This window comes from Kluyvera cryocrescens NBRC 102467, from assembly GCF_001571285.1.
Taxonomy (GTDB): domain Bacteria; phylum Pseudomonadota; class Gammaproteobacteria; order Enterobacterales; family Enterobacteriaceae; genus Kluyvera; species Kluyvera cryocrescens.
On sequence record NZ_BCTM01000007.1, the window covers coordinates 112,930 to 169,248 of the forward strand.

General features: G+C 55.2%; 54 protein-coding genes and 2 tRNA genes (2 of these 56 cut by a window edge). 34 read left to right on the forward strand and 22 right to left on the reverse strand.

Going from position 1 to position 56,319, the window contains the following annotated elements; translation table 11 throughout:
- The 7 genes in view from flgG to KCR01S_RS05420 are tightly spaced (at most 23 nt apart) and all read left to right on the forward strand, a layout consistent with a single transcriptional unit that may run on beyond the window.
- A protein-coding gene (gene flgG, locus KCR01S_RS05390; protein WP_061280659.1) for a flagellar basal-body rod protein FlgG crosses the window boundary here: on the forward strand, positions 1-697 show its 3' portion. 89 nt of this gene lie to the left of the window's left edge; the window shows 697 of its 786 coding nt (coding positions 90-786); its start codon lies beyond the left edge, outside the window; its stop codon occupies positions 695-697.
- Positions 698-720: 23 nt separating this feature from the next.
- Positions 721-1,386, forward strand: a complete 666-nt coding sequence (gene flgH, locus KCR01S_RS05395) for a flagellar basal body L-ring protein FlgH (protein ID WP_061281010.1) — start codon at positions 721-723, stop codon at positions 1,384-1,386.
- An 11-nt stretch (positions 1,387-1,397) separates the two neighbouring features.
- Positions 1,398-2,489, forward strand: a complete 1,092-nt coding sequence (locus KCR01S_RS05400; protein ID WP_061280664.1) for a flagellar basal body P-ring protein FlgI — start codon at positions 1,398-1,400, stop codon at positions 2,487-2,489.
- Positions 2,489-2,896 carry a rod-binding protein gene (locus KCR01S_RS05405; protein WP_061280666.1) on the forward strand — a complete coding sequence of 136 codons (408 nt, stop codon included), beginning with the start codon at positions 2,489-2,491 and terminating at the stop codon, positions 2,894-2,896. Before KCR01S_RS05400 ends, KCR01S_RS05405 begins: the two co-directional genes overlap by 1 nt.
- Entirely contained in the window at positions 2,883-4,250 is a 1,368-nt protein-coding gene (gene flgK / locus KCR01S_RS05410; protein ID WP_061280669.1) for a flagellar hook-associated protein FlgK, read from the forward strand. The genes KCR01S_RS05405 and flgK overlap by 14 nt, the downstream gene beginning before the upstream one ends.
- Positions 4,251-4,272: 22 nt before the next feature.
- A complete protein-coding gene (gene flgL / locus KCR01S_RS05415; RefSeq protein WP_072277099.1) occupies positions 4,273-5,187 on the forward strand; it encodes a flagellar hook-associated protein FlgL in 915 nt (304 codons plus the stop codon).
- A gap of 6 nt (positions 5,188-5,193) precedes the next feature.
- A complete protein-coding gene (locus KCR01S_RS05420) occupies positions 5,194-6,204 on the forward strand; it encodes a hypothetical protein (RefSeq protein WP_061280673.1) in 1,011 nt (336 codons plus the stop codon).
- A gap of 38 nt (positions 6,205-6,242) precedes the next feature.
- Here the strand turns inward: KCR01S_RS05420 and KCR01S_RS05425 are convergent, their stop codons facing one another.
- Both KCR01S_RS05425 and KCR01S_RS05430 read right to left on the reverse strand, forming a co-directional pair.
- On the reverse strand, positions 6,243-6,713 hold the full coding sequence (locus KCR01S_RS05425; protein WP_061280677.1) for a hypothetical protein: 471 nt from the start codon (positions 6,711-6,713) through the stop codon (positions 6,243-6,245).
- Positions 6,685-7,635, reverse strand: coding sequence for a winged helix-turn-helix domain-containing protein (locus KCR01S_RS05430; protein WP_061280680.1), 951 nt, complete (start codon positions 7,633-7,635; stop codon positions 6,685-6,687). Before KCR01S_RS05430 ends, KCR01S_RS05425 begins: the two co-directional genes overlap by 29 nt.
- Positions 7,636-8,604: 969 nt before the next feature.
- Between KCR01S_RS05430 and KCR01S_RS05435 the strand changes: the two genes are divergently transcribed.
- From KCR01S_RS05435 to KCR01S_RS05515, 17 genes are all read left to right on the forward strand, one after another.
- On the forward strand, positions 8,605-9,513 hold the full coding sequence (locus KCR01S_RS05435; protein WP_061280684.1) for a flagellin N-terminal helical domain-containing protein: 909 nt from the start codon (positions 8,605-8,607) through the stop codon (positions 9,511-9,513).
- A gap of 202 nt (positions 9,514-9,715) precedes the next feature.
- Entirely contained in the window at positions 9,716-11,044 is a 1,329-nt protein-coding gene (gene fliD / locus KCR01S_RS05440) for a flagellar filament capping protein FliD (protein WP_061280687.1), read from the forward strand.
- Positions 11,045-11,064: 20 nt separating this feature from the next.
- Entirely contained in the window at positions 11,065-11,457 is a 393-nt protein-coding gene (gene fliS, locus KCR01S_RS05445; RefSeq protein ID WP_061280690.1) for a flagellar export chaperone FliS, read from the forward strand.
- A complete protein-coding gene (gene fliT / locus KCR01S_RS05450; RefSeq protein WP_061280693.1) occupies positions 11,454-11,759 on the forward strand; it encodes a flagellar protein FliT in 306 nt (101 codons plus the stop codon). Before fliS ends, fliT begins: the two co-directional genes overlap by 4 nt.
- Positions 11,759-12,829: a flagellar hook-length control protein FliK gene (locus KCR01S_RS05455; protein ID WP_061280696.1), complete on the forward strand. Its 1,071-nt coding sequence runs from the start codon at positions 11,759-11,761 to the stop codon at positions 12,827-12,829. Before fliT ends, KCR01S_RS05455 begins: the two co-directional genes overlap by 1 nt.
- A 12-nt stretch (positions 12,830-12,841) precedes the next feature.
- Positions 12,842-13,312 carry a flagellar basal body-associated FliL family protein gene (locus tag KCR01S_RS05460; RefSeq protein ID WP_061280699.1) on the forward strand — a complete coding sequence of 157 codons (471 nt, stop codon included), beginning with the start codon at positions 12,842-12,844 and terminating at the stop codon, positions 13,310-13,312.
- 19 nt (positions 13,313-13,331) lie between these two features.
- The gene (locus KCR01S_RS05465) at positions 13,332-14,027 is read left to right on the forward strand and encodes a FliA/WhiG family RNA polymerase sigma factor (RefSeq protein WP_061281015.1); all 696 of its coding nucleotides are present in this window, start codon (positions 13,332-13,334) and stop codon (positions 14,025-14,027) included.
- A gap of 7 nt (positions 14,028-14,034) precedes the next feature.
- A complete protein-coding gene (gene motA / locus KCR01S_RS05470; RefSeq protein ID WP_061280702.1) occupies positions 14,035-14,898 on the forward strand; it encodes a flagellar motor stator protein MotA in 864 nt (287 codons plus the stop codon).
- Complete coding sequence (lafU, locus tag KCR01S_RS05475; protein WP_061280707.1) at positions 14,898-15,827, forward strand: putative lateral flagellar export/assembly protein LafU; 930 nt, start codon at positions 14,898-14,900, stop codon at positions 15,825-15,827. The genes motA and lafU overlap by 1 nt, the downstream gene beginning before the upstream one ends.
- A gap of 16 nt (positions 15,828-15,843) precedes the next feature.
- Positions 15,844-16,638, forward strand: a complete 795-nt coding sequence (locus KCR01S_RS05480; RefSeq protein WP_244886193.1) for a C40 family peptidase — start codon at positions 15,844-15,846, stop codon at positions 16,636-16,638.
- A 28-nt stretch (positions 16,639-16,666) separates the two neighbouring features.
- Positions 16,667-17,716: a plasmid segregation protein ParM domain-containing protein gene (gene parM, locus KCR01S_RS05485; protein WP_082767940.1), complete on the forward strand. Its 1,050-nt coding sequence runs from the start codon at positions 16,667-16,669 to the stop codon at positions 17,714-17,716.
- Positions 17,709-18,383, forward strand: coding sequence for a hypothetical protein (locus tag KCR01S_RS05490; protein WP_061280716.1), 675 nt, complete (start codon positions 17,709-17,711; stop codon positions 18,381-18,383). Before parM ends, KCR01S_RS05490 begins: the two co-directional genes overlap by 8 nt.
- A 91-nt stretch (positions 18,384-18,474) precedes the next feature.
- A complete protein-coding gene (locus KCR01S_RS05495) occupies positions 18,475-19,266 on the forward strand; it encodes an EAL domain-containing protein (protein WP_061280719.1) in 792 nt (263 codons plus the stop codon).
- A gap of 26 nt (positions 19,267-19,292) precedes the next feature.
- Entirely contained in the window at positions 19,293-20,867 is a 1,575-nt protein-coding gene (locus KCR01S_RS05500; RefSeq protein ID WP_061280722.1) for an EAL domain-containing protein, read from the forward strand.
- Positions 20,868-20,913: 46 nt separating this feature from the next.
- Entirely contained in the window at positions 20,914-21,438 is a 525-nt protein-coding gene (locus KCR01S_RS05505; RefSeq protein WP_061280727.1) for a protein disulfide oxidoreductase, read from the forward strand.
- Between the two features lie 126 nt (positions 21,439-21,564).
- Entirely contained in the window at positions 21,565-21,777 is a 213-nt protein-coding gene (locus KCR01S_RS05510) for a YdgH/BhsA/McbA family protein (protein WP_061280730.1), read from the forward strand.
- A 17-nt stretch (positions 21,778-21,794) separates the two neighbouring features.
- Complete coding sequence (locus tag KCR01S_RS05515; RefSeq protein ID WP_061280733.1) at positions 21,795-22,895, forward strand: alkene reductase; 1,101 nt, start codon at positions 21,795-21,797, stop codon at positions 22,893-22,895.
- Between the two features lie 121 nt (positions 22,896-23,016).
- Here the strand turns inward: KCR01S_RS05515 and KCR01S_RS05520 are convergent, their stop codons facing one another.
- The 6 genes from KCR01S_RS05520 to KCR01S_RS25075 form a co-directional block, all read right to left on the reverse strand.
- Positions 23,017-23,937, reverse strand: coding sequence for a LysR substrate-binding domain-containing protein (locus KCR01S_RS05520; RefSeq protein ID WP_061280736.1), 921 nt, complete (start codon positions 23,935-23,937; stop codon positions 23,017-23,019).
- A gap of 58 nt (positions 23,938-23,995) precedes the next feature.
- Positions 23,996-24,967: a Csu type fimbrial protein gene (locus KCR01S_RS05525; RefSeq protein ID WP_072277100.1), complete on the reverse strand. Its 972-nt coding sequence runs from the start codon at positions 24,965-24,967 to the stop codon at positions 23,996-23,998.
- A gap of 12 nt (positions 24,968-24,979) precedes the next feature.
- Positions 24,980-27,259, reverse strand: a complete 2,280-nt coding sequence (locus tag KCR01S_RS05530) for a fimbria/pilus outer membrane usher protein (RefSeq protein ID WP_061280740.1) — start codon at positions 27,257-27,259, stop codon at positions 24,980-24,982.
- A gap of 70 nt (positions 27,260-27,329) precedes the next feature.
- Positions 27,330-28,016, reverse strand: a complete 687-nt coding sequence (locus KCR01S_RS05535; RefSeq protein WP_061280743.1) for a fimbrial biogenesis chaperone — start codon at positions 28,014-28,016, stop codon at positions 27,330-27,332.
- A gap of 18 nt (positions 28,017-28,034) precedes the next feature.
- Positions 28,035-28,532 carry a Csu type fimbrial protein gene (locus KCR01S_RS05540; protein ID WP_061280746.1) on the reverse strand — a complete coding sequence of 166 codons (498 nt, stop codon included), beginning with the start codon at positions 28,530-28,532 and terminating at the stop codon, positions 28,035-28,037.
- Positions 28,533-29,052: 520 nt separating this feature from the next.
- Positions 29,053-29,147 (reverse strand) — tRNA-Sec (locus KCR01S_RS25075).
- A 262-nt stretch (positions 29,148-29,409) separates the two neighbouring features.
- Between KCR01S_RS25075 and KCR01S_RS25080 the strand changes: the two genes are divergently transcribed.
- Entirely contained in the window at positions 29,410-29,568 is a 159-nt protein-coding gene (locus KCR01S_RS25080) for a hypothetical protein (protein ID WP_156478746.1), read from the forward strand.
- 7 nt (positions 29,569-29,575) lie between these two features.
- Here KCR01S_RS25080 and KCR01S_RS25085 read toward each other — a convergent pair.
- Positions 29,576-29,669 (reverse strand) — tRNA-OTHER (locus KCR01S_RS25085).
- 288 nt (positions 29,670-29,957) lie between these two features.
- Between KCR01S_RS25085 and KCR01S_RS05550 the strand changes: the two genes are divergently transcribed.
- A complete protein-coding gene (locus KCR01S_RS05550) occupies positions 29,958-31,352 on the forward strand; it encodes a glycoside-pentoside-hexuronide family transporter (protein ID WP_061280751.1) in 1,395 nt (464 codons plus the stop codon).
- Positions 31,353-31,363: 11 nt separating this feature from the next.
- Entirely contained in the window at positions 31,364-33,682 is a 2,319-nt protein-coding gene (gene yicI, locus KCR01S_RS05555) for an alpha-xylosidase (RefSeq protein WP_061280753.1), read from the forward strand.
- 199 nt (positions 33,683-33,881) lie between these two features.
- On the opposite strand, the gene KCR01S_RS05560 is transcribed toward yicI, so the two are convergent.
- Together KCR01S_RS05560 and KCR01S_RS05565 are read right to left on the reverse strand one after the other, a co-directional pair.
- Positions 33,882-35,567 carry an AsmA family protein gene (locus tag KCR01S_RS05560; protein ID WP_061280756.1) on the reverse strand — a complete coding sequence of 562 codons (1,686 nt, stop codon included), beginning with the start codon at positions 35,565-35,567 and terminating at the stop codon, positions 33,882-33,884.
- A 120-nt stretch (positions 35,568-35,687) separates the two neighbouring features.
- Positions 35,688-37,079, reverse strand: coding sequence for a nucleobase:cation symporter-2 family protein (locus KCR01S_RS05565; protein WP_061280759.1), 1,392 nt, complete (start codon positions 37,077-37,079; stop codon positions 35,688-35,690).
- A 283-nt stretch (positions 37,080-37,362) separates the two neighbouring features.
- On the opposite strand from KCR01S_RS05565, the gene gltS reads away from it, so the two are divergent.
- Positions 37,363-38,565, forward strand: coding sequence for a sodium/glutamate symporter (gltS, locus tag KCR01S_RS05570; RefSeq protein WP_061280763.1), 1,203 nt, complete (start codon positions 37,363-37,365; stop codon positions 38,563-38,565).
- 81 nt (positions 38,566-38,646) lie between these two features.
- Here the strand turns inward: gltS and glpK are convergent, their stop codons facing one another.
- Positions 38,647-40,155 (reverse strand): glycerol kinase GlpK, encoded by a 1,509-nt coding sequence (gene glpK, locus KCR01S_RS05575; RefSeq protein ID WP_061280765.1) that lies wholly within the window; start codon positions 40,153-40,155, stop codon positions 38,647-38,649.
- A 21-nt stretch (positions 40,156-40,176) separates the two neighbouring features.
- A complete protein-coding gene (locus tag KCR01S_RS05580) occupies positions 40,177-41,025 on the reverse strand; it encodes an MIP/aquaporin family protein (RefSeq protein ID WP_061280768.1) in 849 nt (282 codons plus the stop codon).
- A gap of 425 nt (positions 41,026-41,450) precedes the next feature.
- Between KCR01S_RS05580 and zapB the strand changes: the two genes are divergently transcribed.
- The 4 genes from zapB to KCR01S_RS05600 all read left to right on the forward strand — a co-directional run bounded on the left by zapB (position 41,451) and on the right by KCR01S_RS05600 (position 45,114).
- Positions 41,451-41,690, forward strand: coding sequence for a septal ring assembly protein ZapB (gene zapB / locus KCR01S_RS05585; protein WP_052282704.1), 240 nt, complete (start codon positions 41,451-41,453; stop codon positions 41,688-41,690).
- 208 nt (positions 41,691-41,898) lie between these two features.
- Positions 41,899-42,888 carry a sulfate/thiosulfate ABC transporter substrate-binding protein Sbp gene (sbp, locus tag KCR01S_RS05590; RefSeq protein ID WP_061280771.1) on the forward strand — a complete coding sequence of 330 codons (990 nt, stop codon included), beginning with the start codon at positions 41,899-41,901 and terminating at the stop codon, positions 42,886-42,888.
- A 92-nt stretch (positions 42,889-42,980) separates the two neighbouring features.
- A complete protein-coding gene (locus KCR01S_RS05595) occupies positions 42,981-43,736 on the forward strand; it encodes a CDP-diacylglycerol diphosphatase (RefSeq protein WP_061280774.1) in 756 nt (251 codons plus the stop codon).
- A 73-nt stretch (positions 43,737-43,809) separates the two neighbouring features.
- Complete coding sequence (locus KCR01S_RS05600; protein WP_061280777.1) at positions 43,810-45,114, forward strand: SLC13 family permease; 1,305 nt, start codon at positions 43,810-43,812, stop codon at positions 45,112-45,114.
- 142 nt (positions 45,115-45,256) lie between these two features.
- Here the strand turns inward: KCR01S_RS05600 and tpiA are convergent, their stop codons facing one another.
- Both tpiA and KCR01S_RS05610 read right to left on the reverse strand, forming a co-directional pair.
- Positions 45,257-46,024: a triose-phosphate isomerase gene (gene tpiA / locus KCR01S_RS05605; RefSeq protein ID WP_061280781.1), complete on the reverse strand. Its 768-nt coding sequence runs from the start codon at positions 46,022-46,024 to the stop codon at positions 45,257-45,259.
- A gap of 108 nt (positions 46,025-46,132) precedes the next feature.
- Positions 46,133-46,729: a DUF1454 family protein gene (locus tag KCR01S_RS05610; RefSeq protein ID WP_061280786.1), complete on the reverse strand. Its 597-nt coding sequence runs from the start codon at positions 46,727-46,729 to the stop codon at positions 46,133-46,135.
- A gap of 111 nt (positions 46,730-46,840) precedes the next feature.
- Between KCR01S_RS05610 and KCR01S_RS05615 the strand changes: the two genes are divergently transcribed.
- Positions 46,841-47,272, forward strand: a complete 432-nt coding sequence (locus KCR01S_RS05615) for a DUF805 domain-containing protein (protein WP_061280787.1) — start codon at positions 46,841-46,843, stop codon at positions 47,270-47,272.
- On the opposite strand, the gene fpr is transcribed toward KCR01S_RS05615, so the two are convergent.
- From fpr to gmk, 7 genes are all read right to left on the reverse strand, one after another.
- Positions 47,263-48,009 carry a ferredoxin--NADP(+) reductase gene (gene fpr, locus KCR01S_RS05620; RefSeq protein ID WP_061280792.1) on the reverse strand — a complete coding sequence of 249 codons (747 nt, stop codon included), beginning with the start codon at positions 48,007-48,009 and terminating at the stop codon, positions 47,263-47,265. The two genes, KCR01S_RS05615 and fpr, sit on opposite strands and share 10 nt — an antisense overlap.
- Positions 48,010-48,251: 242 nt before the next feature.
- Entirely contained in the window at positions 48,252-49,262 is a 1,011-nt protein-coding gene (gene glpX / locus KCR01S_RS05625; RefSeq protein WP_061280795.1) for a class II fructose-bisphosphatase, read from the reverse strand.
- 67 nt (positions 49,263-49,329) lie between these two features.
- Positions 49,330-51,411: an ATP-dependent DNA helicase RecG gene (recG, locus tag KCR01S_RS05630; protein ID WP_061280798.1), complete on the reverse strand. Its 2,082-nt coding sequence runs from the start codon at positions 51,409-51,411 to the stop codon at positions 49,330-49,332.
- 5 nt (positions 51,412-51,416) lie between these two features.
- Positions 51,417-52,106 carry a tRNA (guanosine(18)-2'-O)-methyltransferase TrmH gene (gene trmH, locus KCR01S_RS05635; protein WP_061280801.1) on the reverse strand — a complete coding sequence of 230 codons (690 nt, stop codon included), beginning with the start codon at positions 52,104-52,106 and terminating at the stop codon, positions 51,417-51,419.
- A 124-nt stretch (positions 52,107-52,230) separates the two neighbouring features.
- On the reverse strand, positions 52,231-54,345 hold the full coding sequence (gene spoT / locus KCR01S_RS05640) for a bifunctional GTP diphosphokinase/guanosine-3',5'-bis pyrophosphate 3'-pyrophosphohydrolase (protein WP_061280804.1): 2,115 nt from the start codon (positions 54,343-54,345) through the stop codon (positions 52,231-52,233).
- An 18-nt stretch (positions 54,346-54,363) separates the two neighbouring features.
- Positions 54,364-54,639: a DNA-directed RNA polymerase subunit omega gene (rpoZ, locus tag KCR01S_RS05645; protein ID WP_000135058.1), complete on the reverse strand. Its 276-nt coding sequence runs from the start codon at positions 54,637-54,639 to the stop codon at positions 54,364-54,366.
- Between the two features lie 53 nt (positions 54,640-54,692).
- Positions 54,693-55,316 carry a guanylate kinase gene (gene gmk / locus KCR01S_RS05650; protein WP_061280807.1) on the reverse strand — a complete coding sequence of 208 codons (624 nt, stop codon included), beginning with the start codon at positions 55,314-55,316 and terminating at the stop codon, positions 54,693-54,695.
- Positions 55,317-55,572: 256 nt separating this feature from the next.
- Here gmk and ligB point away from each other — a divergent pair, with 256 nt between their 5' ends.
- Positions 55,573-56,319, forward strand: partial view of an NAD-dependent DNA ligase LigB gene (gene ligB / locus KCR01S_RS05655; RefSeq protein WP_061281022.1) — the beginning only. Its footprint extends 930 nt past the window's final position; the window shows 747 of its 1,677 coding nt (coding positions 1-747); it begins with the start codon at positions 55,573-55,575; its stop codon lies off the right edge, out of view.

The following is a 56,319-nucleotide window of genomic DNA, read 5'->3' on the forward strand; positions in this document are numbered from 1 at the left end:
CACCACCAGTTTTAAACGTGACCGCGCCATGTTCGCCGATCTGTTCTATCAGAATCAGCGTACCCCGGGCGGCCAGCTTGACCAGAACAACGTCTCGCCAACCGGCATTCAGTACGGTACCGGCGTGAAGATTGTCGGCACTCAGAAAGAGTTCACCGTCGGCAGCATTCAAAACACCGGGCAGAGCCTGGACGTGGCGATCTCCGGCCAGGGCTTTTTCCAGGTGGAAACCGCCACCGGGGATATCGCCTATACCCGTGCGGGTAACCTGCAGAAAACGCCAGAAGGCGTGCTCACGACCGCTCAGGGTTTGCCGCTGATCCCGCAGATTGAACTGCCGGATAACGTCAAAGATATCCAAATTGGTAAAGACGGCACCATCACCGCCACCGTGGCAGGGGAGACGGATGCGGTTGAGCTGGGCCAGCTGACGCTGGTGAACTTCGTCAATCCGGCCGGCCTGGAAGCCATCGGCGGCAACCTGTATCTCGAAACCGCGGCCAGCGGTGAAGCGGTAGAAGGTGTACCCGGCGAAGAGGCGTTTGGCCAGCTGGAGCAGGGTTCTCTGGAAGGATCCAACGTGCAGGTTGTTGAAGAGATGGTCGACATGATCACCGTTCAACGAGCCTATGAAATGAACGCCAAAATGGTATCTGCCGCAGACGACATGCTGAAGTTTGTCACGCAGTCGATGTAACGGCAGGCAGTAAAGTGAAAGCGATGAAAAAGCAGGTAGCAATGGGTTTGCTCGTGCTGGCACTGGCGGGCTGTGAAAGCCCGGCACTGCTGGTGCAAAAGGATGATGCGGCGTACGCGCCGCCGGAAGATTTTTCCATGCCGGACACCAAGGTGCGCGGCGGCGGGGTCTACAACAGCGGCTATAACTGGTCGCTGATTCAGGACCGTCGCGCCTACCGTATTGGTGACATCCTGACCGTGAAGCTGGATGAGTCGACGCAGGCGAGCAAGCAAGCGCGAACCAACTTCGGCAAGAAAAATGACGTGTCGATGGGCATCCCGGAGGCCTTTGGCCACTCGGTCGACAAGCTGTCGGGCTCGGTCGACGGTAGCCGCAACTTCAACGGCAGCGCCACGTCGCAACAGCAAAACAGCCTGCGAGGGGCTATCACCGTGGCGGTTTATAAAGTGCTGCCTAACGGCGTACTGGCGATCCGCGGTGAAAAATGGCTCACCCTCAACCAGGGCGATGAGTATATGCGCGTGACGGGGCTGGTGCGTGCCGACGATATCGAACGCGACAACTCCATCTCATCGCAGCGTATTGCCAACGCCCGCATCTCGTATGCCGGTCGCGGCGCGTTGAGCGATGCGAACGCCGCCGGATGGCTGGTGCGCTTCTTTAACCACCCGCTGTTCCCAATCTGACGGAGGCCAAGATGTTTAAACATATTCTGTTGCTGCTGAGCCTCTTTTGCGCCACCGCAATGGCGCAGCCGCTGCGTGACGTGGTGGATATTCAGGGTGTTCGTGGTAACCAACTGATCGGCTATAGCCTGGTCGTTGGTCTCGACGGGACCGGTGATAAAAACCAGGTGAAATTTACCAGCCAGTCGGTCACCAATATGCTGCGCCAGTTTGGCGTACAGCTGCCGGCAAAAATTGACCCGAAAGTGAAGAACGTGGCCGCCGTTGCCATCAGTGCGACGCTGCCGCCGGGCTACTCGCTTGGGCAGAGCATTGATGTCACCGTCTCCTCGATTGGCGATGCCAAAAGCCTGCGCGGCGGTACGCTGCTGCTCACCCAACTACGCGGTGCTGACGGTGAAGTTTACGCGCTGGCGCAGGGCAACGTGGTGGTTGGCGGCGTGAAGGCCGAAGGAAATAGCGGCTCCAGCGTGACGATCAATACGCCAACCGTCGGCCGCGTGCCAAACGGTGGCTCGGTAGAACGCGAAATTGCCAGCGATTTCCAGCAGGAGCCGATGGTGATGCTGAATATCAAACGTCCAAGCTTTAAAACCGCCAACAGCGTGGCGCTGGCACTGAACAATGCGTTTGGCGCAGGAACGGCAACAGCGCAGAGCGCAACCAACGTGGCGGTACGCGCACCAATGGGCGCCGGTGCCCGCGTGGCCTTTATGTCGGCGCTGGAAGATGTCCAGGTGAACGCCGCCAAGCAGCCGCCGCGCGTGGTGTTTAACGCACGCACCGGCACCGTGGTTATCGGCGATGGCGTGATTGTCCGCGCTGCGGCGGTTTCGCACGGCAACCTGACCGTGACCATTCGTGAATCTTCCAACGTCAGCCAGCCGAACGCCTTCGGCCAGGGCCAGACGGTGGTGACGCCGGAAAGTGACGTCAGCGTCAACCGCGGTCGTGGACAAATGGTGACGATTGCTGCCGGAACCAGTCTGCGCAGTATTGTGAATACGCTCAACAGCCTGGGCGCCGCACCGGACGACACCATGGCTATCCTGCAGGCGCTGCATGAAGCCGGTGCGCTCGATGCTGAACTGGTGGTGATGTAATGCTTAACGCCATTAACCGACAAACGTCTATTCTGCCCGGCGACATGACCGGGCAGGTCAAAGCGCAAAACCTGGAACAGGCCGCCGAGCAGTTTGAAGCGCTGATGCTGCGGTCCATGCTTTCGCAAATGCGTAAAGCGGCTGACGTACTGGGGGAAGATAATCCTTTTAACAGCAAACAGCAGCGCATGATGCGTGATTTCTACGATGACAAGATGGCATCCGAGCTGGCTTCCCAGCGCAGCACCGGGATTACGCAGATGATCATCAATCAGCTTTCACCTCAGGTGGCGACGCCGCTTAAGAATGAGGCGGGTGCGGCCGCTTTACAGGGACAACCGCAAGAACTTAAAACGCCCGTCGTTCCCGTGACCCGTAGGGCAGGAGTAAGCCATGAGTATGATTAATATTGCCTTCAGTGGTCTGCAGGCCGCCCAGCTGGGCATGAACGTGACGTCGATGAATACCGCCAACTACCTGACCTCTGGCTATAGCCGTCAGGGCATTATCCAGAGCGCGGTGGGGCCGATGGGCGAAGCGGGGATTTCTCCCGGTAGCGGCGTACAGGTGGATAGCATTCGCCGTATTTCCAGCCAGTATCTGGTCAATCAGGTGTGGCAGACCAACAGCAAGTCTAACTATTACAGCATGGGCAACCAGTACATCAGCTCGCTGGAGAAGGTGATTGGCACCGACTCCACCAGTCTGGGGACCGGCCTTGATGATTTCGTTAGCGCGATGAGCGCCCTGACGCAGCAGCCCGAATCCCCGGCGCTGCGCCAGCAGCTGTTGAATCAGGCGAATACGTTAGCAACCCGCTTCAACAGCATGAATGACTTCATCTCCAGTCAGAAAGAGTCCATCACCACTCAGCGCGGGGCGATGGTCGATCAGATCAACACCCTGAGCGGTGGGATTGCCGACTACAACAAGAAAATTGTTGAGATGGAAGCCACCGGTGGTAATGCCAGCGTGCTGCGCGATCAGCGTGATGAGTTGGTGAAGCAACTGAGTTCGATGGCCGATGTGAAGGTCAGCGACGACAGCAGCGGTTATACCGTGTCGCTGAGCAACGGCCAGCCGCTGGTGAGTGGTAAAACCGCCGGGCAACTGAGTGCCGGGACGGACGGCAACGGTAATTCGACGCTGACCCTGAAGTTCTCCACCAGCGAGTTTTCTCTTAACCCGTCTGCGGGCGGGCAACTGGGGGCGCTGTACGATTATGAAACCGGCACCCTGAAGCAGATGAGCGACTCGGTGCAGGGCATGGCCGAAGCCGTCGCGAATCTGTTCAATGACCAACTGGCAAAGGGTTACGATCTTAACGGTAATGCCGGGAAACCGCTGTTCAACTTCGACCTGTCTAACCCGGTCGGCATGCTGCAGGTCAATGACCTTACGCCAGAAGAACTGGCGCTGTCGGGCGATCCGAATGAGCCGGGCAACGGTGATAACCTCAAAGAACTCATTGAGCTGAAAAACCAGAAAACCAATATCCCGGGTCTGGGCAATATGAGCCTGAATGAAGGCGCTGCCGCGATTATCTCAACCATCGGTATTGCCAGTAAGCAGAGCAAAACGGAAATGGAAGCAGCCGTGGCGGTCAGCGAACAGGCGCAGAACCAGCGCGATAACCTGAGCGCGGTCAATCAGGATGAAGAGGCGATCAACCTGCAGGTCTATATGCAGGCCTATACCTCAAATATGAAGGTTATCGCCGCCGGTAATCAGATTTTCAACGATCTTCTCAGCATTTTTTAAGCGCTATTAGGGACATCAACATATGCGTATTAGTAGCCTTTACAATTCAAACGCCATGCTGTCGCAACTCGGCACCAACGGGAACCGCGTGGCGAAACTGATGGAACAGCTGTCGTCGCAAAAGCGCGTCAACGTACCGTCGGACGATCCGGTCGCCGCCAGCCGCCTGGTGCAGTTGGGCCGTGAACAGGCCGCGATTAAACAGTATCAAAGCAATATCACCAGCCTCTCCGGCGCGCTGTCGGTGCAGGAGTCGCACATTACCGCAATGAGCAATCAGGTGCTGGCGGTCGGCGATAAGCTCAAGTTGGCCAATAACAGTACGCTGAGCCAGAAAGACCTGGCAAGCTACGGTGCCGAGCTGGGCTCCATGCTGGATTCGCTGGTGGCATCGATGAACAGTAAAAATGAGAATGGCAGCTACCTGTTCTCAGGCACGATGACCGGCAGTAAAACCGTTGAGCTGGATGCAAACGGTAAATATGTGTTTGGTGGCAATGAGAATTCGCGCGATACCATCGTTGCCAACGGCGTCAGCATTACCGAGAACACCAATATCTCGCACGCTTTTTCCAGCTCCGGTAACGATCTTGAAATGCTGAATAAGCTGAAAGAACTCAGCGAAAAGATGCAGGATCCGAACGCCAACTACGCGGACTATCAGGACGACCTGTCGGCGATGATCGATATGAGCCAATCGACCAGCGACAACCTGGGCGCACTGTTTACCGATCTCGGTGGCCGTCAGAACCGTTTGACGCTGATTAGCGATGCGCATACCGACGTGAGCCTATCGAATGCGCAGGTTGAAACCGATCTGAACGCGGCCGATTCGGCGACCACGACCATTAATCTGCAGCTGTATATGACCTCCATGCAAATCACCAATAAGTCCTACAGCATGATCAGCCAGCTCAACCTCTTCAGTATGTTGTAATCCATTATGCAAGTTGGTTTAAAAACAGCATCTCTGACCACTTCCGCCCCGAATACCACCGGGCGCGGAAGTATTGATGCACCCCAAAGCGTTGGACGTGTTAATACGCCCGAGGCCGTTTCTACCCGTAATGCATTCCCCGAGGCCGCGCTGCTTTCGCGTCGTCCAATGCGCTACAACGTGCAGCTGAATCAGCAGCTTACTGCGGTTCAGCAGGCCGATAGCTATCTGGCCAAAACGGAAACGCAGCTGTTGCAGCTGCGTCAGTCCGCTTCGCGCGGCGGTGATTCAGGGGCGCAGGTCAGCGCATTGCAAAAGCATCTGACCCAACGTACACAGCTTTCTGGCGGTACGATTGACCGGCATTTGACGGTTTCTCTGGGACAAAAAAGTACGGTCAATTTTACCCTGCCGGGCAGTGAAAAACTGCTGAGCCAGCCGGGCGGCGAAACGCTCGTCTTCTCGCTCGGCGGCCGCCAGCGGGAGATGGTGGCGGTTGCGCTGCCGCAAGAAGCCACGCCGCGCCAGACGCTGCTCAAGCTCAACGTTGGCTTAGGGCGTTTAGGGATTCACGCGAACCAGACCGGCAGCGGCCAACTGGTGTTCAGCGTGGATGAAAGCCGCTGGGAGCGGGTCAGCGGGCAGTTTACGGTGCGCGGAGAAGGTCAACATTTCCCCGCCGATGCCTTTACCCTGCTTGCGCCGCAGGCTGAGAACGCCAGCAGCGATGAGATGCTCGCGCTGTCCGGCCGCCGGGAGCGTGAGGGGATGATGAAGTTACAAAATACCCTTGAACATATCACCACTCAGCGCAGCCAACTGCGTCAGAAGCAGGACCGCGTGACTTCGCGCATCAATGACATGTCGACCGCTTATAGCCCGAAGCAGGCGCTGGAAACCTCACGTGGCTTGGGCGAAGCGCTGGCGAAAAGCGGCGATAGCTTCGGTTCGCTGTCGCAGGCATTAGGGGCGCAGGCCAATGTGCGTCTGGCAACGGTTAAAAATCTGCTGGGATAGATGCATAGACCGGAGCGATAAACCGCTCCGGTGAAGGGCTAGTTATGCATTGGGTAGAGGAAGATCGCGCCGTTTTGCCCGACAACCAGCGACTGCTTGTTGAATGAGATTGGCTCCATCCAATAGTTGGAGTACATCAGTTGGTCGACAAGCCCATCAATCATCAGCCCTTTTTGTTCGGTACTGTAGTAGATAGGCGTCAGGTTAAAGTAAATTCGCCCATGTTTTTTCTGTGTCGGCGTGAATTTGCCTTTTAGCACAAAACGGTTGTCGTTGGGGTTGGTGATGGTGGTCATGATCATCCCCCGTGTGGTTTGCAGACGGACGTTATAGATCTCTTTTTGCTGCGACATCAGGTCGTAGAAACCCATCTGAAAACCGCCCTCTACGGTACCTTGAGGTAACGCGGAATTGGCGGGATAGAGCTTCATTGCTATCGCCCCCAGCCCAACCAGAACCATCATCAGCACAATCAGCAGATTAACTCGCTTTGCACGTTGCCATTTCATTGAGCTTCCTCCGGGTTTCGCGCAGAATCAGGTTGTTGAGTTGTAACGTATCAAGACGCCAGTGATCGATAGCCATCGACAGCTGTTTCTCATCACACTTATTGGTCAGCATAAAACTGTAGTTCAGCGACGAGTTGTTGCTGTGGAAGTAGACATGCATCGAGACCGACTTCAATTTAATCTGCTGGTTTAACGCATACAGCGAGTCTTTGAGCTTGCTGTACAGGTTGGCGGACATATAGGCCGGATCGCCGGCGGTTTCCACCGAATAAAGATGAATATTGCTGTAGATGCCGGGCTGAATTTCCCGTACCACCTGACGCTCGCCCATCCCGCTAAACAGATACCAACTGGTGGCAAACGTCACGCTGACGGCGACCAGAAGAACCAGCAAGAAGTAGACCATCCGGGGGTGACGCGATTGAGCGGTGGCTTCCGGGGCGATAAGAGGGGCCGAGGTCTCACTGCGGTTTTCAGTCTGTACCGGTTCTGCGTCCGATTCGCCCGACAGCGGTAAGTCGATATTTTCTTCTTCTGTGGCTATTGCCGCTGCGGCCTCGTCTTCCGTTTCGTTGACTTCGTCTTCATCTTTTTCCACCACGCAGCAGTACTCTGCCTCCAGCAGATAACCTTTACGCGGAATGGTCTTAATAATGCGCTGATTTTTTCCGTCATCTTCCAGCGCGGTGCGCAATGCGTGAATGGCGTTGGGCAGGCTGTTATTACCGATGACCCGACGTTCCCATACCAGATTGGTCAGTTCTTCACGCGTGAAGATCTTACCGGCATCCTGCACCAGGATATCAAGAAGTTTAAGCTGGTATTCCCCCAGCCTTTTACGCTCTCCGGTCGTTAAATGAAGAATCGAACCAGACGCGACATCAACCAGCCAGTTATTTACAGAACAGTAGCGTTTATTCATTTATGTTTATGGATTCAACCACCCCAGGAAATGGTGACAATCAGTGGATACTCAACGTCCTCAGAAATTTTCTGATTGAGTGGTCAACTCCATTTAGAATTCTTAATGAATGCCGCGTGCCTGCGGGAGAGTACAGATGGACGTTATGTGCTTCCAGGAGAGGTGTCAGTTTACTGTTACAACGGAAATGCTTTCGTCTGCAATACGCCTCAACGGGAAGGAATAATTTTTTCCTGCGCTCTTTTTACGCGATAAAAGTGTGATGCGCAACAGGCTTTTTAACATTGGCAGTTGAATGAAAAGCATTATTTATGGCGGAAGTTAACAACGATAGTTAAATAAAACTTATGTTAATTAGGTGATCACAGAGTGAACCCGCTGTGTTATTGCTGTGATCTAATTGCTTAACGGTACTATTTTTGTGCAGCGTTAATAAATATTAAAAAATAGATTTAATTTTTGTTCTTTTTTTGTCGTTTTAATACTTATTTTGCTTTATACCGGAAACATACGAGAAGTGAATTAGGGCTAATCCGATTAAGTTAACAGGATTTATGAGATAAGTCGCTGGAAAATAAAAATGATGGGGTAACCAAGAGAATAAAAAAATTGAGAAACCATAAAGTAAAAGTGGGTATTTGCCGAAAAAGCGAAGAAACATCGTGATACAAAAAGATGAGACCCTCAGCGGGGCGATAAATGCGCTCAGCTAGGCCGTACCGACCCACGATACCGGCACCAATGGTCTTGTCTATATAGAGATATATTGTGAAACGATATAGAGAAACACGCGTAACAGAAGATGGAGCGGAAGATTTTTCAAGATTAAAATTATTTGAAATCAATTGGTTATATGTGTTTTCTCTGTTTTTTCCATCATTTTATTCGTTGTGATTTAATCTTTGCTCCTGGCGTGTCGTCTTTAATTATTACAACAACCGAATACACAGACGAAATAAGGAATCATTTATGTCTCTCTCTATCTTCACTAACGCATCTTCCATGGCATCCACCAATGCGATGAACAAATCCAACAGCCTGCTGTCCACCGCGATGGAACGCCTGGGCACCGGCAAACGTATCAACTCTGCGGCTGACGATGCGGCTGGTCTGCAGATTGCAACCCGTCTTCAGGGCCAGACCAACGGTATGACCGTTGCACAACGTAACATCTCTGATGCTACAGCTCTGCTGCAGACTGCGGAAGGCGCGTTCGACGAAGTGAGCAACATCATGTACCGCATGAAAGACCTCGCAACTCAGGCAGCGAACGATACTAACACTTCGAAAGATCGTACCGCGATCAACTCCGAGTTGGACGAACTGAACTCTGAGTTAAACAATATTATGAAGAACACTTCCTATGCGGGAGACAAACTGTTCGGTGATACCGGTAAATTCGCTAACGAAATGAACTTCCAGATTGGTTCCAGCACCGATGAAACCATGAAAGTTAACCTTTCCGCCGATCTGAAAGGTGGTGCTACTGGTCTGCTGAACGCGACCGGAGCATTTAGTGACATTGGTAAAACCGGTGGTGCTACAGGTGCTAGCTCTTACTATAACACCACGAGTGGAATGACGATCTCAAACGCTTCCGGCGCTAAGAATATGATTACCGACCTTGAAAACGCGTTGAACTCTGTTGGTAAGGTTCGTTCCGAGATGGGTGCTAAAATCAACCGCCTGGGCCACACCGCGGCTAACCTGGCGAATATGAAAGACAACACCGATCTGGCGCTGAGCAACATCCGTGATGCGGATTACGCGACTGAAGCCTCTTCCATGTCCCGTAACCAGCTGCTGGCGCAGACCAGCATGTCCATGCTGAAGCAGTCCAACAGCATGTCCAGCATGGTGATGTCCCTGCTGGGCTAATCCATCCCGGATTGAGCGTAAAAAACACCGCTGTATGGCGGTGTTTTTGTATCCGGCTTTCCCTTCCTCTCTGCCGGAAAAAGCGGAAATGGCTGTTCCTGCACATAATTAAACCACTTAAAATCAATAACTTAAAAGTTGGCACGATAGTTGCTATATCCATTGCATACCGATCATGGCTTGCGTGCCTGGAGAACCTATTATGTCTGATTTCGACCCATCAACACTGGCCACTCAGCTGGCTGGCTACGACATTATTGCGCTGCAAACCTCGATCGCAAAACAAACCAAAAATCTCGATGCCCAGACCAAGGCACTAGCGTCCTTACGCACCGCGCTGACGACGTTCCGCAGTTCAATTACGGCGCTGAACTCAACCTCCGCCAGCGTGCTGAAAAACTCGGCCACCATGAACCAGGAAGGCATTGCGACCATTACCGCCAGCGCCAGCGCGAAGAAAGGGACCTACAGCCTCAACATCACCCAGTTGGCGACCGCTCAGCAGAAGGGTTTTGAAGACCTCGACGATGACGCGATTAAAAATGCCACCGGTACGCTAAAAATCAATCTTAACGGTGAAAGCATTGAGGTTGAGATGGATGGTCTGAACAGCCTGGCCGATTTTGCCGAGGCGATTAATAAAACCGACTTCCCGAGCGCATCGAACTCAAACACGGCAACCAGTGCCCAGAATGGCGTTACCGCGTCTCTGATGCGCGTTGATGGCAAAGTGTCGCTGATCCTAAACAGCGACCAGAGCGGTGAGAAGTACGATATCCAGCTTGATACCAGCGGCATGACCAACGGTCAGAATATTTTTGATAAAGAAGAGATTATGACTGCAGGTAAAGATGCCATCTTTACCCTCGGTGATTCCGCTAAGGAGTACAAGAGTAGCTCCAACACCCTGGATAGCCTGGTTGATGGTGTTTCTATCAAGCTGACCAGCACCACCGAGGCTAACAAGCCGCTGATTATCTCTATCGATACCGATACCACTGAGACCCAAAACCAGGTTCAGGCTTTCCTCGATGCGTACAACTCACTGCGTGAAACCGTTGCGGGTATGACTGCGACGGGTAGCGGCTCTGATTCGCGTGGTGCATTTGCGGGCGATGCCAGTATCTCTGCACTGACCAGCGAACTGAGCAACATGCTGCGCGGCACATTCGGTGAACAGAATATGAGTAAGTTCGGTATCAGCGCGGATAAAGACGGCAAGCTCAAAATTGATTCTAAAGTACTGGAAGAGCAGCTCAAAAATGACCCGCAGACCGTCGCCCAGTTCTTTAACGGCAATGATGGCCTGATCAAGTCGATGGATAAGTCACTGGATAAATACCTCAGTAGCAGCAGCGGCCTGCTAAAGGGCCGTCAGGAAACGCTCGATCGCCAGAAGACGGAAATCGACAACAAAACCGAAAAAATGAATACGCGTTATGAGTCTTCGTATAACCGCTATCTCAAGCAGTTTACGCAGCTCCAGTCGCTGATGACGCAGATGAACAACACCATGAGTATGTTTAGTTAATTCAAAGGGAAAGACCAGCAATGTACGGTAATGACCAGGAAGGCTTTGGCCTCTATCAACAATCTGACTTGGCAATTCAGGCCGCCGCCGCCAATCCGCACCAGCTGGTGCTGATGCTGTTTAACGGTCTGATGGATGAGCTGGTTCGCGCGAAGAGCCACATCACCGCGCGCCGCTTTGAGCGCAAAGCACAGAGTATCAACAAGTGCATCGATATCCTCAATGCGCTGACCAGCGCACTGGATTTTGACAAAGGCGGTGAGCTGGCGCTGAGCCTGGCCAACCTGTACGACTACTGCGTGTATCGCCTGTATGACGCGAGCCACAACCTGTCGGTGGAGAACATCGAAGAAGTGGAAGTGATCCTCGGCAATATCCAGGAAGGTTGGGAAAAAATGGGTCAGGCGGCATGAGTGCACTTCATTCCATCCAGGTTCTGACTCAGGCATTGCGGCAGGCCACGGAAGACCATAACTGGCCTGCCGTGGTTAACGTTGACGCCAAAATTGCCGAGCTGCTGCGCGCCATCCAGGGAAAAAGCCTGGAGGCGGCAGAGCGCGAGGCGATGGATGCACTCAAGAAGACGCACCAGCAGGCGCGTGATTACTGCCAGGGGCAAAGCGACATGCTGGCGGAAAAAATGAGCCTGTCGGTACGTAACAGGGAAGGGGCAACGGCGTATGCCTTATTTACGGATGAAGGAGCGATGCGCTAATGGATATTCTCAACCTTTCTCAAGGTGCTCTGAATGGATCCGGCCTGCCGATGCAGGCAGAACCGATTGCCGGGCAGGTCGCGCAAACCGATACCGCGCAAACGGCGGCAGGATTTAGCGATGCGCTGCTGAACGTTATCGATACGCTGATGGTCGGTCAGGGGCTGAACCCGACGCGTGACATCACCGTTAGCGCCAAGCCGCTGTCGCTGGATGAAGACGACGAGACCACCGCTGATTTGCAGCAGTTGAGCGATGGGTTACTGAAAGATAATTCGCAGCAGCAGCTGCTGGAAACGCTGTTGATGACCAGCCAAATGCCAACGCAAAGCCCGGGCTATACCGGCACGGCCGCGCAGGCGGGCGATCTGCTCATGGCGAACGCCCAGACGCTGGCGGCTTCGCAAGGGCTGACGCGGGGAATTGCGCCGTCATTGCAGCAGCAGAATCCGGTGACGCCGATGCCGACCACGGGCACCGCCAACGCCGAATCCGCCGCGAGCGTGTTGCCGAGCAGCCAGCCCATTTCTCCAGCGCTAATGACGGCAATGACCCCGGTGGCGCCGGTGATGACGCAGGCGCTGGACGCCAGTAACGCGTCGACGCCGGTCACGGCAACCGCCTCCGTGCCTGCCTCCACGCTGAAGCTGGATCCTGAACCTTCCCGCTGGAGCGAGCAGCTGCAAAGCGCGCTGGGCGACCGTTTGCAGGTGCAGGTTAAGCAGCAGATTCAACACGCCACTATCCGTCTTGATCCGCCGGATATGGGCAAAATCGATATCTCCATGCAGGTCGATAACGGTCGCGTGCAGGTGCAAATCAACGCCAGCCACGCCGAGGTTTATCGCGCGTTGCAGCAGACCAGCAACGATCTTCGCCAGAGTCTGACGGAACAGAACTTCGTTCAGGTCAACGTGCAGGTGTCTTCCCAATCGGGCGGGCAGCAGCAGGGCAAAGGACAGCAATTTGCCGATCAACACAACGCCATTCAGGCGGGTGTGGAAATGGCGGCCGGGACAACAGCTTCGCAAGATCTTCGTGAAGATGACTCGGTTTTACTGACGGTTTAAGACAAGAACATTATGAACGCAAAAACACTCTCTTTCGGTCTCATTATCGCCCTCGTGACTGCCATGCTGGCGGCCGGCATGACGGTAGTGGGTACCCATTTACTGCGTATGGACGAAGCGACAGGCAGCAGCTTTTTATCCGGATTATTCACCAGCTCTTCTAAAGAGTCGGTGGAGTTTGTGGAAATTAAAAATGTGGTGATCACCCTGAAGGGGAAAACCCAAAAAGAACGCTACCTGCTGCTGGAACTGAACTTAGCCACCAACAACCCGGAGCATTCCCGCCGTGCGCAGGACATGATCCCGGCGGTGCGTGGAGCGACCGTCAGCCTGCTTTCCGATCTCGACTACGACGAGGTACGGGCAATGAGCGTAAGCGATCTGCACGGCAAGCTGATGGAAGCCTACGCCGTGCGTTTTAGTAGCCTGAAGATGAACGTCCCGTTTGACGACGTCATCATCAGCAAAATGGTTTTCCAGTGATAGATACGCCGCAATGGAAATGATGGATTTTATTGCGAGTGACACCCTGACTCCGGCAGATGAGGCGCGGTACGTCAGCGCATATCTGCCGCTGGTTAACAGAGTGGTGAAACAGCTTTCGTACCAGACCAGCAGCGTCATCGACCGGGAAGATATGGAACAGATCGCGCTGATGGGGCTGCTGACGTCGCTGCGTCGCTATGGCCACCCGGATGAGCAGTTTGCTGCCTATGCCGTACAGCGCGTTCGCGGCGCGGTACTGGATGAGCTGCGCCTGCTCGACTGGCGTCCCCGCCGCCTGCGGCAAAAGACGCATAAATTGAACGACGGTATCCGCGAAATTGCGCGCCAACTCGGGCGGACGCCCAGCTTCGAGGATATTAACCGCCATCTGTCGATCACGGCAGAGGAGTACCAGGAATACTTATTGCTGGATTGCGCCAAAACGATAGAGAGCCTGGATGAGCTGTTAGGGAATGACGTTCACGCAGGTGCGCTGGACAGTCGTCCGCTGGAGGACGAAGTCATCGTCAGCCGGACTCTGCGAAGCGCGCTGGCAGCGCTTGACGAGCGTGAACAGCTGATCCTGACGCTTTATTACCAGCATGAAATGAGCCTGAAAGAGATTGCGCTGGTGCTCGAGTTAACCGAGGCCAGAGTGTGTCAGCTCAATAAGAAAATCGCCCAAAAAATTCAGTCTTTTTTCGATAAGTGAAAGAGTTATGCAGAAACTATTCGGTATCATCATCATCATGGGGTGTGTGGTCGGCGGCTTTATTATGTCGGGCGGCCAGCTCTCTTCTTTCTGGCAGCCGGGTGAAATCATCATCATTTTGGGTGCAGGTCTGGGGGCGATGGTTCTCGCCAACCCACGCGCCGTGCTGGCGGAAATGTATCGCCAGTTCCGCGGCATCATGCGTAAGAATGAATACACCAACGAGTATCAGCGTCAGCTGTTGATGTTGCTCTATGAACTGTTGGAACTGGTGCAGGACGGTGGTTTGAAGGTGCTCGATGAACACATCGAATCGCCGGAAAACAGCCCGCTGTTCCAGAAGTACCCGCTGATGCTGCGTGATAAAGCGCTGGTCACGTTTATCTCCGATAACTTCCGCCTGATGGCGATGGGTAAGATTAACGAGCACGAGCTGGAAGGGATCCTTGAGCAAGAGTTGGGGGCAATGGAAGAGAACCTGTTGCAGCCATCTCGCTCTTTACAGCGTACCGCAGAAGCAATGCCGGGCTTCGGTATCTGTGCGGCGGTACTGGGGATCATTATCACGATGCAGTCTATCGACGGTTCTATCGCCGTCATCGGCGTGAAGGTCGCGGCCGCGCTGGTGGGGACCTTCCTCGGCGTATTCTTCTGCTATTGCTTAATGGATCCGGTGGCAAATGCCATGGAGCAGCGTACTAAAAAACAGATCGCGGTGCTGGAATGTGTGCGTACCGTGCTGGTGAATCATGTTGCCGGCAAGCCAACGCTGCTGGCAGTGGATGCGGGGCGTAAAATGCTGCCGATGGACACCAAACCAACGTTTGCCACGCTGGATGGCTGGGTCAACCAGATGGTGGGTGAGTCCTGATGCGAGGCCGCAACAAAGAACATACCACGATCATCAAGCGTTCCTCGCGCAAAAGCCATGATGCGATGCATGGCGGCGCGTGGAAGGTGGCTTTTGCCGACTTTACGCTGGCGATGATGGCACTGTTCATGGTGCTGTGGATCATGGGCGCGGTGACGGAAGAAGAGCGCAAAGAGATTGTTTCACTGCTGCACGGTGAATCTATTTTTGAAGGCAACGCCATTACCCCGGTGACCCAAAAAGACGGCAACGGTGGGCAGATCTCACTGATCGGCGGGCGTCATGATGCGAGCGAAGGGCAGCCAAAAAACCAGGTCAAAACCGAGGCTGAACTCGCGCAGCAGGTCAATAAAACGGAAAGCCTGGATGCGGTCAACGGTCGCTCTAAAAATGAGATCGAAGACCTGGCGCGCATGATCATGAAGATCACATCTGACTACAATGCGCAGGCTAACCTGAAAATGGAGATTGTCCCGCAGGGGCTGCGAATTCTGGTTACCGATGACCAGAAGCGCGAGATGTTCCAGCGTAGTAGCGCCATTCTGACGCCGTTCTTTAAACGCCTGTTGACCGAGTTTGCGCCCGAACTGAATAAGATCGACAACAAAATCATCATTACCGGGCATACCGATGCCACCCGTTTCCGTGACCAGGAGCTGTACAACAACTGGAATCTCTCCGGCGAACGTGCGATGCAGGCGCGTAAGGTGCTGACCCGCAGCGGTCTGGATGCCAGCAAAATCTTGCAGGTCAGCGGCATGGCGGATCAAATGCTGCTCGATCCTAACAACCCATTAAGCTCGGCAAATCGCCGTATCGAAATCATGGTCCTGACGCACTCCGCCAGCGACACGTTGTATCAGTTCTTTGGCCAGCACGGTGAAAATATCATCAAGCCGCTGACCGAAAAGCTGTCTAACACCCGTTAACCTGATAGTTAAAGTTGTGAAACGTTTCTTCCTTATCATCCTTTTCGTACCCGTTCGGGCGTTTACCGCCCAATGGGTACCGCTTTTTTCTCTCTTTTTAATGCTGCTGATGCCGATGAGCTACGTCAGCGCAAAGCCGCTGTCCGCCAAAACGACAGAAGCCGTGACCGACAGCGAAGCGCTAAAGCGCAAACAAAACCGCGCCCGCCTGCTGGCCAAAGCCAAAAAACGCACCGTCGTGGTACCGCAGACGCCGGAGCAAAAGCGTCGTGAACTGGCGCAGAAGCTAGCCGACCGTGCGAAGAATCGTGAAATGCTGGCCATGCATAAGCGCTGGCAACCCGGCGCCCTTGGCGGTTCGGAAACGTTGTGGAACGACGTGCAGGAAGGCAAGGTCGCGGCAACATCCAGTAAACCGCAAAAGAGTTTCCGCCTGCGAACCGTCCTCAGCCGTCTGCATGACCAGCTAGGAAAACCCTATCTGTGGGGCGGCAATAGCCCGACGGACGGCTTCGACTGTAGCGGACTGGTGTTCTACGCCTTTAACCACGTACTGGACCGTAAGCTCCCGCGCACGGCCAACGGCATGTTCCGCGATGACGGCCTGAAGTCCGTGCATCGCGGCAGCCTGAAACAGGGGGATTTGGTCTTCTTTAACATTAACCAACGCCCCGGCGCCGACCACGTTGGCGTCTATCTCGGTGATGGCCGCTTTATCGAAGCGCCGCGTACCGGGCTAAAAATTCGTATTAGCAAGTTGTCCGATGACTTCTGGCAATCACATTACCTTGGCGCACGTCGCGTCCTGTAAAAACACTTTCTGAATTGAGACCGTAACCATGACTGCAACCCGTATGAAATTCGCCATTGATGATGGTTCAACCAACGTAAAAATCAGCTGGATTGAGAACGGCACCCTGAAAACCGTGGTGTCACCAAACTCGTTCCGTAAAGACTGGAAAAGCGCGGCGCTGCTGCGCGGCCAGTCGGTGTACAACTACACCATCGGCACCACCAAATACACTTATGACGCGACGTCAGACAAAGCGCTGTCTACCACCCATATCGACTACCAATATGATGATCTGAACCTGCTGGCAGTACACCATGCGCTGCTGCTGACCGGCCTCGCGCCGTGCGACGTTGAAGTGATTGTGACGCTGCCAATCACCCAGTTCTACAACCCGGACGACTGCCAGCGCAACGAAAGCCGCATTGAAGCGAAACGTCGTAACCTGATGCGCGATATCTCGCTCAACAAAGGCGAGCTGTTCCGTATTGCTGACGTCCAGGTCATGCCAGAAAGCCTGCCGGCGGCGCTGTCGCATTTGCTGAATTCCAACGTCACCGAGTTCACCAAATCGCTGGTGATCGACTGCGGTGGAACCACGCTGGATATGGGCGTTATCGTCGGTGAATTTGACGATGTCTCGGCGATTTACGGCAACAACGAAATCGGCGTGGCGATGGTGACCGACGCCACCCGTAAGCTGCTGGCGGCGGCCGATAGCGACTCCAGCTATCTGGTGGCGAACGAACTGATTAAACGTCGCCACGACATGGATTTCGTGAAGAGCGTGATTAACGATGAATCGCGCATTGAAGAGATCCTCGAGCGCGTTGAAATCAAAATCCAGGAACTGGGTGACCAGGTGGCTTACGAAGCGAAGAAATTCGCCAAGAACCCGAACCGTGTGTATCTGGTCGGCGGCGGCGCACATCTGATTGAGTCTGCGGTCCGTGAAACCTATGCCACGCTCGGCGATCGCGTTGTGACCATCGAAAATCCGCAAAGCGCGTTGTCCCGCGAAATTTGCCTGTATCACGCTGACTCCGGCGTTGAAACGGTCGCGGCTCCGCACATGGCTGAGGTGGGCGACGATGAGTAACAGGCACATTCGCCGCGTTAATCTCTCGCTGCATTTGTCGCCAGAACACTCGCGCGCCGATCTGCGCGCGATGCTGCAACTGAAGAAATGGCATCAGGAGCTTAATCAAACGGGAAGTCATCCCGGCGATGCCAATATGGAAATGCGCCGCTTCCATCGCAATGTCTATCTCGCCGGGCTGCAGCTCCAACTGCTGAACCCGCAGCTTTGCAGCCACGTTGCCGAATCGATGGGCCGCGAGAAGCTGACGCTTGACGCGCTGTGCGGTGAGCTGGTGAGCGCACAGTTGCTGCCGATCCCGCCGGGTGAAGCGCCTGCTCCGGCGACCGAACCGGCAGCATCCAGCGATGATTTCAGTAAACAGCAGCTGCGGCAGATGCGCGCGTTGATGTCCGACGCGCTGTCTCGCCTGCCAGCACCAGCACCTGCGGCGGCAGCGGATGACGCCTCTCGCGAGGAGTTAACTCTGCTGCGTGGCGAAGTCGCCCAGCTCAAAACGCTGCTTAATCAGCAGCACCTGCTGTTGCAACAGCTACGCCTGTCTGGCCGCGCTGCGGCACCGGCGGCGGATAATACCAGGAGCGGGCAGACGGAAGAGCTGGACCTGAGTACCTTGGGAGCCCCTGCGCAGAAAATGAAGCAGATCCGCCAGAAAGGGATTTTCTAAGCGACGGCGGCACGCTTTATTCCCGGTGATGCTTAAGTTTTTACGCTTAAGGCCGCTTTGTCTGAACAGGTTGTTTCTGTGAGAAGTCGATATGGACAAGAGTATTCATTACGTCATTCGCTGTGTTGAAGACGCAAAGTTCGACATGGGCATTGATTTCGTCATTCAGCCTATCTTCGATTTATCCCGCTTTGCCTGCATCGGTGGCGAAGTGCTGGTGCGCGGGACCCATCGCCGCAACGTGGTGCCGCCCGCGGAGTTCATTCAGCAGCTTGAAGAAAACGGCACTATTGTTGAGATGGGCTATTATGTGATGGAAAAAGCGCTGACGTTTATTGCGCAAAAACACGTTGATACGCAAGAAGAGTATCTGTTTACGCTCAATATTTCGGCCGTGCAGCTCAACGATGTCGATTTTGCCTTCCACGCGCTCGCTATCGTGACGCGGCTGAAGCTGTGTACGGCACAGTTGGTGTTTGAAATAACCCAAAGCGCAGTGCCGCTGACCGAGGCAGCGCGTGAAAACCTGCAAATGCTACAGGAAGCTGGGATCAACATCGCCTGGGACGGCATCGGTTCACTTGAAGCCCTCAGCGAACGGCTGGCGTTCTGGGAGCCTGATTATATTAAGCTCGATCGTAGTTGCCTGGGCCACGGCAAGCAGGCGGTGACGGAGCAGATGCTACAGCTTATCGCCGAGCATGACGCCGACGTGGTCATCGAAGGCGTAGAAAACTATACGCAGATCTCCAGTATGCTGAAGCAGGGTGTGAAATACGGCCAGGGTTACCTGTTTTCCCGGCCAATTAGCAAAGAGAGCTTCCAGCGTGAATATATGCAGCACCAACAGGTGAAGACCCACGCATCGTCTACGCTGCGGTAAGTGATTCGTCAAAGAGAATAGGCGCGATGTACAGCAAATATACCCGCAAAGCCGATCGTAAAAATTATGCCCTGGTGGGCATGGTTTTTTTGGGCTCGCTCGCTCTGGCGCTCTGGGTGACGTTTCATATTGCCGAGCGGCAGTTGAACGTGCAGATTGCGCATCAGGCGATTCCTATTCGCTATGCTATTGATAACCTGATAGATGAAACATATCGGGTTGCCAGCGAGTCGGAAGGCTGGGCGGGTAAGCCCTGTAATCGACAGCAGGAAAACCGTCTGAACACCTTACCGGCGCGCGAGTTGCGTATGCTGGTGGTGAGTTTGCTCGATGATCATCGTATCTATTGCTCCTCATTGCTGGACAATAAAGGCGCGGAAATCGATCCCCGGAGTTTTAGCGCACAAGGGATTAAGATTGATGACTCCGTCGCTTCTGCTGGGATCCCCGCTTTTTCACTCTATCGTCGTTTTGCTCACGGCGGCATCCTGGTTTCTGCGGATTTACGCTATCTCAGGGGAATTATGGGGATCACCAATCAGGACGAGCGGTTCGCCCTGGTGGTGCATAACGATATCCTGACGCAAAACGGCATCCTGAAAGGCCGTGCGGCGCAAAAAGGCAAAGCGGAATATCCGCAGCGGATCAGCGCCGGGCTGTACTCATTGGTATGGCGCGAGCCTTCCGCCAATGAGATTTGGTATGAGATTGTGGATTCCTGGCCCTATTGGTTAGTTATCATCGTGATGCCGCTGCTGCTGACGGCGCTGGTTTGGTCGCTGCTGACGCGCCGCCGTTCGCTGTATCAGTACCTGGTGAATGCGGTGCATGACGATCGCATTATTCCGTACTATCAACCCATTATCTGCGCACACAGCAATCGTGTGATTGGCGCAGAGATTCTGGCACGCTGGGAACATCCGGAAATCGGTTTTGTGCCGCCGGATATTTTTATTCCCGTGGCGGAGAAAACGCAGACCATTGGCCTGATGACGGAAAACCTGCTGAAGCGGGTGATCGCCGATTGCCAGAGTTCGGACAATCCCCTGCCGGAAGGGTTTATCTTTAATGTGAATATCAGCCACAGCCACCTGTCATCAAGCGATTTCAATGCTTTTGTCGGTGAGTTTGGCGCGCGTTTTCAGGCGTTGAGGCAGCGACTGACCTTCGAGTTTACCGAAAATGAGCAAATCGATCTGAATGGCGACATTCTGGAGAAGGTCAGGATTATCCGCGAGAACGGTATTGCGATCTCGCTGGATGATTTTGGCACCGGTTTTTCTAATCTCTCCTGGATAGCCAGCCTGAATCCCGACAGCATCAAAATAGATCGGATGTTTATTAATCAGATTTCGCCGGATGCTTCGACGCCGCTGATTAACTGCGTTATTGATATGGCCAAGCAGATGGGGATCCAGACGGTGGCGGAAGGCGTCGAGCATGAGTATCAGGTGAGCTGGTTGCGTGAAAATGATATTGATTATTTTCAGGGGTATTTCTATTCCAAACCCCTCACGTTCAGTGCATTTGTCGACTATTTTCGCCAGGACATTATGACTCAGCACCTCCGGTTTCCGAGCGACACTTCTTTACAGCACTAATGCTGCCGGCTCGTTAAGATAAGCCTCGTCATGATACGAGGTGAACATGCGCAAATTTTTCAATCGGCAGCGGGCGCTACGCTGGCTGCGTGAAGGGGTGATCCTATTGGTCATCGGTGCGGCAATCGTCTGGGCGGTGGATAAATACCGTCAGCCTGCATTGCCGGACACCTTCTCTGGGACGGTGATGTCGACCATTGATGGCCGGGCGGTGGATTTTGCTGCCCTCAGCGAACAAAAACCGCTGCTGGTGTACGTTTGGGCGACCTGGTGCAACGTCTGCCGCTTTACCTCACCGTCGGTGAACAAGCTCGCCGAGCAGGGCGGCAATGTGGTGAGCATTGCGATGCGCTCCGGCGATGACCGGCGGTTAGCGCAGTGGATGCATAAAAAAGATCTGACGATGCCGGTGATTAACGACCCGCGCGGCGAGTTGGCTCAGCGCTGGCAGGTGAGCGTGACGCCGACGCTGGTGGTGATTGATAAAGGCCAACCGGTTAGCGCCACCACCGGCTGGACCAGCTATTGGGGCATGAAGCTGCGCCTGTGGTGGGCTGGCATCACGGCATAGCCACATTATTGCTTTCCTGATAACAGTCTATTGCTATTTATACCATTTATGTAATCAGTCCCCGGTCGTATCCTTCTTCGCATCACGTTGCTACTGGCAACGCCTCATTCAAAACAGGATACGACCATGAAAACCCTTACCGCGATTTTTGCTGCTTCCTTTCTTACCGTTGCTGCCTTTAGCGCTTCAGCGCAAAGCGTCACGGCTTCCGGCTCCACGCTGGACTCCGCCGAAGCGGCGATTGCTCAGAAAGCGAAAAAGATGAATGCCTCCGAATACAAAATCACCAGCGCACGCATGGGCAACACCGTGACCATGAGTGCAGAACTGTATAAATAAGCGCGAGGGAAAACAGTATGTTATTCGATAAATATGATCTGAATGCGCTGTCGCTGACTAACCGCATAGTGATGCCGCCGATGACGCGCTCTCGCGCAGGTTCCGGCGATGTGGCCACCGATATGATGGCCGAATACTACGCACAGCGCGCCAGCGCAGGGCTTATCATCAGCGAAGGTACCCAAATCAGCCAGCAGGGACAGGGCTACGCCTGGACCCCGGGCATGTACTCCGACGCCCAGGTGGCGGGCTGGAAGAAAGTCACCGATGCCGTGCATCAGGCCGGGGGCAAAATTTTTGCTCAGCTGTGGCACGTAGGGCGCGTTTCGCACCACGTGCTCCAGCCTAACGGCGGGACACCGGTTTCCTCTTCCGCGATTCAGGCGGAGGGCGTGAAGGTGTTTGTGGACGTCGAGGGCCGCGGTCCGGAAAACGGCGTCGGCGAGATGATGCAGCACGATATGCCGCGTGCGCTGCGGACGGATGAAATTCCAGCTATCGTCAACGACTATGCTCAGGCGGCGCGTAACGCTATCGCTGCGGGTTTTGACGGTATTGAGCTGCACGGCGCCAACGGTTACCTGATTAACCAGTTTATTGACTCTCAGGCGAATCTGCGCGACGACGAATACGGCGGTTCGCTGCACAATCGTCTGCGCTTTATGCGTGAGGTGGTCGCGGCGGTTTCAGCCGCGATTGGTAAAGAGCGCGTGGGCATTCGCCTGGCGCCGCTGACCACCCTGATGGGCTCTCGTGACGATACGCCGGAGGCCACTTATCTGGCAGCCGCCAGCGTGCTGAGTGAGATGGGCATTGCCTATATCCATATCGCCGAAGCCGACTGGGAAGACGCACCGGTCATGCCGGCGGCGTTTAAAGAAGCGCTGCGGATTATCTTCCACGGCACGCTGATTTATTCCGGGAAATACACCAAAGCCCGCGCGGAAGAGGCGTTGGCGAAAGGCTGGGCGGATTTGATTGGTTTTGGTCGTCCGTTTATCGCCAACCCGGATCTGCCGTATCGCCTGGAACACGATCTGCCGCTGAATGCGCCGGTGAAAGAGCAGTTCTTTGGCGGCGGGAAAGCGGGGTATGTCGATTACCCGGCAGCGCGCTAAGGGCTGACCCCTCTCCTCTCAGGGGAGGGGCAACGCCCCTGCCACTCCGGCAGATTATCGTCGGTATCCAGCGCTCGCGCCGCCAATCAATCGGTTACTCTCGCTTTGCAGAATAGTTTTTCTACGTCGCGGTGCTTTCCGCCAGCACGTCGGCGATAAACCAGTCGTGGAAGGTTCGCACTTCCGGACGCATCACCGTGTTCTGCGGCGTGACGAGATAATACGACCAGCTCAGCGGCCAGCGGTGGAGAGGATGAAGCTGGATAAGCTGGCCGGTCTCAATCAACGCGTTGACCAGCGCGTGGCGCACGATGGCGACGCCGCGCCCGCTGAGGGCTGCGAGGATCACCGCTGAAGTGGAGTTGATGTGCAGCCCGCTCTCTTTGGCCACCGGTGCGCCGAGCGCGTTTAATACGGACTCCCAATCTGGGAAATTGGCGCCTGGATGCGGGGTGTCGTCGTGAATAAGCTTTTGCTGGCAGAGCCACTCGGCACAGCCAATTTTTTCTGGCGGCACCAGCCGTGGGCTACAGACCAGCACCGCTTCTTCATCCATCAGCCAGGTTTTATCCACCCCCGGCCAATCGCCTTTGCCGCAGCGCACGCCAATGTCCGCTTCGCCGTGGGCGACATCCATCAGTTTTTCCGTGACGTTAAGACGCAGGTCGATGGCTTCATACGCTTCTGAAAAGCGGTTTAGCCGCGCCATCAGCCAGTTCATCATCAGCACCTGCGAGGCGGTCACCACCACCACCGAACGCGCCCGTCGGCCGCGCAGTTTATTCAGCCCCAGCTCCAGCTTATCCAGCCCTTGGGTAATATCCTGCAGGGCGTCCTGCGCCTCGCTGACCAGCGTCAGGCGCTCTTTTCCGGAGCGTGCGCGGTGCAGCAGCGGGTGCCCGACCCAATCTTCCAGCGCTCGTACCAACTGGCCGACGGCGGCGGGCGTGACGCCCAATTCCTGCGCCGCACCGGTAAAACTACCGTGGCGGGCGGTGGCTTCAAAGGCGTGAAGCCATTTCAACCGGTTTAACGAACGCATTCTGAGTCCTTAACGGGTGATGATGGCTGTCAGTATACGTTACCGGTAAAGATTTTCTTTAGTAGGTCACGTTGATGGTGACGGTATCGGTGTAGTCATCCGGGCGGTAATTGGCGCTCGGCGCCACGACGTATACCGTACGGTTAACCGCAAGTCCGGTACCCGTACCTGCGACGCTATTGGCGGTTAGACTTCCCCACGGTGTGCCACCAACTCCGGCTGTGGAGTTGAGCTGATAGGGAACAAGGTCGGTATTGGTGGCCGAATTGCTCTTACTTTTCATGACTCCGCTGCCGGCGGTATTGCTATTTGATGGTGAGAGACCCACGGTGTAAGGGGTTGTGTTGGTACAGGTCATCGTAAAGAAGTTGTTGCCCGTGATGTTGGTACGGGTGTGGGGTACCGACCCGAGCGTGACGTTGTTGGTGGCGTTGACGTTGCATTGTTTGTTGATGGTCGCCATCACGGTAAAACTCAGCGTTTGCAGCTGAGTGTTGCTACAACTATTCGGAGGGGCAAGCGCGGCGCTGTTGATCGTGACATAGGCTGTTGCAGCTGCGTAGCTGTCGGTATAGCTTCCGGGTGGCGCAGTGGCTTGTCCACCGGTAAGGATACCGACAAGGGTCAAACTGCCGCTGACGGATGTGATATCCAGTAGGTTGATATTCACCATTGGGAAAGTACCATTGCCCGCGCCCTGGTTACCCCAAACGACGTTTGTACCACTAGTGTTCTTGTAATAGAGCTGGTAATTCAGCGACCCGCCAGTAGTGGTCATCTTGCGGGTGGCAATCGTGTTGCCTCCCGGTGCACCAAGGTTGAAACACAAAGTGTATCCGCCTAGCAGGTCGCCCAGCACTTTCGTGCAGGTGTAGTTAAAGGTGACAGAGGTGGTGACATCGGAGGGCGAAAAAGGATTGACCGTAGCGAAAGCAACATTTGGGACGGCGCTGATCGTACAGTTCACGGCGTAGCTTTTCATCGGGAAAAAGCAGATCCCTGCCAGTAAAATCAGGACTCTTAGCCACATAATGCTTGCTCCTTATTGGCAGGTTAATGGCCCAATTTGCGGGATATCGCGCGCGGCTTTCGGGTAGTCGAACTGAACAGAACACGCGCCAGCGCTGGTGGAGACCCGCAGTGAGTTGTGATCGTCCAGAGTGTCGAAATACACCATGCCGTCAAAGCCGACCATGGCGGGTGCGCCGTGCGAACCATTGAGCACGGCGCTGGAGCCTTCAGGAATCACATCGCCGTGAACGTTTTTCAGGATGATCAGCGCTGAACGCACCGGCTTGACGGTAAAATTAACCAGCGTGCCGGATCGGTCTGCGGGGATCGCCACCGCGTTAACCGGATCGATCCGCATGTTGGCGGGAAGATCCAACGGATTAATGCTGATCTCATTGTTTTGATAGCTGTTGAGATTGGTGACCAGCAGCATGCCCTTGCCGTCGCTGGTGCCGATCGGGTTGTTTTGCAGGATAATTGGCACGTCGGGAATACCGTCGGTGGAGACCACGGCGAAGCCGTTGTTGATGGTCTGCGCGGCAAACACGCTGCCGCCCATCATCACCAGCGAACCGTCAGCGCCCGCATATGCCGATTGATTATTTTGCTGACGGCTGTAGCCACCATAGACCTTGCCATAGCGTCCCAGATACCCCAGTTCTCCCTGACCATTCTGCTGAGAATCCTGACGGCTCAGCGCCATATTCCAGCCCCAGCCGCCATCTGACGGCTGCGATTTGCTGGCGTTCAGCGTATAGATCATCTCATCATTGCTGCGCTGCACGGTGCTGCTGGCGCTGATATTGTTATCCATCGAAATGCTCAGCATCAGATACATACTGCGATCGCGGCTGTCATCAATGTTCTGGTTCAGCCCGGCGTTGAGATAGACCCTTTCCGTCAACGATTTATACCAGTTGGCGTTGGTATAGCGCTGGGTGGAGTCGCCCGGATTGCGGAACTGCAGATAGCCTAGGCTAAAGTTGCCGAGCGCTTCGGTGCTGTAGCCGATGACGGTGCTTTGATTCAGCGAGGGCGGCGCCTGACCGTAGCGGGTGGCGACGTCGTGGTAGTCGTTTACCGTGGCGATGGTAGTGGTGCTGAAGCTAAAGCGGTTGCTGTTCCAGCGATAGCCGATGCTGTAGAGAAAACCGTTTTTCCCTGCGTCGGCGCTGGCCGCCAGCGCGGTAGAAATCGTGCCGCTGGTGCCGCCGGGGATCCAATCGCTGCTGAATCCCAGATTGACCAGACTCTCGGTGGCTTCGCCGTGCGCGCCCGCGGTAAAGCTATTGCTAAAGCCGCGTCGCCACGTGCCGCTAAAGGCCGGGGTACTGGCATAGTCGAAGGATTCATAGCCGTAATTATTGCGCACCACGCCCACTTCAGCCGACCACTCGGTCAGCCCGCTGCGCAACAGCGATTGGTCGTTATAGAAGGAAAAACTCTGCACCGTGGTTTTGCCCAGCGCATCGGTCATCGTCACCTGAGCGTTACCCGCCCCGTTGATGGTGGGCAGAGTATTAATTTCAAAGTTGCCCGCCGGAACATCACCGTTGTAATACTTCACCCCGTTCATATACAGCTCAACGCTGGAGGGCAGGGTGGCCGAGCCGAAGAATGAGGGCAGGGGCGTGGTGGGCGTGTACGGCTGGAGGTTGTAGTCGGTGCCGATTTGCAGACCGGCAATACGGGTTGGACGCGACCAGTTTAGCGAGCTGGTCAGCGTGTCGCCGACGTTGACGGCCAGCACTTGGTCGGGGAACGAGGAACGCCAGCTGGTATCTAGCCGAGTCAGGCCATTATTGAGGCCGTAGCCGTCATTTTCGCCGATGTAGCGCGCAATTTGTGTCGAACTCAGTACGCCCAGCGAACTGAACGCCCGTAGCTCGGAATAGGCGCTGGCGCTGTTGCGCGAATCTTCTTCCTGCGAGGCGTAGAGATCGTAATTCAGCACCAGCCCGCGTGAGCTGGTGGCTTCCGGGCTGACGATATTCTGCTGGTTAAGCTGCGTGGTCGCCATATCCAGCGCGGAGAGCGGTGCCGTGAGCGCCAGGCTTTGTAAGCTGGCGTCATATTTAATCTCAAGCTGCGGGATATCGTTCAGACACACCGGGTCCGGCGTCTGTACGGGGACCCGGATACCGATTCTGCGCAGGCTCTCGGCGCTGGCGTAGAGTTTGTTGTTCTCATAGCCAAATCGCGCCAGCCCGATGGGGTTCTGGTTCAGGGTGACATCAAGATAGAGTTCGGTGCCCGTCAGCGGTTTACTATCGGCAATGACCTCATCCTGCGGGGAAGTTGTCTCTTTCATTTCCGCAGACGTGCTCCTTGCTATAAATAACACGTTGAAAAACATCAAAATTAATACACGGATTTGCACGCTATAGCGTTTGTACCGTTTTTTTGCCATTGACCATAGCTTCTAACTTTTCTCCCTGACCCGTGCTCGCCGGGAGCGGCCAGCGCATCGTTGCACCCGGCAACACGTAGCCTAATAACCCGGGGGTAATATTTCTCCGGCTGCCTGATGCCGTGATGATATTGACTTCAGAAAGTTGGGCATGGCCATCTCCCTGATTACTCACCTCGAGCCAGGCGCGGCCATCGCTGTGCTGAATTTGCCACTGCAATTTGGCATAGGTGTCGGTGACGCCCGGCGGCTGGATAAAGACGGGGACGGAATAATGCAGGACAAACTGCAGGTTATTTTTTTTCGCGGCTGTTTGCGGGAGTTCGTTAATCGATAGGCGATAGGCATCTTCCACTTTCGCCGGAGACCCGGTGCGGATCACGCGAATAAGCTGCTTACCGCCGGGCGGTATCGTCAGCATCGGCGGGCTGATCACCAGCCCCTGCGAGGCGGCCAACTGGTCTTTGTAGCTGCTTTGACTCCAGCGAAAAACGCGCACCTGCGCGTTGATTGGGTTATCGCCCGAGTTGCTGAGCCAGATGCCTTCCGCACGCTGGGTTTGTTCTAAGGTCAGGGTCACCGGGGTGACCTGCAATCCACTGGCAGCGGCATAGCCACTAAAAAGCAGACCAATAAGCGCACTTTTTTTCCCGTTCATATACCTTCCCTGAATGCATTAATAGGTGACAGTGACGGTGACTGTGTCGGTATAGACATCCGGCGCAAAGTTGGCGTTAGCGACAATCGCGTAAACCGTCAGCGGCTGAGCCGCACCGGTCCCCGAACCTGAAACCACGTTGCTGGTCCCCCCGCTGGTAATGCTGCCCCAGACGGCGCCAGCCGAGTCTTTCGCTAACTGATATGGCACCTTATCGGTGTTGCCGCCGATGGCACCTGACATCACCCCGGCACCAAGCGTATTACTATTCGATGGTGCGAGGCCGACGGTATAAGGCGTAAGTCGCGAACAATTAACGGAAATAGAGGTGTTCGCGGTGACGCTCGGTGAACTGGCTGCGACGTTACCAAAGTTAATTGGCGTCCCGGAGGTCACGCTGCAGGATTTGGTTATTGTAATCTGCACCTGAAAAGTACTGGTGGCAGTATCGGCATGCGCTGTCGAAATAAACGCGGATGCCAGACAGAATAAAATGAACCTAATAGGCGTGTTCATAGTATTGACCTCTACACAGGTATTATTTTTCCCTAGTAAAACAATAACGTATGAAGATAGAGTCCCTGATATAACTGTAGGTTAGGTAGTTAAATTCTGCCAATTTGCCTTAAGACTATTTTATTAAAAATAGATCACAGGTCACCTTATTGTATGAGGAATTAAAAAGACGGAAATATATAATATATTTAAAAGCTAAGTGATTATTTGAATTGGAATAGTCAGGAGAGGATTGAATGGAATATCTGAAATAAAATAGCGGGATAATTAATTTATAAACACTGAGTACTTTAGCATAGCTTCAATGATTGGGGTGATTATCGGAATGTTCCTGTGCTGATTTGTGTACAGTCACAGTTGCATCGGCTGCGCAGGTGGACGCTTATCTGGCCGATCGCGCCATTCGCGAAATTGTGTTCACAAATGCGGGCGTAAGCAGGCAAATAGCCGTAATTCTGAATGAAATAACAAGATTAATCAGAGGATTAGAACGGAATATTTAGCAGGGTCGAAGCGATTTTGGCGGAAGATCACAGGAGTCGAACCTGCCCAGGACCGCTGGCGGCCCCAACTGGATTTGAAGTCCAGCCGCCTCACCGGAGACGACGATCTTCCGCGCCTCGATTGCTACATGGAGGCGGGGCGCATTATATCTACTTTCAACCATTTACCACATCCCCCTCGGCATATTATTTCTTGCCTGAATGGCATTACGCGGCGGGTGAGTAGATAAAACCCTTCCTTTTCCAGAGGTTACCTTTTTACGTTACTGAATGGCGTTCGTCACACGTGCTCATTATCGCGTCATGACCCCGATGATTAACGAAAATCTCCGCCAAATCGCCCAGTTTTTAACCCTATCTGCCAATCTCAGACGATGCTTTTTCAGCCGCTGGCCGCGCTGGTGTACGGCGTAAACGAAGCGGGACAGTGGCGATGCGTTTTAACTGCAGCAGGATGGGCAATTAGCGTTGGTCAGGGAAAATTTAGCGATGAAACGGCAAACGAACAGGGGAGAAGAGGGCTGGAAGCGTAGCGAATTTTGGCGGAGATCGCAGGAGTCGAACCTGCCGGGAGCCATTGGCGGCTACCACTGGAATTAAGAACCAATCGTCTCACCGGAGACGACGATCTTCCGCGCCTCGACTGCTACATGGAGGCGGGGCGCATTATAGCTACTTTCAATCAGTTACCACATCTTTACTTACCGTTTTCAGCATCTTTTTTCTCTTTGGCAGACGGTATTGATAGAAACCTCAATAAATTCCGTAATTTACACTTCGACATACTCTATCCGCTATCCCAGATCACAGAAATTAAGAAACGTAATTTGATAACGAGATATCGCAATTCATCTTATGGCGCGGATGGTTTACAAAACGGTAACCGGTTCCGGCGTGGGCTCGGCGTTGAGGGGTTTGAAAGATGAAGAGTGAAGTATTGTCTGTCAAAGAGAAAATTGGCTACGGCATGGGCGATGCCGCCAGCCATATCATTTTCGATAACGTCATGCTGTACATGATGTTCTTCTATACCGATATCTTCGGTATACCCGCAGGTTACGTTGGCACCATGTTCCTGCTGGCGCGCGCGCTGGACGCCATTTCCGACCCGTGCATGGGGCTGCTGGCCGACCGCACGCGCAGCCGCTGGGGCAAGTTCCGCCCGTGGGTGCTGTTTGGTGCGCTGCCGTTCGGCCTCGTCTGCGTGCTGGCCTATAGCACGCCGGATCTCAGCTATAACGGCAAATTAATTTATGCCGCCGTGACCTACACGCTGCTGACTCTGCTCTATACCGTAGTGAATATCCCGTACTGCGCGTTGGGTGGCGTGATCACCAACGATCCAACGCAGCGCATCTCGCTGCAATCCTGGCGCTTCGTGCTGGCAACCGCCGGCGGCATGCTCTCTACCGTGCTGATGATGCCGCTGGTGAATCTGATTGGCGGCGAGAACAAAGCGCTGGGCTTCCAGGGCGGTATTGCGGTGCTGTCGGTGATTGCCTTTTTGATGCTGGCCTTCTGCTTCTTTACTACCAAAGAGCGCGTAGAAGCACCGCCTACCAACAATTCAATGCGTGAAGACCTGCGCGACATCTGGCAAAACGACCAATGGCGTATCGTCGGCCTGCTGACCATCCTCAACATTATGGCGGTCTGCGTACGCGGCGGTGCGATGATGTATTACGTCACCTGGATTCTGGGTTCTCCGGCGCTGTTTACCGCCTTCCTCACCACCTACTGCGTCGGCAACCTGATAGGTTCGGCGCTGGCTAAACCGCTGACTGACTGGAAGTGCAAAGTGAGCGTTTTCTGGTGGACCAACGCCATCCTGGCGGTGCTGAGCCTGGCGATGTTCTTTGTACCGATGAACGCCAGCGTGCTGATGTTCGCCTTCATCTTCGTGATTGGCGTGCTGCACCAACTGGTGACGCCGATCCAGTGGGTGATGATGTCCGACACCGTCGACTACGGCGAATGGTGTAACGGCAAACGCCTCACCGGCATTAGCTTTGCGGGCACGCTGTTCGTGCTGAAGCTGGGCCTGGCGCTGGGCGGCGCAATGATTGGCTGGATGCTGGCAGGCGGCGGCTACAATGCCGCGGCCACCACGCAAAACCCAGCCACCATCAGCATCATTATTGCCCTGTTTACTATTGTACCGGCCATTTGCTACCTGCTGAGCGCCGTGGTGGCGAAGCGCTTCTATACCCTGAAAACGCCGTTCCTGGTCAAGATGATGGCCGAACTGGCGCAGGGTGCGCACCGCAATCAGCAGGACTTTGAAAACGTATCCATGAAGCAATCTTTAGAGAATTAAGAGGACGAGCTATGAAAATCAGTGATGGAAACTGGCTGATCCAACCGGGCCTGAATTTAATTCAACCTGTTCAGGTGTTTGACGTTGAACAGCATGGCAATGAGATGGTGGTGTACGTGGCGCAACGAGATGTTCGCGAACGCACCTGGCAACTGGATACGCCACTGTTTACCCTGCGCTTGTTCTCGCCACAGGAAGGGGTTATCGGGGTGCGTATCGAGCACTTCCAGGGCGCGCTGGAGACCGGCCCGAACTATCCGCTGAACGTGCTGAAAGATGTGCATGTGGAGATGCAAAACACCGCTGAATTTGCCGAACTGAAAAGCGGCAACCTCAGCGTGCGTGTCACCAAAGGTGAATTCTGGGCATTAGATTTCCTGCGTAGCGGCGTGCGTATCACCGGTAGCCAACTGAAAAACAACGGCTACGTGCAGGACACCAACGATAATCGCAACTACATGTTCGAACGCCTGGATCTGGGCGTTGGCGAAACCGTCTACGGCCTCGGAGAGCGCTTTACCGCGCTGGTGCGCAACGGTCAGAACGTTGAGACCTGGAATAAAGACGGCGGCACCAGCACCGAACAATCCTACAAAAATATCCCGTTCTACCTGACCAACCGCGGCTATGGCGTGCTGGTGAATCACCCGGAAAACGTCTCCTTTGAGATTGGCTCTGAGAAGGTGTCCAAGGTGCAGTTCAGCGTGGAAGGTGAGCATCTGGAATACTTCGTCATCGACGGCCCCACCCCGAAAGAGGTGTTGAACCGCTACACCCAGTTCACCGGGCGTCCGGCGCTGCCGCCGGCCTGGTCATTCGGCCTGTGGCTGACCACCTCGTTCACCACCAATTACGACGAAGCGACGGTGAACAGCTTTATCGACGGCATGGCCGAGCGCGATCTGCCGCTGCACGTGTTCCACTTCGACTGTTTCTGGATGAAAGCCTTCCAGTGGTGCGATTTCGAATGGGATCCGGTGACCTTCCCTGATCCTAAAGGGATGATTCAGCGCCTGAAAGACAAAGGGCTGAAAGTGTGCGTCTGGATAAACCCGTACATCGGCCAGAAATCGCCAATTTTCAAAGAGCTGAAAGAGAAAGGCTATCTGCTCAAACGCCCGGATGGATCTCTGTGGCAGTGGGATAAATGGCAGCCGGGGCTGGCGATTTATGACTTCACCAATCCGGAAGCCTGCGCGTGGTATGCCGATAAACTCAAAGAACTGGTGGCGATGGGCGTTGACTGTTTCAAAACGGACTTCGGCGAGCGTATCCCGACCGACGTACAGTGGTTTGATGGCTCCAACCCGCAGAAAATGCACAACCATTACGCCTTTATCTACAACGAACTGGTGTGGAACGTGCTGAAAGAAACGCTTGGTGAGAAAGAAGCGGTGCTGTTCGCTCGCTCGGCCTCGGTGGGCGGCCAGCAGTTCCCGGTGCACTGGGGCGGTGACTGCTACGCCAACTACGAATCGATGGCGGAAAGCCTGCGCGGCGGCCTGTCGATTGGTCTCTCTGGCTTTGGCTTCTGGAGCCACGATATCGGCGGCTTCGAAAACACCGCACCGGCGGATGTGTACAAGCGCTGGTGCGCGTTTGGTCTGTTCTCCAGCCATAGCCGCCTGCACGGTAGCAAATCCTATCGTGTGCCATGGGCGTACGACAGCGAGTCCTGCGACGTGGTGCGTTTCTTTACCGAAATGAAGTGCCGCATGATGCCGTACCTGTACCGCCAGGCGGCGTTAGCCAACGAGCAGGGCACGCCAATGCTGCGCGCCATGATGCTGGAATTCCCGGACGATCCGGCCTGTGATTATCTCGACCGCCAGTACATGTTGGGCGATTCTCTGGCCGTTGCGCCGGTGTTCACCGAAGCGGGCGACGTGCAGTTCTACCTGCCGGAAGGCCGCTGGACGCACCTGTGGCACAACGACGAGGTGCAGGGCAGCCGCTGGCATAAACAGCAGCATGATTTTATGAGCCTGCCGGTTTATGTCCGCGATAACACCCTGCTGGCGTTAGGTAACAACAACCAGAAGCCTGACTATGCATGGCACGAAGGCACCGAATTCCAGCTATTCCAACTGGCGGACGGGCGTGAAGCGGTGTGCGAAGTTCCGGCGCTGGACGGCTCCATCGTCTTTACGCTGAGCGCCAAACGGCAGGGCAATGTCATTACCGTGAAGGGTAATGGTAAGGCAACTGGCTGGACGCTGTGCCTGCGCAATATTCAGCAGGTCGCTGGCGTGCAGGGTGGCTCCCAGGCGGGTAGCGAATTGGGCGTGGTGGTGACCGCACTGGGGAACGAACTGGTGGTGACGCTTTAAGTCCGGAGACTCCTCCTCACCCTAACCCTCTCCCCGTGGGGGAGAGGGGACTGTTTTGTGCGGTTGGCGGGTGAGGTTTATGGGAGGAGGGAGTTTAGTGCGGATGTCGGAAGTCGTGCGCTGAATGGTTTGCGCCCTCTCCTAAAGGGAGAGGGCCGCGCAGAGGCGAAGCGTACTCGTTCTTCCTTAACTCTACCCGCTACTTCACTTCCGAAACCACGCCTCCTTGCATTTGCTGCGTCACTTCCTGTTTATTCATATTCACCGCGTGCAACTGTCCATTCACCGTGGGTTTGAGCGGGGCATTTGCCTGCACGCTACCGCTGGCGGTGAGCTGGATATTACCGTCGCCGTCAATCGACAGCGGCGGCCATCCCCACTGTTGCAGGATGTTGAGCGGTACGCCGCGCCCATTGAGGGTCACGCTGGTGTGACGCTGTGGCTGTTGCGATATCGTCGCGGTGGCTTCTAGGATGCCTTTTTCAGTAAAGGCGCTCAGCTCCGTCACGTTGACGTTCGAGGCATCAGCGTTCAGCGCAATCGATGGGCGACGCACGTCGATGCGGTTGAAGGTCGCCGCCGCACCGTTCAGCGTTGCGCTACCGCTCCAGATTCCCCACTGACCATTTTTCGCCAACTGGAGATTGGCACCGTAGCCGTCCAGCGCGGTGATCTGCCACGGGAAATCGGGATCGATGTCGATCACCAGGTTGCGGTTAGCGCCAAATTTTTTCAGCGTCACGTTTTGCAGCCATGCCGGAAGCGGCTCCATCCAGAGCGTCTTCCAGTTCTGCGGCAGCGTATATTCCAGCCCAGCGAAAACCATATCGTCCAGCACCAGCGCATTGCCGGCGCGGAACCAGTTGCCGGCGCTGCGAACCATGCCGCCTTCCCAGCGGGAGGTGAACTGGCGCAGCGCAATGCCCTGCTCGGAAAACTCGGCGTTGAGGATCGGGTCGAGCAGATGCAGCGAGCCGTAGATAAACTCGCTGGCGTTCAGGGATATCTTACCGTCGGTGCTTTGCCATCCGCCATCGCTGAGCGTCAGGTTGCGCAAATTCAGATCCAGGTCGGTGACCGCCCAGTCCGGGCCTTGCAGGCTGGCATCGGTCACGTCGAGACGACCAATTTGCAGCGACGGCACGGTAGTGAGCGGGGCGAGGAAATCGAGCAGCGACTTATCGCTTTGCAGGCGAATATCGTTGAGGCGCAAATTATCCACTAACCAACTGCCGTCGCTATTGCGGCGTGCATTACCGGTGAGCGAGCCGCGCGCCATGTCGGCGCCGACGGTGGTTAAGTTCACCTCACTACCGTTGATATCGCCTTCAATCAGCGCATTGGTCGCCGGAATACCGTTCAGCGACAGCGAGCCGGCACTCATCTGGATATGTGCTTTTTGGCCGAGCACATTGCCTGCTTCAGGCGCCCACGGCATCACGCCGCCGGAAACACGCTGTGCGCTCAGCTCCCAGCCGGTTTCCGGGCTGTTGAGCGCCATATTCTTCAGCTGCAGGCGATCGGCGGCAAACGGCAGCGGCGCGTTAGAAGGAGAGAGGTTCAGCGTGCCGTCCTGCAATAAAATCGTATCGACGTGCAGCGGGTCGGTTATCTGGCGTGAACTCAGGCCGATATCGACGTCCTTTGCGACCAGCGTGGCGGGCTTGCCGTCGCGGCCAAAGGTGACGTTTTTCAGCAGGATATGTGAAGGTGAAGAGAAGCGATGATCCATCGCATCAAACGTGACCTGATAGGCGGTGTTGTCGGTTAACCAGTGGCTAATTTGACGGGCGCCCCAGCGCGTTTGCAGCAGAAAATAGAAGGCCACAATCACCAATAGCAAAGCGATCAGCAGCCAGATAATGAGCTTTCCAAGAAATTTCATGATCTTCCATCCTGAGAAGGGCACATAAACCTGTTATGCATGATTTATGCGCAATCCTCAAGGCAGGATTCGTATTATTCGATGTCAGCGGCAGTGGCGATGACCACTGCCGCATCAGGGTTACTCTTTTTCTGGCGGGAAGACCAGGTTCAGAATAATCGCCGTGATCCCACCGGCAGCAATACCGGAAGAGAGCAGGTTTTTCAGCCAGTCCGGGGCGAACTGGAGGATCTGCGGCTGCTGGGAAACGCCAAGGCCGACGGCCAGCGACAGCGCAATAATCAGGATGGCGCGGCGGTTCAGCGGCTCACGAGAGACGATGCGCACGCCGGATGCCGCGATAGTGCCAAACATCACCAGCGTAGCGCCGCCGAGTACCGGTTCTGGAATATGCTGCACAAAACCACTCACCGCTGGGAACAGGCCCAGTACGATCAGCATCAGCGCCACCACAAAACCAACGTAGCGGCTGGCCACGCCGGTCAACTGGATAACACCGTTGTTCTGCCCAAAGCAGGAGTTCGGGAAGGTATTAAATACCGCCGATACGCAGGAGTTCAGGCCATTTGCCAGTACGCCGCCCTTGAGACGTTTCATGTACAGCGGGCCAGAAACCGGCTGCTCGGAAACGTCGGAGGTTGCGGTGATGTCGCCGATGGTTTCCAGCGAGGTAATCATAAACACCAGCATTAATGGCAGCAGGAGATTCCAGTCGATACCTAAGCCGTAGTACAACGGAGTTGGCACCATAATCAGGCTGCTGTTGGTCGGCGCGGTGTTTTCCGGCAGCATGCCGAGCACCCAGGCTGTCAGGTAGCCTGCCGCCATGGCAATCACCAGCGAGGCAATGCGCAGGTAAGGGTTACGCTGGCGGTTGAGCAGAATAATGATGGCCAGCACGATGCCCGCCAGCAGCAGGTTTTTTGGCGCGCCGAAGGTGTTGTTGGCCATTGCCGCGTAGCCGCCGCCGATAGACGTCAGGCCGACCTGAATCAGCGACAGGCCGATAATCATCACCACAACGCCGGAGACCAGCGGGGTGATCACGCGACGCGCCAGATGCAGAATACGGGATAACACCATTTCGGTGCAGCTTGCCAGCATCAGCGTACCAAACAGTGCGGCCATCATCGTTGGCACGTCAGCGCCACCGGTTTTCAACGCGGTGCCGCCCATGATCAGCGGAGCGACAAAGTTGAAGCTGGTACCCTGGATCGACAGCAGGCCAGAACCCACCGGGCCCCAGGCTTTAATTTGAATGATGGATGCCACGCCGGAGGCGAACAGCGACATGCTGATAATGTGCTGGGTATCTTCGGCTGGCAGACCCAGTGCCTGGCAAATCAGCAGCGCCGGGGTGATCACGGCAACAAACATCGCCAGCAGGTGCTGGAGCGCGGCGAAAAGCGTTTGCGGAAGCGGCGGACGGTCTTCCAGACGGTAAATGAGTTCGCTGTTTTGCTTCTGCGCAACCGGTTGCGCATCGACTTGATCGAGGGTGTTAGAGGACATCTCTTCTGGCAATCCCGTGGTGGAAAAGTGGCGATTTTAGCGGACTGGTTGGTAAAAGCAATCGGTTGCTTTCATTGATCGAAAATTATTGCCGCAAATACCCTTATAACCCACGTGTGTTTATTGGGAGGAGTTAACAAAATTCATCAGGGAAAAACGTTTTTCTACCCACTTATCCCCTTTCTTGCTTACACTTTCGGCCGACGCCTCATGATGAGGCCATCACGACATCGGAAAATTGTCGCGTATGAATGGATCATGCGTTTAGTAAGGAGCTACATCTATGTTTCACCTCGATACCTTATCGACGCTCGTTGCCGCAACGCTGGTGTTGCTGCTAGGACGAAAACTGGTCCAGAGCGTTCCCTTCCTGAAGAAATACACCATCCCTGAGCCCGTTGCGGGCGGTCTGTTAGTCGCGCTGGCGCTGCTGGTGCTCAAGAAAAGCATGGGCTGGGAAATTGACTTTGATATGGGGCTGAAAGACCCGTTGATGCTGGCGTTCTTCGCTACCATCGGTCTTAACGCCAATATTGCGAGCCTGCGCGCGGGGGGGAAAGTGGTGGGCACTTTCCTTATCGTCGTTGTTGGGCTGCTGTTGCTACAAAACGGCCTCGGCATTGGTATGGCGAAATTGCTGGGTCTGGATCCGCTGATGGGGCTGCTGGCGGGGTCCATTACCCTGTCGGGCGGTCACGGTACCGGTGCGGCGTGGAGCAAACTGTTTATTGAGCGCTACAGCTTTAGTAACGCCACTGAAGTGGCGATGGCCTGCGCGACGTTCGGTCTGGTTCTCGGCGGATTGATTGGGGGGCCGGTTGCGCGCTATCTGGTCAAACACTCCTCATCGCCCAACGGGACGCCGGATGACCAGGAAGTGCCGACGGCATTTGAAAAACCGGACGTTGGCCGCGTGATCACCTCGCTGGTGCTGATTGAAACCATTGCACTGATCGCGATTTGCCTGACCTTAGGGCGGGTTATTGCGCAACTGCTGGCGGGCAGCGCGCTGGAGCTGCCAACCTTTGTCTGCGTGCTGTTTGTCGGGGTCATTCTGAGTAACGGTCTGGCGCTGGTGGGCTTTTATCGCGTCTTTGAACGTGCGGTGTCGGTGCTGGGTAACGTGAGCCTGTCGCTATTTCTGGCGATGGCGCTGATGAGCCTAAAGCTGTGGGAACTGGCGGATTTAGCGCTGCCGATGCTGGTTATCCTGGCGGTACAGACGCTGGCAATGGCGCTGTACGCCATTTTCGTAACCTATCGGCTGATGGGCAAAAACTACGACGCGGCGGTTCTGGCTGCGGGTCACTGCGGTTTTGGCCTTGGCGCCACGCCGACGGCGATAGCCAACATGCAGGCGATTACCGAGCGTTTCGGCCCATCGCATACCGCGTTCCTGGTGGTGCCGATGGTAGGGGCGTTCTTTATTGATATCGTCAATGCCCTGGTGATTAAGCTGTATCTGATGCTACCGCTGTTTGGCTAATAAAAAGCCGGAGCATAGCTCCGGCTTTACGATAGGCGGGAGAGCTTCGCTTCCCCGCCCGCAGAGTGAGTTTCCTGCCTGTTACTCTTCGTGATCTTCCCACGCTAGCGCGCGTTTCACCGCTTTCTTCCAGCCGCTGTAGCGGAAGTTACGCTCGGTGGTTTCGATGCCCGGACGGAATTCGCGCTCAATCACCGCTTTTTCCTGCAGTTCATCGAGGTTTTGCCAGAATCCAACCGCCAGGCCGGCGAGGTAAGCTGCGCCCAAAGCCGTGACTTCACGGACTTCCGGACGCTCCACGCGGGTGCCGAGGATATCGGACTGGAACTGCATCAGGAAGTTGTTGGCAACCGCGCCACCGTCTACACGCAGGGCGTGCAGACGAATCCCGGAGTCAGCCTGCATTGCTTCCAGCACGTCGCGCGTCTGGTAAGCGATAGATTCCAGCGTGGCACGAATGATGTGGTTAGAGTTCACGCCGCGGGTCAGACCGAAAATAGCGCCGCGTGCATACGGGTCCCAGTACGGTGCTCCGAGGCCGGTAAATGCCGGTACCACGTATACGCCGTTGGTGTCCTTCACTTTGGTCGCAAAGTATTCGGAGTCGAATGCGTCGCTAATCAGCTTCATCTCATCGCGCAGCCACTGAATGGAAGCCCCCGCCATAAACACCGCGCCTTCCAGCGCATAGTTCACTTCACCGCGCGGGCCGCAGGCGATAGTAGTCAGCAGGCCGTGGCTGGAAGCCACCGCTTTCTCACCGGTATTCATCAGCATAAAGCAGCCGGTACCGTAGGTGTTTTTCGCCATCCCTTCTTTGACGCACAGTTGGCCGAACAGCGCCGCCTGCTGGTCACCGGCGATACCGGAGATAGGAATACGGGTACCGCCTTTACCGCCAATGTTGGTCTGGCCGTACACTTCGGAGGATTTACGCACTTCCGGCAGCATGGCGCGCGGGATGTCCAGCGCGTCCAGCATCTTGTCATCCCATTCCAGGGTGTTGATGTTGAACAGCATGGTACGCGAGGCGTTGGTGTAGTCGGTGACGTGCACGCGGCCCTGGGTCATTTTCCAGATAAGCCAGGTGTCGACGGTGCCGAACAGCAGTTCGCCGCGACGCGCGCGCTCACGGGAGCCTTCAACGTGGTCAAGGATCCACTTCACTTTGGTGCCGGAGAAGTACGGGTCAACCACCAGACCGGTGGCGCTGCGCACGTACTCTTCCATACCGTCGCGCTTCAACTGCTCGCAGATATCTGCGGTACGGCGACACTGCCAGACGATGGCGTTGTAGATCGGTTTACCGGTTTCGCGCTCCCACACCACGGTGGTTTCACGCTGGTTGGTGATACCGATAGCGGCAATTTCGTCGGAACTGATGTCGGCTTTCGCCAGCACTTCAACCAGAGTCGAGCTTTGGGTGGCCCAGATTTCCATTGGGTCGTGCTCAACCCAGCCTGGCTTCGGATAAATTTGTTCGAATTCGCGCTGTGACACGCTGACGATGTTGGCGTCATGATCCATCACGACGGCGCGTGAGCTGGTGGTGCCCTGGTCGAGCGCAACGATGTATTTTTTGTCAGTCATAATGAACGTTCCGTAGTCAGATTACAGCGAAGCATTGTGTTGGTTTTGGCTGGAGACCGCTTTCGGCTCTTCAACCTCGCAGGTGTCACACGGCAGATGGCGGCCAATCAGCTTACGATAGCTGAACGCGCCGAGTGCGGCACCGACGATAGGTGCACACAGCGGCACCACGAAATAAGGAATATCTTTGCCACCGGTGAAGGCGATGTTGCCCCAGCCTGCCAGCCAGGCGAAGGCTTTTGGCCCGATATCACGCGCCGGGTTCATCGCAAACCCGGTCAGCGGGCCCATAGAAGCGCCGATGACCGCAATCAGCAGGCCAATCAGCAGCGGAGCCAGCGGCCCGCGTGGAATGCCGTTGCCATCGTCGGTCAGCGCCAGAATCACGCCCATCAGGATAGCGGTAATCACCATTTCTACCGCGAAGGCCTGCACAAAATTGATATGCGGATTCGGATAGGTTGAGAAAATACCAGCCAGTTCAAGACTTTCGACGCTTCCGCGCACCATATTGTGCGTGTGTTCGAAGTCGAAGAAAAGGTTGTAGTACAGGCCGTACACCAGCGCGGCGGCGCAGAAGGCACCGGCAAATTGGGCGGCGATGAATGGGACCACTTTACGTCCGTCGAAGCAGGCGAACAGCCAAAGGGCAATGGTGACGGCGGGATTAAGGTGCGCACCGGATACGCCTGCGGTCAGGTAGATGGCCATCGCGACCCCCAGCCCCCAGATGATACTAATTTCCCACTGTCCAAAGCTTGCGCCTGCCACTTTAAGCGCAGCAACACATCCCACGCCGAAAAAAATCAACAATCCAGTACCAAGAAACTCTGCGATGCACTGGCCTTTTAAGGTCGATGTCTGGCTCATAATCGGAATCCTGAAGACAATTTGATGATTATTGTTTGCATGAGCATTCATGACGCTCATGTTGCCATGTAGGCATAGTGTTAATTTATCGTTAACGAGCGTAAACGAGAAATATCGAAATCAAAATGTGTGTACCTCGTCAAGAAATGAGCGTTTTCGCGCCAAATAATGTCCGTTTTCGGAATGAAAAGTGTGAGGGAGGAAACATTCCATTAGCTAATCTGTTAACAATCTAATGGGAATGTGCGCAAACGCGCCAGGACGAGACCGAAAATTGCGGAGAACCGCAATCTACAGGCTCTGGCGCTGGACAGGGGCGACGGGGCTTCATACAATCGACCACAAGCCGTGCGCTTATTTGGGTTAAGGCGTCGCCGGGGTTCCGGGACGATATCAACGCCTTGCAAGATTCAGGAGATAGGACGATGTCATTAGAAGTGTTTGAGAAACTGGAAGCAAAAGTTCAGCAGGCGATTGATACCATCACGCTGTTGCAGATGGAAATCGAAGAGCTGAAAGAAAAGAACAGCACCCTGGAGCAGGACGTACAGGCTGCACAGAATAACCGTGAAGAGCTGGAGCGTGAAAACAACCAGCTGAAAGAACAGCAGAACGGCTGGCAGGATCGTCTGCAGGCGCTGCTGGGCCGCATGGAAGAAGTTTGATTCCAACTCTCCCTGGGCCGTTTTTCACGGTCTGGGGAAGCTTTCCCCCTGATTTTCCCCGCTGAGTGATTTCGAGCAAACGCGCATCATCGCGCTTTCACCTCTTATATTTCAAAACTGCATAATCAATCTTTTTTTATTCTTTAATCATCGATTCGATTTCTGGCAGGCTAGCCCCATTACAACACAACAGATAAGAGAGCGGGCGATGAACAAGTGGGGCGTAGGGTTAACTCTTTTGCTGGCTTCCACCAGCGTACTGGCTAAGGATATTCAGTTACTTAACGTGTCTTACGATCCGACGCGTGAGCTGTATGAACAATACAATAAGGCGTTCAGCGCGCACTGGAAGAAAGAGACCGGCGATAACGTGGTTATCCGTCAGTCGCACGGTGGTTCTGGCAAACAGGCTACTTCCGTTATCAACGGCATCGACGCTGATGTGGTGACCCTGGCGCTGGCCTACGATGTTGATGCGATTGCCGAGCGCGGCCGTATCGACAAAAACTGGATTAAACGTCTGCCGGATAACTCCGCGCCGTACACCTCCACCATCGTGTTCCTGGTGCGTAAAGGCAACCCGAAACAAATTCACGACTGGAACGATCTGATTAAACCGGGCGTTTCCGTTATCACCCCGAACCCGAAAAGCTCCGGCGGCGCTCGCTGGAACTATCTGGCGGCATGGGGCTATGCGCTGCACCACAACAACAACGATCAGGCCAAAGCCCAGGACTTCGTGAAAGCACTGTATAAAAACGTGGAAGTGCTGGACTCCGGCGCGCGTGGTTCAACCAATACCTTCGTTGAACGCGGCATCGGCGACGTGCTGATTGCGTGGGAAAACGAAGCGCTGCTGGCGGCCAACGAACTGGGTAAAGACAAGTTTGAAATCGTCACGCCAAGCGAGTCGATTCTGGCTGAACCAACGGTTTCCGTAGTGGATAAAGTGGCTGAGAAGAAAGGAACGACGGCGGTGGCAGAAGCCTACCTGAAGTACCTTTACTCGCCGGAAGGCCAGGAAATTGCCGCGAAGAACTATTACCGTCCTCGCGATCCGCAGGTGGCGAAAAAGTATGAGAGCGAGTTCCCGAAACTGAAGCTCTTTACGATTGATGAAGAGTTTGGCGGCTGGACCAAAGCGCAGAAAGAGCACTTCTCCAACGGCGGCACCTTCGACCAAATCAGTAAACGTTAATTCCCCCAAACGCCCGGCAAATCTGCCGGGCGTTTTCTTTTGGTCATCAAAGTACGCTACTCTTCCCCCTCGGTTCGATATGGGGAGATCACATGACAAGGTTAAAATACCTGCTGGCGGCGCTGTTAATTATGCTGATTGCCGCAGGGGCGGGGGGCTGGTACTGGCTGCATTCCGCTAACCCGGATGTTTTGCGGCAGATTGTGCTACAGCAATGCGTGCCAAATCAGGAGCAACACCGGACGCCTAAACCCTGCGTCGACGTTAACCCCAAGGGCGGCTATGTGCTGTTTAAAGACCGCAACGGCCCGCTGCAGTATCTGCTGATGCCCACTTACCGTATCAATGGCACAGAAAGCCCGCTGCTGCTTGATCCGCTGACGCCTAACTTCTTCTGGCAGGCGTGGCAGCGGCGCGCCATCATGAGCGACACGCGGGGGGCGGAAGTGCCGGATAGCGCGGTTTCTCTGACCATTAACTCCCGTACCGGACGTACGCAAAACCATTTCCATATTCATATGTCCTGCTTGCGCAAAGATGTTCGCGAACAGCTTGATGCCGATCAGGCGGCCATCAGCAGTCGCTGGCTGCCGCTGCCGGGAGGCCTGCTGGGGCATGAGTATCTGGCGCGTCGGGTGACCGAAAGCGAGCTGGCTAAACGCAGCCCGTTCTTGATGCTGGCGGAAGAAGTGCCGGAAGCGCGTGACCATATGGGGCGGTTTGCTCTGGCGCTGGCGCAGCAGAGCGATGGTTCGTTGGTGCTGTTGGCGACGGAACGCAATCTGTTGCGGTTGAACCGCGCGTCGGCTGAGGAAATTCAGGATCATCGCTGCGCGATTCTGCAATAACCCCACCTAATCTGGCGTTTACCTGTTCTGCCTGTCGTCGTATTCTTGCTGAAAAAAACGACAGGAGACAGGTATGTCGCTCTGGTTTTCTCACCCTCTATTCCTTCCCTCTATCATTGTTGGCGTTACCATCCTGCTATGGGCCACTTCGTTGTTACCGGAGTTTATTACGGCACTGCTATTCTTTGCGGCGGCGATGACGGCCAAAGTCGCGCCGCCGGATGTGATTTTCGGTGGCTTTGCTTCTTCTGCTTTCTGGCTTGTATTCAGTGGTTTCGTGCTGGGTATCGCCATCCGTAAAACCGGGCTTGCCGACCGCGCGGCTCGGGCGCTCTCGTCACGTCTGACCGACTCCTGGCTGCTGATGGTTGGTAGCGTGGTATTGTTAAGCTATGCGTTGGCGTTCGTGATGCCCTCAAACATGGGACGCATCGCGCTACTGATGCCTATCGTGGCAGCAATGGCGAAACGCGCCGGCATTGAGGACGGCACGCGCGCGTGGTACGGACTGGCGCTGGCGGTCGGGTTCGGGACTTTCCAGCTTTCTGCGACCATTTTGCCCGCCAACGTACCCAACCTGGTGATGAGCGGGGCGGCAGAAGGGGCTTATGGCATTCACCTGAATTATGTTCCATATCTGCTGCTGCATACGCCAGTGCTGGGGTGGCTTAAAGGTGCTGCGCTGATTGGCCTGATTTGCTGGCTGTTCCCTGGTAAACCGCATCCGCCGCGCGATATGGAGCCGCTACCGCCAATGAGCTGTGATGAAAAACGGCTGGCGTGGCTGCTGGCGGTGGTATTGACGCTATGGGTCACCGAGAGCTGGCACGGTATTGGCCCGGCATGGACTGGGTTAGTGGCCGCCGTCGTCACGCTGCTGCCGCGTATCGGATTTATCAACGGCGAAGAGTTCGCCAGCGGTGTGAATATTCGCACCTGTATTTATGTTGCCGGTATTCTCGGGCTGGCTATCACCGTGACCCAAACGGGCATTGGTGCTGTGGTCGGCAATGCCCTGCTGCACATTATGCCGTTGCATGAAGATGCACCGTTTACCAGCTTCCTCGCGTTAACCGGCATCACCAGCGCGCTGAACTTCATTATGACCGCCAACGGCGTGCCGGCGCTGTACACCACCTTTGCGCAAAGCTTCTCGGATGCTACCGGCTTCCCGCTTTTGAGCGTGATTATGATTCAGGTGCTGGGGTATTCGACACCGCTTCTGCCGTATCAGGCGTCGCCAATCGTGGTGGCGATGGCGCTGGGCAAAGTGCCTGCGCGCGCGGGGATGCTGTTGTGTCTGGCGCTGGCGGCAGTGAGCTATCTGCTGCTGTTACCGCTGGACTACGCGTGGTATCAGGTGCTGGGGAAACTGTGATGGCGCGGGCCTATCCGGCGCGCAAAAAGAATAAACCGGCCAAAGGGCCGGTTTATTTTGGCATCGTGCTGACGACGCCTATACCAAAGGGGGCGAAACCGCCATTTGGCACAAACCCGGCGCGATGGCCGGGCTTATCGCATTAGGCGTTTTTTGCCGCTTCTGCTGCTTTAACGATCACCGCGAAAGCGTCAGCTTTCAGGGATGCGCCGCCAACCAGCGCGCCGTCGATGTCCGGCTGGGTGAACAGCTCAGCTGCGTTGGATGCGTTAACGGAACCGCCGTACTGGATGATGACCTGCTGAGCGATTTTCGCGTCAGCTTTAGCAATGTGGTCACGGATAAATTTGTGAACCGCCTGAGCCTGAGCTGGGGTTGCAGATTTACCGGTACCGATAGCCCATACAGGTTCGTAAGCGATAACCACGCCTTCGAACGCTGCAGCGCCCTGAGTTTTCAGCACGGCGTCGATCTGACGTGCGCAAACTTCTTCCGTTTTGCCGGCTTCGTTTTCTGCTTCGGTTTCACCGATGCACAGGACAGGGATCAGACCCTGCTCTTTCAGCACAGCAAATTTTTTGGCGATCAGTTCGTCGGATTCTTTGTGGTAAGTACGACGCTCAGAGTGGCCGATGATGATGTAGGTAGCGCCAACATCTTTGAGCATTGCAGCGGAGGTTTCGCCGGTGAATGCGCCAGACAGGTTCAGGTCAACGTTCTGCGCGCCCAGATGAATGTGGCTGCCTGCAGCCGCGTGTTTTGCCAGATCGATGTACATTTCAGGCGGAGCGATAGCTACGCCACAGCCAGAAACACCAGCCAGCTCGGTACGCAGGTTAGCAATCAGCTCGTTTACCATGTGGCGGCTGCCGTTCAGTTTCCAGTTACCCATCACTAAAGGATGTCGCATTTCGATTCTCCACGCTTGTCAGCGAATTAAGGAATATGGCCGCCCGTCAGGGCAGCATGGTCTGTGAATCAGTATAGAGATTGAAAGGCATGAAGGCTTTGCTTTTTATCATTTATTCTGCCCTTCAAGATTTTCAGATAGCGCCAGCTTAATCGGTTCAACGGCGAAGGTCAGCCCCTTTTCGCCATTATCTGCGACAACATAGCGCACGGCACCTTCGGTGCTGGCGAAGTAGTGTTTGCCTTTGCCTTGGGTCAGTAGCTTTTGCAATTTTTGCAGGCTTTGCGGCTTCGTGAGCGTCGGGAGTACGGCACGCATTAGCGCGCTCATATACTCCTGAGCTTTGGCTTTGGCTGCTTTTTGCTCTGGCCCCTGAATCGGCAGCCAGGTTATCTGGATCGATTTGATTTTCAATGTGCCACGTTCAAGCGCAGCGGAGGCGTACAGGTTTTCATTAATTTTGCTGGCGGCGCGGGTAATCGTCAGCTGGTCGCGGCTTGAGGTGATCGAGCGGAACTCGCCAAGCGGCAGGGTTGGGTTATCGGTATTGAATTTTTCGCGGAACTGGCTGATAGAGAGATCAAATGCCGGGGCACCCGTTAGCAGATACGGGGCAACGGCCGTGGACGTTTCCGCCGACAGCGCAGCCTGACCGGTGCAGAGCGTGATGAGCCCAACCAGACATAGCGTTATCCATTTTTTCATGCCAATCGTTCTCCTCTTTGCAGATGACGATTAAAACGGGAACCGACGCGCTTGTCAAAAAGTGCCCACTTCAGGGTACACTACGCGCACGAAGAGAAAAGGAAACGGTGCATGACTTTACAGCAGTGGTTGTTTTCCATTAAAGGGCGCATTGGACGCCGTGATTTTTGGATCTGGATTGCCATTTGGGCAGTCACGATGGTGACGTTGTTCAGCCTTGCGGGCGGTGGCCTCGTGGACCTGCAAACGGCGGCATTTATGCTGGTGTGCCTACTGTGGCCAACGGCGGCAGTAACCATTAAACGCCTGCACGATCGCGGAAAATCCGGCCTGTGGGCGCTGCTGATGGTGCTGGCGTGGATGCTGCTGGCCGGAAACTGGTCAATGCTGCCAGGCGTCTGGCAGTGGGGCGTTGGGCGTTTTATCCCAACGCTGATTATCGTGATGATGCTTATCGATTTGGGCGCGTTTGTCGGCACCCAGGGCGAAAACAAATACGGCAAAGAGACGTTGCCGGTGAAGTACCGCGCCGATCACCAGTAGTGTTCGGCGGTCATATGGCCCGGTCGACGACGTAAATGCTTGGTCATCTGCCGGGTTTCTTTCAGCAACTGCTGGGTATCGCGCACCATTTGCGGGTTGCCGCAGAGCATCACATGGCTGGTGTCAGCGTTCATCGGTAAGCCAACCGCCGCTTCCAGCGCACCGCTTTCAATCAGCGCGGGAACTCGCCCGGTTAACATCCCGGGCGCGGTTTCGCGGCTAACGACCGTTTGAATACGGAGTTTACCGGCATAGCGCTCCTCAAGCGCGCGCATTTGCGGCAGATAGCTCAGGTCAGCGGCATAGCGCGCGGCGTGGACCAGCACCAGATTTTTGAAGCGTTCGAGGTCTTTGCCTTCTTCCAGAATTGACAGATACGGGCCTATCGCCGTGCCGGTTGCTAGCATCCACAGGGTATCGCAGTCGGGAACCTCTTCCAGAACAAAAAAGCCTGCCGCTTCGCTGACAATCAGCACATCATCGCCCGGCTTTAGCGCCGCCAGTCGTGGGCTGAGTTTGCCTTCCGGAACGGTGACCAGGTAGAACTCGAGATCGGGATTGCTGGGGGCATTAACATAGGAGTAGGCGCGCTGAACGCGTTCGCCGTCGACGTCTAACGCCAGCTTGGCAAATTGCCCGGCGGTAAACGGCTGAACCGGTGCGTGAACGGTGAGGCTAAACAGTGCGTCGGTCCAGTTGTGCACCTTAACTACTTTGCCTGTAATCCAGTCTGCCATGGCTTTTCTCCTCTTGGAGCCTATCCCATTAGGCTATTTTACTTGTCACTTTGTCCCGGGGCAGTGCTCAAAATCCTCACGTACTACGTGTGCGCTCCGGTTTTTCCGCGCTGTCCGTGTCCAAACGGGCTGCGCCAATTACGCCTACTGGGATAGGCTCTTAATCTCATTATCTTATCTTCACCGCGACGAGAGAAGATTTCCAGCCCGAAAGGGCTGGAAAGCTCTATTGATCAAATGATTTACAGGATGTGGCGCTGGATTTCAGTGTCTTTGCGATCCAGATAGTGAATCGACTGAATGCGGCGGATGGTGCGTGATTTGCCGCGGATCAGCAGCGTCTCGGTAGTCGCAATATTTCCCTTGCGGGTGATACCGTCCAGCAGATCGCCTTTGGTGATACCGGTGGCGGAGAAGATAACGTTATCGCTACGCGCCATATCGTCCAGGGTCAGGACTACGCCAGCTTCAATGCCCATCTCTTTACAACGAGCCAGCTCGTTTTCCCCGATACGACGATTCTCTTCGCTATCGCCTTTAACGTGGTGACGTGCCAGCAGGCGACCGTGCATATCACCATCGAGTGCGCGAATGACGGCGGCGGAAACCACGCCCTCTGGCGCACCACCGATACCGTACATCACGTCAACTTCACTGTCCGGCATGCAGGTCAGAATAGAGGCTGCGACGTCGCCGTCTGGGATGGCGAACACGCGCACGCCCAGCTTTTGCAGCTCAGCAATCACGTCGTCGTGGCGCGGCTTGGCCAGAATGGTGACCGTCAGTTCGCTCAGCGGCTTGTCCAGCGCCCGCGCGACGTTGCGCAGGTTCTCTTCCAGCGGCTTGGTCAGGTCGATAGTGCCTTTCGCTCCCGGGCCGACAATCAGTTTTTCCATATACATATCAGGCGCGTTGAGGAAGCAGCCCTTGTCGCCAACGGCCAGCACGGCCAGTGCGTTGGCCTGGCCCATGGCGGTCATACGGGTGCCTTCGATAGGATCGACCGCGATATCCACCGCATCGCCGTTGCCGGTCCCGACGGACTCACCGATGTAAAGCATTGGCGCTTCATCGATTTCACCTTCGCCAATGACGATAGTACCGTCAATGTTGACCTTGTTGAGCATAATGCGCATGGCGTTGACCGCTGCGCCGTCCGCGGTATTTTTATCGCCGCGACCCAGCCATTTGTAGCCTGCCAGCGCCGCCGCTTCGGTGACGCGCGAAAATTCGATAGCCAGTTCTCGTCTCATTACAAACTCGTCCAGGAAGTAAAATTGTGCGAAGTTTAGCACAGCCCTACGCGGGCTGTGGGTATCGCTACGCGTTGGAATAGCGTTCGGTTTCCGGCATCCAGCGCTCGATGAGCGCATTGGCCTGCTGCGGATAACGTTCATGAATATGGCGCGCCAGGCGCTGAACTTCGGGGATCATGGCCTGGTCGCGGAGCAAATCCGCCACCTTAAATTCGGCGTTACCGGTCTGGCGAGTGCCGAGCAGCTCACCAGGGCCGCGGATTTCGAGATCTTTTTGCGCAATAACAAAGCCGTCGTTGCTGTCGCGAAGTACCTGCAGGCGCAGCTGCGCGGTTTTCGACAGCGGTGATTTGTACAGCAGCACGCAGTGGGAAGCCACCGCGCCACGGCCTACGCGACCGCGCAGCTGGTGGAGCTGCGCTAGCCCAAGGCGTTCGGGGTTTTCGATGATCATGAGGCTGGCGTTGGGGACATCGACGCCAACTTCAATTACCGTTGTCGCAATCAGCAAATGCAGTTCGCCCTGCTTGAAGGCGTGCATCACTGCCTGCTTCTCGGCGGGTTTCATGCGGCCATGCACCAGGCCGACGTTAAGCTCGGGTAGGGCCTGTTTTAACTCTTCCCACGTGGCTTCCGCCGCCTGTGCTTCCAGCAGTTCCGACTCTTCGATTAGCGTGCAAACCCAGTAGGCCTGCCGGCCTTCAGTGGTACAGGCGTTGCGTACCCGGTTAATGATGTCGGGACGACGAGTATCCGGGATGGCGACGGTGGTTACCGGCGTCCTGCCCGGCGGCAGTTCGTCAATCACCGAGGTATCAAGATCGGCATAGGCGGTCATTGCCAGGGTGCGCGGAATTGGGGTTGCGGTCATGATCAGCTGATGCGGATGGAACCCCTGCTGCTGGCCTTTCTCCCACAGCGCCAGACGCTGGTGGACGCCGAAACGGTGCTGTTCATCGATGATCACCAGCGCCAGGCCGTTAAACTGCACCTGCTCCTGGAAGATGGCGTGGGTGCCAACAATCATCTGTACCTGGCCGCTGGCAATAGCATCCTGCTGCGCCTGACGCGCTTTGCCTTTCTGCTTGCCGGCGAGCCAGCCGACTTCGATACCGAGTGGTTCAAACCAATTGCGGAAGTTATTGGCGTGCTGCTCAGCGAGCAGCTCGGTCGGCGCCATCAGCGCTACCTGCTTACCGTGTGTGATGGCACGCAGCGCGGCAAGTGCAGCGACCAGCGTTTTACCGGAACCGACGTCGCCTTGTACCAGCCGCATCATGGGGACATCGAGCGCCATGTCGTGCTCGATCTCCGCCACGACCCGCGCTTGTGCGCCTGTGGGTTTAAACGGCAGAGAGTCGAGAAAGCGTTGTTTCAGTTTGCCCTGAGCGTTAAGGGGCAGAGCGTGATAGCGCTGCGCACCCGCGCGCAGCGCCAGCATGCTGAGATTGTGCGCCAGCAGTTCTTCGAGAATTAAGCGCTGCTGCGCCGGGTGTTTACCGGTTTCTAAATCGACGAGCTGAAGCGACGGCGGTGGACGATGCAGCGTGCGCAGCGCCTCCGGTAGGCTCATCATGCCCTGCGCCAGCTCCGGTGGCAGCAGTTCGCTGATGGCGCAGGTATCCAGCAGGTCCAGCGCCTGGTCGGTGAGCTTGCGCAGCGTCGCCTGTTTAATGCCTTCGGTGGTGGGATAGACCGGAGTTAAGGTTTCCTGCAAATCCGGAGTGCTGAGATCGCCTTGTACGCGGTATTCCGGGTGGATCATCTCTGCACCGTACTTGCCGCGCTTGGCTTCGCCGTAGGCCAGCACGCGCCGACCGGTGGCAAGGCTGTTTTTCATTGCCGCGTTGAAGTTGAAAAAGCGCATCGTCAGGATGCCGGTGCCATCGCTTATCTGGCAGGTCATCATCCGGCGGCCGCCGAAAGTGATGTTGCAGCTCAGCACTTCACCTTCGACGCTGGCATACACGCCGGGAAGCAGCTCACCGATGGGGTAAAGATGGGTGCGGTCTTCGTAACGTAATGGCAGATGCAAGAGGAGATCCTGCACCGTATGGAGACCAATTTTTGCCAGCCGGCTGCTCTGCGCGGCACCGACGCCGGTCAATGTGTTGAGCGGAACGGCATCCAGCAGACGGCTTTGCATAGCGGTTACCCCTTGGCCTGCATGGTGGCCCACCATGAGGCATCAGCCTCGACTTCACCCAGTTCGTTGACGCGAGGGTAGGGCAGTCCTTTACGTTTAGCGACGTTTGCCAGCACCGGGTAGCCACCTTCAAACAACAGGCGCTGTTGTTCTTCATCGGGCAGCATGCTGTTTTCACGACGATACATGCCGGCGTTTTGCCGCTGGCGCTGTGCTTCATAGAGAATCAGTGCAGAGGCAACGGAGACATTCAGCGACTGAACCATACCAATCATCGGGATGATGATGTCCTGGTCTGCCAGGTCTAAAGCTTCCTGAGTGATGCCGGTTTTTTCCTGGCCCATTAAAATGCAGGTCGGGCGAGTATAGTCGATTTCGCGGAAATCCACTGCTTTATCAGATAGATGGGTTGCGAGAATCTGCATTCCCTGGCCCTTAAGATGGCCGACGGCATCGCCGATGGTAGGGTGGGTTTTCACCTGAACCCAGCTGTTGCTGCCCGCCGCTGCGGAAGCCATGGTACGCATACGGCTGCTTGGCCAGACGGCGTGAACTTCATGGACGCCGACTGCGTCGGCGGTGCGAACGATCGCCGAGACATTATGAGGTTTGTGGACCTGCTCCATGCAGACCGTCAGATCAGGCTGACGCCTGGCGAGCATCTCACAAATTCGCGCATAACGCTGTGGATTCATTGGCACTTCATCCTTCAAATAACCTCGGCGTAAGCTGCACTCACCCCCGCAACATTTCGAATGTGTTGCGGGAGAATTCATTCATCTGCCGCCTTGCGCAGGGCGAATGATGTTGTGTCTAAAACTAGTTACGGTTACGAGTGACTTTGATGACGTCTGGCATGACGCGAATTTTGCGCATGATGTTGGCCAGATGCACGCGGTCGCGAGCGGTCAGACGGATAAACGCGCTATAAACGCGACCGTCTTTTTCTTCCGTATTCAAACTTTGAATATTGGATGTCGCGGTATTGATGGCGGCCGTCAGGTTGGCTAACGCCCCCTGATGGTTGAACATATCGACCTTAATCTCGGTGATAAATTCCTGCGCCGTTTCTTTGTCCCACTCTACCGCCATGAATTTCTCAGGTTCTTTCTGATAGCCGCGAATGTTGCGACAGGATTCATGGTGGATAACCAAGCCTTTGCCCGGGCTGACGTGAGCAATAATCGGGTCACCGGGGATTGGACGGCAGCATTTCGCGAAAGTGATCAGCACGCCATCAGCGCCTTTAATCGGCAGATGAGTCAGACCAGAGGCGCCCGGTGCGAGAGGCGTGGCTTCACCCTGCTGAAGATTCTTGGCGACCACTACGCTCATGGCATTGCCGAGGCCGATTTCCGCCAGCAGGTCATCGAGCGTGGTCAATCGCATGCGATCCAGCTCGCGTTGAATATGTTCTGGTGAAATTTCAGCCAGCTTGCGGCTCCCGCCCAACGCGTGATTAAGCAGACGACGGCCCAGACTGACGGAGTCGTCGCGCTTGAGGTTTTTCAGCATTTGGCGGATTTTGGCGCGCGCTTTCGAGCTGACGACAAAATTGAGCCATGCGGCGTTTGGACGTGCGCCCGGTGCGGTAATAATTTCAACCGTTTGGCCGCTGGAGAGTGGCTGCGACAGCGGATAAGGCTGACGATCAACGCGTGCCCCCACGCAGGCATGGCCGATATCGGTATGCACGGCGTAGGCAAAGTCCACCGGTGTCGCACCGGCAGGCAGTTCGACAATGCGGCCTTCCGGGGTGAAAACGTAAATCTCATCCGGGAAGAGATCGGATTTCACGCTTTCAATAAATTCAAATGAGCTACCGGCGCTTTGCTGCAGCTCCAGCAGGCTCTGCATCCAGCGCTGTGCGCGGATTTGTGCGGTCGTGCTGCTTTCACCACCGTGTTCTTTGTAGGCCCAGTGCGCCGCCACACCCATCTCTGCCATCTGATCCATATCTTCAGTACGGATTTGCACTTCAACCGGCACGCCGTGCGGCCCAATCATTGATGTGTGCAGGGATTGGTATCCGTTGGCCTTAGGGATGGCGATGTAGTCTTTAACGCGGCCCGGACGGGGTTTATACAGGCTGTGCATCTGCCCCAGAACGCGGTAACAGGTATCGAGATCGTGAACGATCACGCGGAAGGCGTAGATGTCCATGATCGAGTGAAAACGCTGCTCTTTGAGCACCATTTTGCAGTAAATCGAGTAAAGATGCTTTTCGCGACCGCTGACGCGGCACGGGATTCCTGCTTCCTGCAAACGCCCTTCAATCTCAGAGAGGATTTTTTGAATCATCTCTTTACGGTTACCACGCGCGGCTTTAACCACCTCTTTAATGACGCGGTAGCGGTTAGGGTACAGCGCTTCAAAGCCCAACTCTTCGAGCTCGGTTTTGATGTGATGGATACCTAAACGGTGTGCCAGCGGACTGTAAATTTCGAGCGTTTCGCGGGCAATGCGGCGGCGTTTATCCGGGCGTAATGAGCCCAGCGTGCGCATGTTATGGGTGCGGTCTGCAAGCTTGATGAGGATGACGCGGATATCCTGCACCATCGCCATAATCATTTTGCGAAAGTTTTCGGCCTGCGCCTCTTTCTTATCGCGGAACTTGAGCTTATCAAGTTTCGACACCCCCTCTACCAGCTCAGCAACGCTCTTACCAAAGAGCTGTTCCATATCCTGGTAGGTTGCGGGGGTATCTTCAATCACGTCATGCAGCAGGGCAGCCATGAGCGTTTCATAGTCGAGTTTCATCTCGGCCAGAATGCAGGCTACCGCGACCGGGTGCGTGATATAGGGTTCACCGCTTGAACGTGTCTGCCCCTCGTGAGCGTCACGTGCAACGAGATAGGCCTGCCGAAGACGCTTGATCTGGTCTTCCGGCAGGTAGTGTTGAATCAGCTGATTCAGGCTCTCAAACAGATACAAGGGCGACCCGCAATCTAATTAACGACGACCTTCAGCAATAGCGGTAACAGCCTGTAATTCAGCGGCTTCCTGCTCTTGCTGTTCCTGGCGCTCACGCACGTCGAGGATCTGGTTATTGATCAGACCTTCTTCGATTTCGCGCAGTGCGATTACGGTGGTTTTATCGTTTTCTTCCGGTACTAACGGATCTTTTCCGCCAACCTGCATCTGACGAGCGCGACGCGCGGCGACCAGTACCAGGTCAAAACGGTTACCAATTTTCTCTACAGCGTCCTGAACAGTTACGCGTGCCATACTTTAGTGCTCCACAGGTGAAGAAATAACGGGGCATGATACTGAAAGTGGGTTCAGTCTGCCAATAATTTGCTGATTAAAGCGTCATGTCGCTGCTTTTGGCGGCTCATACGCAGACGCTCAGCGCGGATGATCGTTTTCAGATCGCCCAGTGCGGTATCAAAATCATCATTGACGATAAGGTAATCATATTCCGCGTAATGGCTCATTTCTGCAACTGCCTGAGCCATACGTTTTGCAATCACCTCTTCGCTATCCTGACCACGACCGCGCAGACGGCGGTCCAGCTCAATTTTGGACGGCGGTAAAATAAAGATGCTGCGTGCGCTCGGCATGCTTTTACGGATCTGCTGCGCGCCCTGCCAGTCGATATCAAGGAAAACATCAACGCCGGTCGCCAGGACCTGTTCAATCGCTTTACGCGACGTGCCGTAATAGTTACCAAAGACTTCAGCGTGTTCAAGAAATGCCTCTTCGCCAATCATCGTGCGGAATTCGTCGTGATTAACAAAGAAATAATGTTCGCCGTGCACTTCACCCGGACGCGGCGCGCGCGTGGTATGCGAAACGGATACCTGGGAGTCGTACAGCGGTTGGGTTTTCAATAAAGCCTGAATCAGGCTGGATTTACCCGCGCCACTAGGGGCGGAAACAATATAGAGCGTGCCTTGAGCCATGAGTGTCTTTTGTATGTGATTATCGAAAGAGAACTTACATACGAGCCTATTATACACGGCGCCGCTACGCGACGTAGTCTTTGTCACACTTTTTGCGCCAGTTTATTTTAATTTACGTACTGTTTTCCTGATTTATCCACGCGTTGCTGCAACAAACCTCTTTTCTCTGAAGCCTCCTCGATATTGGAAAAATCGGCATTCGTATTGCCAATTTGACTGCGATACAAACGGTTATCCGCAGCGGAGGGGGACGATGATGAGTCGATGGCTGGTAGTTGTAACGCTATTTCTTGCGACAGACGTCCAGGCAATTTGTCCTGTTTGGTCGCCAACACGTGCTGGGCAGGAGATTGCCCAATTGCAGGGACAGCTTGATAAATGGAACGAAGCATATTGGCGGCGGGGCGCAAGCGAAGTTAGCGATGGGGTTTACGATCAGCTCTCGGCGCGCCTGGCTGCGTGGCAGCGCTGTTTTGGTACTGAAGTCCCAGAGCATACCTATTTGTCAGTGAATAAAGGAACGCAGAGACATCCCGTCGCGCATACCGGCGTACGTAAGCTTGCTGATGCGCAGGCCATGCAACAATGGATGCAGGGTAAACGCGATCTGTGGGTGCAGCCAAAGGTTGATGGCGTGGCGGTGACGTTGGTCTATCAACACGGCCGTTTACAGCGCGTAATTAGCCGGGGGGATGGGGTGTTTGGGGAGGACTGGACGCAGAAGGCTCGGCGCATCACCGCCTTACCGCAGACGGCTGAAGGGGCGCTGGCGAACAGCGTTTTGCAGGGGGAGATATTCTTGCGCGCTGACGGGCATATACAGCAGAAAAAAGGTGGCATGAATGCGCGTTCACAGGTTGCTGGCATGCTACTGCGAAAGGGCGATGATGCCTCGCTTTCGCGCCTATCGGTCTTTGTTTGGGCATGGCCAGACGGTCCTGCAACAATGCAACAGCGGTTAGCATTGTTGTCCGCTTCTGGATTTGATCTGACCGCACGCTAT

What these genes read in the sequence shown, in the direction of transcription:
- gltS (WP_061280763.1), top strand. Translation starts at nt 37,363, where the DNA reads ATGTTTCACCTCGATACCTTATCGACGCTCGTTGCCGCAACGCTGGTG.
- yicI (WP_061280753.1), top strand. Translation starts at nt 31,364, where the DNA reads ATGAAAATCAGTGATGGAAACTGGCTGATCCAACCGGGCCTGAATTTA.
- KCR01S_RS05525 (WP_072277100.1), bottom strand. Translation starts at nt 24,967, where the DNA reads ATGTGGCTAAGAGTCCTGATTTTACTGGCAGGGATCTGCTTTTTCCCG.
- KCR01S_RS25080 (WP_156478746.1), top strand. Translation starts at nt 29,410, where the DNA reads ATGCTTTTTCAGCCGCTGGCCGCGCTGGTGTACGGCGTAAACGAAGCG.
- KCR01S_RS05455 (WP_061280696.1), top strand. Translation starts at nt 11,759, where the DNA reads ATGGATATTCTCAACCTTTCTCAAGGTGCTCTGAATGGATCCGGCCTG.
- rpoZ (WP_000135058.1), bottom strand. Translation starts at nt 54,639, where the DNA reads ATGGCACGCGTAACTGTTCAGGACGCTGTAGAGAAAATTGGTAACCGT.
- KCR01S_RS05535 (WP_061280743.1), bottom strand. Translation starts at nt 28,016, where the DNA reads ATGAACGGGAAAAAAAGTGCGCTTATTGGTCTGCTTTTTAGTGGCTAT.
- zapB (WP_052282704.1), top strand. Translation starts at nt 41,451, where the DNA reads ATGTCATTAGAAGTGTTTGAGAAACTGGAAGCAAAAGTTCAGCAGGCG.
- fliS (WP_061280690.1), top strand. Translation starts at nt 11,065, where the DNA reads ATGTACGGTAATGACCAGGAAGGCTTTGGCCTCTATCAACAATCTGAC.
- lafU (WP_061280707.1), top strand. Translation starts at nt 14,898, where the DNA reads ATGCGAGGCCGCAACAAAGAACATACCACGATCATCAAGCGTTCCTCG.
- KCR01S_RS05400 (WP_061280664.1), top strand. Translation starts at nt 1,398, where the DNA reads ATGTTTAAACATATTCTGTTGCTGCTGAGCCTCTTTTGCGCCACCGCA.
- KCR01S_RS05580 (WP_061280768.1), bottom strand. Translation starts at nt 41,025, where the DNA reads ATGAGCCAGACATCGACCTTAAAAGGCCAGTGCATCGCAGAGTTTCTT.
- recG (WP_061280798.1), bottom strand. Translation starts at nt 51,411, where the DNA reads ATGCAAAGCCGTCTGCTGGATGCCGTTCCGCTCAACACATTGACCGGC.
- KCR01S_RS05565 (WP_061280759.1), bottom strand. Translation starts at nt 37,079, where the DNA reads ATGTCCTCTAACACCCTCGATCAAGTCGATGCGCAACCGGTTGCGCAG.
- gmk (WP_061280807.1), bottom strand. Translation starts at nt 55,316, where the DNA reads ATGGCTCAAGGCACGCTCTATATTGTTTCCGCCCCTAGTGGCGCGGGT.
- KCR01S_RS05500 (WP_061280722.1), top strand. Translation starts at nt 19,293, where the DNA reads ATGTACAGCAAATATACCCGCAAAGCCGATCGTAAAAATTATGCCCTG.
- KCR01S_RS05405 (WP_061280666.1), top strand. Translation starts at nt 2,489, where the DNA reads ATGCTTAACGCCATTAACCGACAAACGTCTATTCTGCCCGGCGACATG.
- parM (WP_082767940.1), top strand. Translation starts at nt 16,667, where the DNA reads ATGACTGCAACCCGTATGAAATTCGCCATTGATGATGGTTCAACCAAC.
- motA (WP_061280702.1), top strand. Translation starts at nt 14,035, where the DNA reads ATGCAGAAACTATTCGGTATCATCATCATCATGGGGTGTGTGGTCGGC.
- KCR01S_RS05550 (WP_061280751.1), top strand. Translation starts at nt 29,958, where the DNA reads ATGAAGAGTGAAGTATTGTCTGTCAAAGAGAAAATTGGCTACGGCATG.
- KCR01S_RS05465 (WP_061281015.1), top strand. Translation starts at nt 13,332, where the DNA reads ATGATGGATTTTATTGCGAGTGACACCCTGACTCCGGCAGATGAGGCG.
- fliT (WP_061280693.1), top strand. Translation starts at nt 11,454, where the DNA reads ATGAGTGCACTTCATTCCATCCAGGTTCTGACTCAGGCATTGCGGCAG.
- KCR01S_RS05515 (WP_061280733.1), top strand. Translation starts at nt 21,795, where the DNA reads ATGTTATTCGATAAATATGATCTGAATGCGCTGTCGCTGACTAACCGC.
- KCR01S_RS05460 (WP_061280699.1), top strand. Translation starts at nt 12,842, where the DNA reads ATGAACGCAAAAACACTCTCTTTCGGTCTCATTATCGCCCTCGTGACT.
- KCR01S_RS05420 (WP_061280673.1), top strand. Translation starts at nt 5,194, where the DNA reads ATGCAAGTTGGTTTAAAAACAGCATCTCTGACCACTTCCGCCCCGAAT.
- KCR01S_RS05595 (WP_061280774.1), top strand. Translation starts at nt 42,981, where the DNA reads ATGACAAGGTTAAAATACCTGCTGGCGGCGCTGTTAATTATGCTGATT.
- glpX (WP_061280795.1), bottom strand. Translation starts at nt 49,262, where the DNA reads ATGAGACGAGAACTGGCTATCGAATTTTCGCGCGTCACCGAAGCGGCG.
- KCR01S_RS05490 (WP_061280716.1), top strand. Translation starts at nt 17,709, where the DNA reads ATGAGTAACAGGCACATTCGCCGCGTTAATCTCTCGCTGCATTTGTCG.
- KCR01S_RS05505 (WP_061280727.1), top strand. Translation starts at nt 20,914, where the DNA reads ATGCGCAAATTTTTCAATCGGCAGCGGGCGCTACGCTGGCTGCGTGAA.
- KCR01S_RS05510 (WP_061280730.1), top strand. Translation starts at nt 21,565, where the DNA reads ATGAAAACCCTTACCGCGATTTTTGCTGCTTCCTTTCTTACCGTTGCT.
- KCR01S_RS05615 (WP_061280787.1), top strand. Translation starts at nt 46,841, where the DNA reads ATGACTTTACAGCAGTGGTTGTTTTCCATTAAAGGGCGCATTGGACGC.
- fpr (WP_061280792.1), bottom strand. Translation starts at nt 48,009, where the DNA reads ATGGCAGACTGGATTACAGGCAAAGTAGTTAAGGTGCACAACTGGACC.
- KCR01S_RS05495 (WP_061280719.1), top strand. Translation starts at nt 18,475, where the DNA reads ATGGACAAGAGTATTCATTACGTCATTCGCTGTGTTGAAGACGCAAAG.
- KCR01S_RS05560 (WP_061280756.1), bottom strand. Translation starts at nt 35,567, where the DNA reads ATGAAATTTCTTGGAAAGCTCATTATCTGGCTGCTGATCGCTTTGCTA.
- flgL (WP_072277099.1), top strand. Translation starts at nt 4,273, where the DNA reads ATGCGTATTAGTAGCCTTTACAATTCAAACGCCATGCTGTCGCAACTC.
- glpK (WP_061280765.1), bottom strand. Translation starts at nt 40,155, where the DNA reads ATGACTGACAAAAAATACATCGTTGCGCTCGACCAGGGCACCACCAGC.
- sbp (WP_061280771.1), top strand. Translation starts at nt 41,899, where the DNA reads ATGAACAAGTGGGGCGTAGGGTTAACTCTTTTGCTGGCTTCCACCAGC.
- KCR01S_RS05540 (WP_061280746.1), bottom strand. Translation starts at nt 28,532, where the DNA reads ATGAACACGCCTATTAGGTTCATTTTATTCTGTCTGGCATCCGCGTTT.
- trmH (WP_061280801.1), bottom strand. Translation starts at nt 52,106, where the DNA reads ATGAATCCACAGCGTTATGCGCGAATTTGTGAGATGCTCGCCAGGCGT.
- KCR01S_RS05430 (WP_061280680.1), bottom strand. Translation starts at nt 7,635, where the DNA reads ATGAATAAACGCTACTGTTCTGTAAATAACTGGCTGGTTGATGTCGCG.
- flgK (WP_061280669.1), top strand. Translation starts at nt 2,883, where the DNA reads ATGAGTATGATTAATATTGCCTTCAGTGGTCTGCAGGCCGCCCAGCTG.
- flgH (WP_061281010.1), top strand. Translation starts at nt 721, where the DNA reads ATGAAAAAGCAGGTAGCAATGGGTTTGCTCGTGCTGGCACTGGCGGGC.
- fliD (WP_061280687.1), top strand. Translation starts at nt 9,716, where the DNA reads ATGTCTGATTTCGACCCATCAACACTGGCCACTCAGCTGGCTGGCTAC.
- KCR01S_RS05610 (WP_061280786.1), bottom strand. Translation starts at nt 46,729, where the DNA reads ATGAAAAAATGGATAACGCTATGTCTGGTTGGGCTCATCACGCTCTGC.
- tpiA (WP_061280781.1), bottom strand. Translation starts at nt 46,024, where the DNA reads ATGCGACATCCTTTAGTGATGGGTAACTGGAAACTGAACGGCAGCCGC.
- KCR01S_RS05425 (WP_061280677.1), bottom strand. Translation starts at nt 6,713, where the DNA reads ATGAAATGGCAACGTGCAAAGCGAGTTAATCTGCTGATTGTGCTGATG.
- KCR01S_RS05435 (WP_061280684.1), top strand. Translation starts at nt 8,605, where the DNA reads ATGTCTCTCTCTATCTTCACTAACGCATCTTCCATGGCATCCACCAAT.
- KCR01S_RS05520 (WP_061280736.1), bottom strand. Translation starts at nt 23,937, where the DNA reads ATGCGTTCGTTAAACCGGTTGAAATGGCTTCACGCCTTTGAAGCCACC.
- KCR01S_RS05600 (WP_061280777.1), top strand. Translation starts at nt 43,810, where the DNA reads ATGTCGCTCTGGTTTTCTCACCCTCTATTCCTTCCCTCTATCATTGTT.
- KCR01S_RS05530 (WP_061280740.1), bottom strand. Translation starts at nt 27,259, where the DNA reads ATGAAAGAGACAACTTCCCCGCAGGATGAGGTCATTGCCGATAGTAAA.